Origin of the sequence: uncultured Cetobacterium sp., assembly GCF_945952365.1 — a bacterium.
Lineage (GTDB): Bacteria > Fusobacteriota > Fusobacteriia > Fusobacteriales > Fusobacteriaceae > Cetobacterium_A.
This window is the reverse complement of the sequence record NZ_CAMFHX010000016.1, coordinates 1-56,153: the sequence shown is the minus strand read 5'-3', so window position 1 is coordinate 56,153 and position 56,153 is coordinate 1. Positions and strand designations below refer to the sequence as shown.

General features: G+C 29.9%; 35 protein-coding genes and 3 tRNA genes. 14 read left to right on the top strand and 24 right to left on the bottom strand.

From position 1 onward, the window contains the following. Positions 1–175: 175 nt before the first annotated feature. Positions 176–772, top strand: a complete 597-nt coding sequence (locus Q0O83_RS07335; RefSeq protein WP_294095727.1) for a hypothetical protein — start codon at positions 176–178, stop codon at positions 770–772. A 54-nt stretch (positions 773–826) separates the two neighbouring features. Here Q0O83_RS07335 and Q0O83_RS07330 read toward each other — a convergent pair whose 3' ends face one another. After that, the gene (locus Q0O83_RS07330; RefSeq protein WP_294095725.1) at positions 827–1,396 is read right to left on the bottom strand and encodes a 3'-5' exonuclease; all 570 of its coding nucleotides are present in this window, start codon (positions 1,394–1,396) and stop codon (positions 827–829) included. Positions 1,397–1,508: 112 nt separating this feature from the next. Further along, positions 1,509–1,682, bottom strand: a complete 174-nt coding sequence (locus tag Q0O83_RS07325) for a (2Fe-2S)-binding protein (RefSeq protein WP_294095724.1) — start codon at positions 1,680–1,682, stop codon at positions 1,509–1,511. A 127-nt stretch (positions 1,683–1,809) separates the two neighbouring features. Here Q0O83_RS07325 and Q0O83_RS07320 point away from each other — a divergent pair, with 127 nt between their 5' ends. Beyond that, on the top strand, positions 1,810–2,355 hold the full coding sequence (locus Q0O83_RS07320; RefSeq protein WP_294095723.1) for a helix-turn-helix domain-containing protein: 546 nt from the start codon (positions 1,810–1,812) through the stop codon (positions 2,353–2,355). A gap of 50 nt (positions 2,356–2,405) precedes the next feature. Here the strand turns inward: Q0O83_RS07320 and Q0O83_RS07315 are convergent, their stop codons facing one another. The 8 genes from Q0O83_RS07315 to Q0O83_RS07280 form a co-directional block, all read right to left on the bottom strand. Beyond that, positions 2,406–3,029, bottom strand: a complete 624-nt coding sequence (locus tag Q0O83_RS07315; RefSeq protein WP_294095722.1) for a MarC family protein — start codon at positions 3,027–3,029, stop codon at positions 2,406–2,408. A gap of 97 nt (positions 3,030–3,126) precedes the next feature. Further along, positions 3,127–9,639 carry a discoidin domain-containing protein gene (locus Q0O83_RS07310; protein ID WP_294095721.1) on the bottom strand — a complete coding sequence of 2,171 codons (6,513 nt, stop codon included), beginning with the start codon at positions 9,637–9,639 and terminating at the stop codon, positions 3,127–3,129. Continuing rightward, on the bottom strand, positions 9,629–13,426 hold the full coding sequence (locus Q0O83_RS07305; RefSeq protein WP_294095720.1) for a discoidin domain-containing protein: 3,798 nt from the start codon (positions 13,424–13,426) through the stop codon (positions 9,629–9,631). Before Q0O83_RS07305 ends, Q0O83_RS07310 begins: the two co-directional genes overlap by 11 nt. 12 nt (positions 13,427–13,438) lie before the next feature. After that, entirely contained in the window at positions 13,439–16,183 is a 2,745-nt protein-coding gene (locus tag Q0O83_RS07300; protein ID WP_294095719.1) for a discoidin domain-containing protein, read from the bottom strand. A 62-nt stretch (positions 16,184–16,245) separates the two neighbouring features. Next, positions 16,246–21,783, bottom strand: coding sequence for a discoidin domain-containing protein (locus Q0O83_RS07295; protein ID WP_294095718.1), 5,538 nt, complete (start codon positions 21,781–21,783; stop codon positions 16,246–16,248). 8 nt (positions 21,784–21,791) lie between these two features. Further along, a complete protein-coding gene (locus tag Q0O83_RS07290; RefSeq protein WP_294095716.1) occupies positions 21,792–23,558 on the bottom strand; it encodes a hypothetical protein in 1,767 nt (588 codons plus the stop codon). 70 nt (positions 23,559–23,628) lie between these two features. Then, complete coding sequence (locus Q0O83_RS07285) at positions 23,629–26,334, bottom strand: glycosyl hydrolase family 18 protein (RefSeq protein ID WP_294095715.1); 2,706 nt, start codon at positions 26,332–26,334, stop codon at positions 23,629–23,631. 30 nt (positions 26,335–26,364) lie between these two features. Next, positions 26,365–26,787: a hypothetical protein gene (locus tag Q0O83_RS07280; RefSeq protein ID WP_294095713.1), complete on the bottom strand. Its 423-nt coding sequence runs from the start codon at positions 26,785–26,787 to the stop codon at positions 26,365–26,367. Between the two features lie 475 nt (positions 26,788–27,262). On the opposite strand from Q0O83_RS07280, the gene Q0O83_RS07275 reads away from it, so the two are divergent. Genes Q0O83_RS07275 through Q0O83_RS07265 form a run of 3 tightly spaced genes read left to right on the top strand, consistent with a single transcriptional unit; the run spans position 27,263 to position 32,755 of the window. After that, positions 27,263–29,422, top strand: coding sequence for a chitinase (locus tag Q0O83_RS07275; protein ID WP_294095708.1), 2,160 nt, complete (start codon positions 27,263–27,265; stop codon positions 29,420–29,422). Positions 29,423–29,443: 21 nt separating this feature from the next. Then, positions 29,444–31,732: a glycosyl hydrolase family 18 protein gene (locus Q0O83_RS07270; RefSeq protein ID WP_294095705.1), complete on the top strand. Its 2,289-nt coding sequence runs from the start codon at positions 29,444–29,446 to the stop codon at positions 31,730–31,732. A gap of 9 nt (positions 31,733–31,741) precedes the next feature. Continuing rightward, positions 31,742–32,755, top strand: coding sequence for a patatin-like phospholipase family protein (locus Q0O83_RS07265; RefSeq protein WP_294095703.1), 1,014 nt, complete (start codon positions 31,742–31,744; stop codon positions 32,753–32,755). A gap of 86 nt (positions 32,756–32,841) precedes the next feature. Here Q0O83_RS07265 and Q0O83_RS07260 read toward each other — a convergent pair. The 3 genes from Q0O83_RS07260 to Q0O83_RS07250 all read right to left on the bottom strand — a co-directional run bounded on the left by Q0O83_RS07260 (position 32,842) and on the right by Q0O83_RS07250 (position 33,078). After that, positions 32,842–32,918: transfer RNA gene (locus Q0O83_RS07260), tRNA-Met, on the bottom strand. Between the two features lie 3 nt (positions 32,919–32,921). Then, a tRNA-Gln gene (locus tag Q0O83_RS07255) sits at positions 32,922–32,996 on the bottom strand. 5 nt (positions 32,997–33,001) lie between these two features. Further along, a tRNA-Pro gene (locus Q0O83_RS07250) sits at positions 33,002–33,078 on the bottom strand. A 155-nt stretch (positions 33,079–33,233) separates the two neighbouring features. On the opposite strand from Q0O83_RS07250, the gene Q0O83_RS07245 reads away from it, so the two are divergent. After that, a complete protein-coding gene (locus tag Q0O83_RS07245; protein WP_294095700.1) occupies positions 33,234–33,992 on the top strand; it encodes an exodeoxyribonuclease III in 759 nt (252 codons plus the stop codon). A gap of 97 nt (positions 33,993–34,089) precedes the next feature. Continuing rightward, complete coding sequence (locus tag Q0O83_RS07240; RefSeq protein WP_294095698.1) at positions 34,090–35,373, top strand: MFS transporter; 1,284 nt, start codon at positions 34,090–34,092, stop codon at positions 35,371–35,373. Between the two features lie 65 nt (positions 35,374–35,438). On the opposite strand, the gene Q0O83_RS07235 is transcribed toward Q0O83_RS07240, so the two are convergent. The 3 genes from Q0O83_RS07235 to Q0O83_RS07225 form a co-directional block, all read right to left on the bottom strand. Then, positions 35,439–36,074: a hypothetical protein gene (locus Q0O83_RS07235; protein WP_294095697.1), complete on the bottom strand. Its 636-nt coding sequence runs from the start codon at positions 36,072–36,074 to the stop codon at positions 35,439–35,441. A gap of 81 nt (positions 36,075–36,155) precedes the next feature. Beyond that, on the bottom strand, positions 36,156–37,343 hold the full coding sequence (gltS, locus tag Q0O83_RS07230) for a sodium/glutamate symporter (RefSeq protein ID WP_294095695.1): 1,188 nt from the start codon (positions 37,341–37,343) through the stop codon (positions 36,156–36,158). Positions 37,344–37,474: 131 nt separating this feature from the next. Beyond that, the gene (locus Q0O83_RS07225) at positions 37,475–38,413 is read right to left on the bottom strand and encodes a nucleoside hydrolase (RefSeq protein ID WP_294095693.1); all 939 of its coding nucleotides are present in this window, start codon (positions 38,411–38,413) and stop codon (positions 37,475–37,477) included. A gap of 142 nt (positions 38,414–38,555) precedes the next feature. On the opposite strand from Q0O83_RS07225, the gene Q0O83_RS07220 reads away from it, so the two are divergent. Then, a complete protein-coding gene (locus Q0O83_RS07220; protein ID WP_294095691.1) occupies positions 38,556–40,061 on the top strand; it encodes a DUF1846 domain-containing protein in 1,506 nt (501 codons plus the stop codon). Between the two features lie 59 nt (positions 40,062–40,120). On the opposite strand, the gene Q0O83_RS07215 is transcribed toward Q0O83_RS07220, so the two are convergent. Together Q0O83_RS07215 and Q0O83_RS07210 are read right to left on the bottom strand one after the other, a co-directional pair. After that, a complete protein-coding gene (locus tag Q0O83_RS07215) occupies positions 40,121–40,870 on the bottom strand; it encodes a hypothetical protein (RefSeq protein ID WP_294095689.1) in 750 nt (249 codons plus the stop codon). A gap of 126 nt (positions 40,871–40,996) precedes the next feature. Beyond that, positions 40,997–41,824, bottom strand: coding sequence for a mechanosensitive ion channel domain-containing protein (locus Q0O83_RS07210; protein WP_294095686.1), 828 nt, complete (start codon positions 41,822–41,824; stop codon positions 40,997–40,999). A 165-nt stretch (positions 41,825–41,989) separates the two neighbouring features. On the opposite strand from Q0O83_RS07210, the gene Q0O83_RS07205 reads away from it, so the two are divergent. Then, the gene (locus tag Q0O83_RS07205) at positions 41,990–42,928 is read left to right on the top strand and encodes an MBL fold metallo-hydrolase (RefSeq protein ID WP_294095683.1); all 939 of its coding nucleotides are present in this window, start codon (positions 41,990–41,992) and stop codon (positions 42,926–42,928) included. A gap of 76 nt (positions 42,929–43,004) precedes the next feature. Continuing rightward, positions 43,005–43,337 carry a helix-turn-helix domain-containing protein gene (locus Q0O83_RS07200; RefSeq protein WP_294095681.1) on the top strand — a complete coding sequence of 111 codons (333 nt, stop codon included), beginning with the start codon at positions 43,005–43,007 and terminating at the stop codon, positions 43,335–43,337. 33 nt (positions 43,338–43,370) lie between these two features. Here Q0O83_RS07200 and Q0O83_RS07195 read toward each other — a convergent pair whose 3' ends face one another. The 3 genes from Q0O83_RS07195 to Q0O83_RS07185 all read right to left on the bottom strand — a co-directional run bounded on the left by Q0O83_RS07195 (position 43,371) and on the right by Q0O83_RS07185 (position 47,734). Next, positions 43,371–44,801 (bottom strand): 6-phospho-beta-glucosidase, encoded by a 1,431-nt coding sequence (locus Q0O83_RS07195; RefSeq protein WP_294095678.1) that lies wholly within the window; start codon positions 44,799–44,801, stop codon positions 43,371–43,373. Positions 44,802–44,825: 24 nt separating this feature from the next. After that, positions 44,826–46,694 carry a beta-glucoside-specific PTS transporter subunit IIABC gene (locus tag Q0O83_RS07190; protein WP_294095676.1) on the bottom strand — a complete coding sequence of 623 codons (1,869 nt, stop codon included), beginning with the start codon at positions 46,692–46,694 and terminating at the stop codon, positions 44,826–44,828. A gap of 197 nt (positions 46,695–46,891) precedes the next feature. Then, positions 46,892–47,734 (bottom strand): PRD domain-containing protein, encoded by an 843-nt coding sequence (locus tag Q0O83_RS07185; RefSeq protein ID WP_294095674.1) that lies wholly within the window; start codon positions 47,732–47,734, stop codon positions 46,892–46,894. A gap of 168 nt (positions 47,735–47,902) precedes the next feature. On the opposite strand from Q0O83_RS07185, the gene Q0O83_RS07180 reads away from it, so the two are divergent. Then, on the top strand, positions 47,903–48,349 hold the full coding sequence (locus tag Q0O83_RS07180; RefSeq protein WP_294095671.1) for a GNAT family N-acetyltransferase: 447 nt from the start codon (positions 47,903–47,905) through the stop codon (positions 48,347–48,349). 232 nt (positions 48,350–48,581) lie between these two features. Next, positions 48,582–49,436: a sugar phosphate isomerase/epimerase gene (locus Q0O83_RS07175; protein WP_294095669.1), complete on the top strand. Its 855-nt coding sequence runs from the start codon at positions 48,582–48,584 to the stop codon at positions 49,434–49,436. 132 nt (positions 49,437–49,568) lie between these two features. Here Q0O83_RS07175 and Q0O83_RS07170 read toward each other — a convergent pair whose 3' ends face one another. From Q0O83_RS07170 to Q0O83_RS07160, 3 genes are all read right to left on the bottom strand, one after another. Next, positions 49,569–50,327: a transporter substrate-binding domain-containing protein gene (locus Q0O83_RS07170; protein ID WP_294095667.1), complete on the bottom strand. Its 759-nt coding sequence runs from the start codon at positions 50,325–50,327 to the stop codon at positions 49,569–49,571. A gap of 441 nt (positions 50,328–50,768) precedes the next feature. After that, entirely contained in the window at positions 50,769–52,043 is a 1,275-nt protein-coding gene (locus Q0O83_RS07165) for a dicarboxylate/amino acid:cation symporter (RefSeq protein ID WP_294095665.1), read from the bottom strand. 165 nt (positions 52,044–52,208) lie between these two features. Further along, positions 52,209–53,588, bottom strand: a complete 1,380-nt coding sequence (locus Q0O83_RS07160; RefSeq protein WP_294095662.1) for a TldD/PmbA family protein — start codon at positions 53,586–53,588, stop codon at positions 52,209–52,211. Positions 53,589–53,732: 144 nt separating this feature from the next. On the opposite strand from Q0O83_RS07160, the gene Q0O83_RS07155 reads away from it, so the two are divergent. Both Q0O83_RS07155 and Q0O83_RS07150 read left to right on the top strand, forming a co-directional pair. Next, on the top strand, positions 53,733–55,073 hold the full coding sequence (locus tag Q0O83_RS07155) for a TldD/PmbA family protein (protein ID WP_294095659.1): 1,341 nt from the start codon (positions 53,733–53,735) through the stop codon (positions 55,071–55,073). Positions 55,074–55,095: 22 nt separating this feature from the next. Then, positions 55,096–56,064: an NTP transferase domain-containing protein gene (locus Q0O83_RS07150; protein WP_294095654.1), complete on the top strand. Its 969-nt coding sequence runs from the start codon at positions 55,096–55,098 to the stop codon at positions 56,062–56,064. The last annotated feature ends 89 nt before the right edge of the window (positions 56,065–56,153 follow it).

Below are 56,153 nucleotides of genomic sequence, written 5' to 3'. Positions count from 1 at the left end.
ATTTTTCAATATTTTTTGGATAAATTTTTTCTATAGTTTCCTTATATAATAAAAAGGGCCACTTTTTTCGAAGGTGACCTTTTTTATTTACACAACTATTTTCCTTATAAAAAAGGAAGTCATAAATTTTAACGAATATAGCAGTATGAAAATATTTTTTCAGGAGTGATGTGTTATGTTGAAAAAACTTTCTTTTTTAACAATGATTATGTTTTTATTCCTCAGCTGTAGTTCTCTTAACAGCCGAACTGTAGCAATCGACTCATACTCAACTTTAGAAGCTTATCCCGGTACCTACTATCTAAGTACTAATACTCCTGGGTTCCAACTACAACAAAAAGCTTTTGAAAACAATTTAGAAAGTATGCTAAGAACAAAGGGATATAGAAGAACCTCTAATCCTAAAGATGCTCTTTACAAAATTATATATAACTATAAAATAAATGGCCCATATACTCAATTTGATACTTACCCAGCACCAATAAGCCCATATTGGAGAGGTGGATATGGATTCAGAGGTCGACACGACGATCTCTTTTATAGCGATATCTGGTTCAACTCTATTGATACATCAACATACTTTGTAAAAACACTAGATATTTCTGCGTATACAAATGATGGTCGAGCAGTTTGGCAAACTATGAGTAGCTTAAAAAATAGTAATAACGACTTAAGAGATAGTTTCCCATATTTGATATCAGCTACGTCTCAATATATAAATGTAAATTCCAATAAAGTTGTGTATGTTAGTGTCCCAGAGATTAAAAATTAAACTAAAAGAGCAAAGTCAATTCTAATAAACTTTGCTCTTTTTATTTTTTTATTTTTACTTTTTCAAAGTCGCTTCTAAACTTTTATAAACCTCTCTTGTGGCACGAATATCCTCTAAAGCATCATGAGCATTCTCTAAAGAGACTCCAAAATATTTACACCATGTTTCTAGTTTATTATTTTCCAATATTGGTAAAACACCTATAACTTGAAGAGATTTCACTAAATTTAAAGTACACACATTCAATTTAAAGTTAATAAAACTTCCCATAAATCTATTTCCCAATCTATTGTAAAAATTAAATAACATTCTAAAATCAAAAGGATAGTTATGACAAATCATAATTAACTTATCATTTTTATCATATCTATCAACATATTTTAAAAATATACTCTCTAGCTCTTTCAATGCATCTTCTGGAGATTGCTCTTTTTGTAACTCTTCCAATGTAAAGCCGATAGTTCTTAGTGCATCCTCTGAAATATCCGCTTCTGCATGAGGCCTACATCTTATATTAAACCACTCTACAACTTCATTATCTATTTCAATAGCTCCAGCTATTTGAACAATTGCAGAGTTATCAGTAAGCCCTGTCGTTTCTGTATCTAAATACAATAACTTCATAATTTCCACCTCTTTTTTCATATTCTATCCTTAGAATACTATACTAAATCCAAAACTACAACAAAAATTAACAAAAATAAAAAAAAGAGGAACCTGAGCTCCTCTAGAAATATTATCTCTCTTCGTTTACGATTGCTTCGATTCTATCAACACATCTTCCGCAAGCTGAACCTGCACCTGTAGTATCTAATACTTCAACTAATGTTGTAGCTCCATTTTCTATCGCTTTTACAATTGTTCCTAATGTAACTCCTTTGCAGTAACAAACCATAGTATTTTCAGACATTTTTGACCTCCGTAATTCTTTTTCTTAATTATACATTATTAGTGTAGTATAATGCAAGATTTTTTTGAAAATTGCAAATATATATAAAATAAGTTATACTTAAAAGAAAATATTTAGGAGTTTTTAAATGAATGATATAAACCTTGGATTAAAAATAAAAAAATTTAGAACTGATCAAAAACTTAGTTTAAAAGAGCTTGCTGAAAAAATCAACTCTACATCTGCTCTTTTAAGCCAAATTGAGAAAGGAACAACAAATCCATCTATAAATACTTTGAAAAATCTTTCAATTGCCTTAAATATACCTCTATACAAATTCTTTTTAGAAGAAAGTTTTAAGAAAGTTCATATAGTTAAAAAGAATGAAAGAAAAGTTATCAAACCATCAAAAGATAGTAAAATCTCTTACGAAATTTTAAGTCCTGAACCTCAAACTCATATGGAGTTTATGATTTTAAATTTAGAGCCACACTCATCATCTAAAGGAATTGAGATTGGACATACAGGACAAGAGGTTGCTTTTGTTTTAAAAGGTGAAGTTATTCTAAATATTGAAGATGAATCTTTCTCTCTTTCTGAGGGAGACAGTATTAAAATTGAGAAGTTTGTTAAGCATAACTGGGAAAATAGAAGTTCTGAAGAAAGCAAACTTATTTTTGCTGTGACTCTTTAAACTTTATTCAAAAAAAATTAGGAGAGGTTAACCTCTCCTAACTAATTTAACTATTGCATAAATATCCCTTTAATTCCATTTGAAATCAGTTTTACTCCTGCAGACATTATGAAAATCTGCATAACTCTTGAAAGTACAAATAAAACTATCTCTCCTAAAACTTTATCTAACCAATCTGAAATTGTAAATAAAAACTTCATTATTAAAAATGTAACGGCTACAGCTCCTACAGAAATTATAAGACCAGCTTCCTTATGAATAATCATAACTGTAGAGATTGTTCCTGGTCCAACTAACATAGGAAATGTTAATGGTGTTATTGCATATCTTATCGCATCCTTTTCAGACATTCTATCACCTGAACTATCTTTCGAAACTCCAAGTCCTAAAAGATTTCTAAAAGCTACTACAATAAGTATCATACCTCCAGCAACTCTTAATTCATCCATACCTATTTTATACAGATATTTCATGAAAAAATCTCCGGCTATTATAAATCCAGTTACTATCCCAAACCCTGCAAGTACTATTGCATTATACATTTTTTTTCTTACTTCTGGTTTTTGATCTTTTGTCAATGTCATAAATAAGGGTACATTTCCAAACGGATTTAATATACCTATTATTGTAAGAACATACGTTAAGATATCCATCAATAAATCTTTTCCTAACATCCTTCACTCCTATAATATTTAAAGTTATACACTATATTATAAAAATATCTGTTTAAAGTAAAGTGTTTTTTAGAAAATTATTTTTTATTTTTTTAACCTACTTTATTTTCGATACAGACTTGTATTTCTGGTTGAATAATTTAATCTCTTCTTTTACAAACTCCTCATGATTTTCCCAAGTGATATGTTGTAAATCAATTGCTGGAGCTGGATATTGACCACACCAAGCTATAGCCTCTTCAGATAATTCAAATCCATACTTTATATAGTACGCACTCATATCTCTTTTTAAAATTTGAGTAGAGAATTTAGCAAAGTTATCTGCAGCTTCTTGGTTATCTCCGGCTCTATTCTCCTGCATTAAAGCATTCATCTTTTGGAAGAAACTATTATCTGTATAGAATAATCTCATTTTAAAGAAGAATCCTAGTCTATACCATACACTTAATCCACTTATAGGTTCTGGATTTTTTGACATTTCACTTATATGTGGTTTACATCTTAATGTCTTCATATATTCTTGTCTTGGCTGTTCAGCAAACCAGTTATTAGTAACCTCTCCAAATAGTCCCATTAAATAGTCATTTGAATCTAGTTCATGACCTAACTCATGACCTATAGCCCATGAATTTGCCATATTATATGTCGACACTGGAACCATCGGTCCACTTGATCCACTATAGGCTGTATAACCACCTGCGAACGATCCTCCTGCATGCATTGGATCAGAATTTAGTCCTAACCAAAGTAATCTTTTATATGGCATTTGTTGTTTAAAGTATCCATGAACATTATCTAAGTAGTGAATAAAATCTAAATACTCATCAAATATCTCAATATGTTTTGATAGATTTTCAGATTTAAATCCATTTTTTAGCCAATCAAACTTTATAGCTCCTATATATGTTTTACCTTCAACATAAGCTGTATTAGAATAGTGTCCCTCTTCTACTTCATTTAATATGTCATTCTTATCAAATAAATCTTTCGCTTTTGTATAACCATAACGATAAACTAAACCATTTTCTTTATTTAAAGAGTAGTATTCTATCTCTTCTTTTCTACTTCCTCTAAATATCATATGTCCTTGCTCTGGTATATTTATTATATTCATACCTTTACTCAATTTAAATGTTCTATTACTTCCTGGCTTTTTTGTATATGTCATAACTGCAACTTCAACATCTCTATTTAAAATAAATACATAGTCGGTATTTGGTTGAATGTAATGATGGCTTAGTACCATATTTCCTGTATTATTCGATACTGTTAAACCAAAGTAATGACTTGAATCCTCTTCAATAGATTTATAATTATAAGTTTTAATTGGGAACTTTCCACTATTTTTTAAGATCATAGTTGCAATTTCTAATTTTGCTTTTAAGAATTTATTCTCTTTAGTCATTGATTTTAAATGTTCAATTTTTTCTAAAGTTATATTTTTCTTTAAAACTTTGAATAAACTATTCTCTTCAAATAAAGCATTTACTTTAGCTTCTAATAAACTATAAACTTTAAATCCAACTTCACTAAATAAAATTATATTTGAGTAAGATGATTCTACTTCTATACAGAATTTTTTAGCTAATACTGGAGCAAAAGTAAGTGAAGTTACTCCACTTATTGGATTATCAGTTTCATAATCTCTTAAGTATATCCATTCTTGCTCTTCAAACTCTTTATAATATAGCTTCGCCTTATTTATTCTTCCATTGTTATGATTTACATCAACCCAGAACTCATTTATAACTTTAGGTTCTTCAAAGATAAACTCAACTTTTCCCATTTTTTTCGAACGGAAATATGTATCTCTATCGCCATCTAACATATTCTGCTCTGGATATAAACTACTATGTATTCCACAAAGAGAATTTGGAGTTATTAGGGCTTTGTCATAATCAATTCCTATATCATCTAAACAGTAGTAAGGGGTTTGATCAATCTCTATTGTTTTAATATAAGATGATTTCCAACTTTCAGATTCATCAATATAACCTATTATTAATTCTATATTATTTGTTAATATCTTTTCAAATTTAAGACTAATAGATCTATCATCTTTTTGAGTAACTTCAAAGTTTTCAATTTCAATTTTTTCTCCAAGAGTTGAAATATACTCTAATTTATAGTCAACTTTGCTTTCTAATAAAGCCTTATAGTTTACAACAACTTCATCTAATATAAAATTAAATTCATAGTTTAATTTATAATTTTTCTTTGTTACTTTCTGTAAGTATAACTCTTTTGCCTTTTTAATTTTCTCTTTATAAACTAAAGTAGTTGTAGCTTTATTTTGTAACTCTATTATTTCATCATAAGTTACTCCTTCTCTCAACTCTACAAGTTCTTCATTAGTAAATAAATCATCTATTGAAGCTTCTAAGTTACTGTGAATAAATAACTCTAACTCATTTATAAGAGCCCATCCATTTATAGAATCCTCAATTCTTAAACAAACTTCATTTGTTAAGTACGGTTTTCCTTCAACTGCTAACCACGTATCCTCATGAGTTTCAACTACATACTCTCCTAAATCTGTCCAAGTTTCTTCTAAATTTAAATCTTTTAATAAAACTCTGAACTTTTTAATAAGTCCAGACTCATTTGATCTAAAACTCTTAAGTCTTAATCTATCAACGAAATACTCTTTGTCTAGTTTAAAGTATACATCACAATAGTCAGTATACTGAGCACAGTGGAATTGTGAATTTATATTTCCATCAAACATATTACTTATTGGATAACCACCATTTGGATGAGTTGTAGAACATACCATTTTTTCATAAGGTATTCTTAAGTCAATATCTTCATCTATACAGAAATCTAGTTTATTCAGTGTATTTACAGAGATAGAGTTTATCTCATCTAATCCATACAATAATATTACTAAATTTTTTGCCACTATAGGTTCAAATACTAATACATATTCATCTCCTATAGCTGCACAATTTACATCTATTATTTTCTCAACTGAATAGTTATCTACATACTTTAATTTAGCTTTTGATATTCTACTTTCTGTCTTAAATCTTATTCTATTTAAAATTAACTCTTCAACTAAAGGAATCTCAAACTCTTTAAGTGGCAACTTATCTACATATAGTTGCTTTGCATTTGCAACTCTCTCTCTATAAGATGCTGTTCTTAACTCTCTTTCAAAAGCTTCTATCTCTTCTAAAGTAATTCCAGGCTTTAATATAGTTTCATCTTTGTCTAAGAATAAATCAGCTATTCTAGCTTCTATAGTATTATACTTAAATATATCCATTTCAGATATAACTATAAAGTTTCCATGTCCATTTTTTACCCTTATGCAAATCTCTGTTGCTAATACTGGATTAAACTTAGCTTCTCTATCGTCTCCAGATTCCTCTGTCAATTGATCGAATACTTTTTTCCAATCCTCTGCTTTACTTGTTTTATATAAAACTTCATATGCTTTTATTCTTCCATTTCCAGAAGTTCTTGTTCTCATTTGAACTCTATCTAATAAATAAGGACGATCCATTTCTATTACTAAATCTCCGTATGTTCCTGGTACATATCCTGTATAGTTTGAACTATGGAATGTTGTTGAGTAATCTCCATCAAATATATGACTTGGAGCATTATCGCCATGTTGACCACAGTAAGAAACAGCTATTAATAGTTCTTTATTTAACCTTACATCTATATCTTGGTTTTCATAGAAATCCTTTTGATTTAATTGTACTATTCTAATATTTTCTATCTCTGATTCTACAATATCACCACGAATAGATAGATTAAAGTCTTTTGAATATAGATGTGTAAATGTTAATAACGTCTCTGTTTCTTTAGTCTCAATATTTAAAATTTCTGATTTTTTAGTATGACCATGAGAATCAACATAACATATTTCTGCATCATATATTTTTCCTGAAGTTGTTATTTTAATCTGGTTTATTACTCTCTCTTCATCTATCTCTAAGTTAAACTTTACTGGCGATTTTTTATTTAAATATAACTCTTTAGCTTTTAATACTAACGCTCTATAATCTTCAGTTACAATAACTCTAGCTTCTAAAGCTAAAATCTCTTGGTAAGTCACGTTATCTTTTAGTATTTCACACTCTTCATCTTCAAATAGGTTTCTAATGTCTTGCTCTAAGTTACTATGGATAAGTAATTCTAACTCATTTATTAAAGTCCAACCATTTACAGAATCCTCTACTCTTAAACAAACCTCATCTGTTAAATATGGCTTTCCTTTTACTTCTAACCATTCATTTTGGTAGCTTTCTACTTTATAATCACCAAGTTCTACCCATTCATTTTCAGTGTTCATCTCTTTTAAGAATACCTTAAACTCGTTTATAAGTCCCGATGTACTACTTCTGTAACTTATAAGTCTCAATCTATCCATTAAATATGCTTTATCTAATTTAAAGAATATATCACAGTAATCCCCTGTTTGGTTGCAATGGAACTGTGAGTTTATATTTCCATCAAATAGATTACTCGCAGGATACGAGTTATTTGGCTTTTCTGTAGACACTGTTATCTTATCTGATGTCAATCTTAAATCTATATCTTCATTTATATAAAACTCTGATCTATTGTATGAGTTTGTTGAAATACTATCAACATTTGAAACCCCATAAAGAACTAATGAAGCTTTTGATGTTTCTACTTTTTTGATATTTAAAGTATAGATATTTCCTAATCCTTCAAAATCTGTTTCGATTAATCTTTCTACTCCATAAGTATCTGTATATTTAAAGTGAGCTCTCAATACTAATTCTGATGTTACAAACTGAATCTTATCAAAGATTTTATCTCCATCTAAAGGAATTGAGAAAGAGTTTTGCGGTAATCTAAGGATGTATAACTCTCTTGCTTTTGCCACTTTCTCTACAAATTCAGGAGTCACTAAGCTCTTAGCTTCTAAAGCTAAAATCTCTTCATAAGTTACACCCTCTCTCAACGTTTCATAGCTATCATCTGAGAATAGAGAATCTATTCTTTTTTCTAAATTACTATGAATAAATAGTTCTAACTCACTTACTAAAGCCCACTTATTTACAGAATCCTCAATTCTTAAGCAAATCTCATCTGTTAAATAAGGTGTTTCATTTTTTACATCTAACCATTTATTTGAGTACGACTCTACTGTATACTCACCTAACTCCGCCCAGCTATTTTCACTGTTCATCTCTTTTGCAAGAACTCTAAATTTGTTTATTAATCCTGATATACTACTTCTATAACTGATTAAGCTTAACTTATCAATTAAGTACTCTTTATCCAATTTAAAGTAAACATCACAATAACCTACATTCTCATATTGAGTACAATGGAACTGTGAATTTATATTTCCATCAAACATATTACTTATTGGATAACTATTATTTGGATGAGTTGTTGATCCTGTTATCTTATCCGAAGTTATTCTTAAATCTATATCCTCATCTATACAGAACTGTAATCTATCATAGTTATTTATAGATATATTCTCTATTTCAGAAACTCCATACATCACTATTGAAGCTTCTGAAGTCATAATCTTTCTTAAGTTTAATGTATAAAGTGTTCCATTTGATTCAAAACTATTTTCGATAACTCTTTCAATTCCATGAGCATCTTTATAGTTAATATCAACTTTTAAAACTCTTTCAGTTGTTGTAAATTGAACTTTATCAAATATCTTCTCTTCACTTAATGGTATTGCAAAATATGTCTTAGGAAGCTCTTTTATACATAACTCCTTTGCTTTTGCTACTCTTTCTATATATGAAGGTGTTACTAGTTCAGCTTCTAAAAGTTCTATCTCTTCTAAAGTAACTCCTGGCTTTATAACTGTCTCTGTTTCATCTGTAAATAAATTAGATATTCTTGCATCTATAAAATTATATTTAAATAAATCTAGCTCAGCTATAACTACAAAGTTTCCAGACCCGTTAGTTACTCTTATACAAACCTCAGAAGCTAAAACTGGTTTAAATGTTGCCTCTCTATTTATTCCAGATTCCTCTGTTAACTGTTCAAATACCTTTTTCCAATCCTCTGTTTTTGTTGTTCTATAAAGAACTTCATAAGCTCTTATTCTTCCATTTCCAGATGATCTAGTTCTAAGTTGAAGTTTATCTAATAGATAAGGTTTTCCTAAATCTATTACAAAATCTCCATGAGTTCCTGGTGCATATCCTGTATAGTTAGCACTATGAAAAGTTGTACTTTCATCTCCATCTATTGCATTTTTAGGAGCATTATTTGAATATTGACCACAAAGAGATGTTACTGCTAAATCAGTCTTATCTAATCTTAAATCAATATCTTTCTCTTCATAGAATTCTTTTTGATTTAATGGTATAATCTTTATACCTTGAATTGAACTTTCACTTATATCTCCATTTATTACTAAATCAAATTTATTTGTATAAAAATGATCAAATGTTAATAATACTTTATCTCCTGTAGTTTCTACTCCTATATTCTGAGCTACTTTTTCATATCCGTACTCATCTATATATCTAATTTCACTACTTCTAATCTCTTCAGTTGTTGTAATCTCTAAAGCATTCATTACATTTTTTATATTTGTTTCTATAGTAAAAACTAAGTTATTTAAATCCCTTAAATTATTCTGCACCCGTATCACCACCGTTTCCATTTACTAAGCTAGTATAACTTTCGTTAAATCTTTCTAACTCTAAAGCCACTAGCTCTTTATAATTTTCAAACGTAATCTCATTTATATCAATTTTTGGCTCAATATATGTATTACATTCAACTAATATATCTTTCTCTATCTCTACTCCACAAGCAATAAAGTATAAAGATATATCTCTTTCTAAAAATTCTGTTATCCATAAACAAATTTTACTTAAAACTCTATGATTACTCTGTCCAATCTCTTCTTTTTGTAGATACTTATAGATATAAGTTACTATTCTATCATTGTTTGAGAATAGGAATAACTTTGTAGCTAAAGCCTCTAAGTTTGTAGTTGGTATATTAATTACATCTTGATTTTTTAAGAGTAACATTTTCTTTACAAGAGTTTTTACAAAGCTACATATAGCTGGTCCGTAGATTGATTTTGAAATATGAATAGTTGAGAAAATCTCACTTAATTCATCCTTTACTAGATTTTCTATTCTATCTTGGAATAGGAATCCTAAATCTTTATTAAACTCTATATAAGCACCTTTATCTGTTGATTTTATCCCTGTTGTTCCCGATAAATTTTGCCAGAATACTCTTTTTAAGTTTGAAACTCTATAATCTGTTGTGTAAGATTGATTTTTATCTATCAGATGTGTTATATAATCTAAGGCATAGTCTAAATTAGCCATTCCATCAATAAATTGGTGCTGATTTAGATTAGTTAAAATCCAATTTACATCCCCTCTTATTATAAAGTTTTTAGTTTCTAAAGTTACTATGCTATTTGAATCTTTTCTACTTAATAACTCATTAACATCATACTCTCCAACTTTATAATGATCTTTTGATTTTTTTACATTATAAAGTGATAGCTCTATAGCTGCCGTATCCTCTCTTAATATAAAGATAGTTCCAAATATATACTTAGAATATATTAAATTTTTACCTTTTCTAATTTGAATTATATTCTCAACAGGATTATTTTGCTCTTCTGAAATAATACATAACTTTAAATCTCTATTACTTTCTATTAAATAGTCTGTTTTATTTTCAATTCTATACGGTGTTGAAAGTAGATCTATACAATTCTCAATTCTTAAAACATTCTCATAGTTTTCATAGTTAGCATCAATACCCTCTGTTTTAAAGTTGACAATCTCTAGATTATTATCATTTAACCACAGCATCTTAGCTTTCATACCTAACATACTATCTGGATAAATCTCTATTAATCTATTAATTGACCTTAGCTTTACATCATCCCTTACCTTTGTACAACTCATATCAGTATATATTTTCTCTAGATTTTCTTTTATTTCAGATTGATCTGTACATATATCTAGTTCATTTATTACAATCCAGTTTCCGTAACTCTGATTTACCCTAATACAAATCTCCTCTACATATATATCTTGGAACTCTGCTAGTCTCCATCCTTTTGATGTGTTCACTTCAGATGTAAACACTCTTTTCCAACTAGCTGATTCTTTAGACTCCTTATAAAGAATCTCATATTGTTGAACCATACCATTGCTCGCTGTTGGATGCCATGTTTTAAACTCTATTTTTGAGATAATTTCAGGTTTCTCTAGTAATAAATAAACATCACCATATCCTACACTACTACTAAATTTATTTGAGTGGAAGTACGTTGATTCATCCTCATCTAACATTAAGTCAGGTGTGCTATTTCCATATGTTGACACACTTGATGTAGCTGTGATTACATTTTTAGGAACATATCTATTTGTATTTATATCCTTAACTTCATTTATTCCATTTAAAACTATCCATGCATTAGATGTTATTATTTTATCTGTACTTATCGTGTATATATCTCCATCTTTTTCAAAATTAGGAGAGATTACAACTTCCTCGTTATTACTATCTAAATAATTTAAGGTTACTTTTAACACTCTTTCTGAAGTTGTAAATCTTACTTTATCAAATTTTGTTTCAGTTGTTAGTGGAATCTCAAATATATTTTTTGGCAATGATATAACATATAAATCTTTTGCCTTAGCTAATTTCTCTCTAAATTCTTCAGTTGTTAAAACTTTTGATTCTAACTCTTCAATCAATTCTAAGGTTACTTCTGGCTTTAAAGCCTCACACTCTTCATCTATAAACAGATTGTTGATATCTTCTCTTAATTTACTGTATATCGAGAGTTCTAATTCATTTATTAATGCCCAGCTATTTACTGAATCCTCTATTCTTAAACATACTTCGTTTGTCAAATAAGGTTTATTTCTTACTTCTAACCATTTATTTTGGTAAGTTTCTACTTTATACTCACCTAATTCAGCCCATTTATTATCTGAATTTGTATCTTTCAATAAAACTTTAAATTTATTCATAAGACCTGACGTGTTACTTCTATGACTTATCAATCTCAGATTATCAATTAAGTATTCTTTATCTAATTTAAAGAATACATCACAATACCCTCTATCTGTATACTGCTTACAGTGGAATTGAGAATTTGTATCTCCATCAAACATATTACTTATTGGATAAGATGTATTTGGATGTGTTGTTGTAGCCTCTATTTTATCGTAAGGTACTCTTAAATCAACATCTCCATCTAAACAAAACTCTGATCTATCATAGCTATTAGTAGTTATCTCACTGATAGTTTTTACTCCATATGTCACTAAGTAAGCTTTTGAAGTCATTATTTTATTTATTGATATTGTATAAGTGTCTCCAATCAATTGAACTTCACTCTCAATCAATCTTTCCACTCCATAAGTATCTACATATTTTATATGAGCACCTAAAACTTCATCAGTTGTTTTAAAATTAATCTGATCAAATATCTTTTCAGCTGTTAATGGAATTTCAAAATATTTTCTAAGCATTCTTTTTAAATACATAATCTTAGCATTTTCAATTCTTTTTAAGTATGACTCAGTAGTTAGCTCTCTTTCTAAAGCTTCTATATCCTCTATTGTTACCTCATCTTTTAGGTCATTTTCAGTTTCATCTAAAAATAGATTAGCTATTCTTTCTTCAATTAAGTTGTATTTAAATATATCTACTTCATAAATCATTACATACTTATTTTTCCCATTTGTAACTCTGATACAAATCTCTGAAGCTAAAACAGGTTTAAAGAACGCCTCTCTATCATCTCCTGATTCTTCAGTTAATTGAGTGAAAACTTTTTGCCATTCTTCATCTACTGACGTCTTATAAAGAATCTCATAAGCTAATATTCTTCCATTTCCTGTACCGTTACTATTTGATCTTGTTACCATTCTTACTCTATCTATAAGAGTCTTTTTTCCTAAATCAATAGTGAAATCTGCATAATTACCACTATATCCAGCACTATGGAAATAAGTGTCTAGACTATTATCAATTACACGGTCAGCTGAATGACTTGCGTGTTGACCACAATGAGATGTTGCAGTCATCAACGACTTATCTAGTCTCACATCAACATCTTTATCTTCGTAAAATTCATTTTGATCTAAAGAAATTATGCTTATACCTTGAATCTGCTCTTCTAGTATATCTTCATATAATTTTAAATCAAATTTCTTAGCATAAAAATAATCAAATACTAATTCAACTTTTCCATCTATAACTTGACTATTCAACAGCTTACTTATTTTTTGATGCCCATAGTTATCTATATATGAAATCTCTGCAGATGTAATAGTTTCTGATGTTGTTAATTGAATCTTATTCATTACATTTTTTATATTTGTTTCTATCGAAAAAACTAAACATATATCTTCATTTTTTATATTAGCTCTCATCTCTGCTCCCTTCTATTTTGTACTTAGCTCACTATACTCCTCGTATGCTACTGCAAACTTCCAGCTTTCAGCTTCTGATATTTTCAACATAACTTTTAATTCTTGAGAGTATATCTCATCGAAATTTAAAATAATATGTTTTCCATCTTCTAGGTCTATTAAAGCAAATCTATCTATTTGAAGAGTCTCTCCAGATAAAGTTTTACTATATAACTTAAAATCAAAAACAGATTCTAACTTCTCTGTAAAGTTTAAATTTAAACTATTTATTCTTAAAGTTGGGTTTGTTTCTAAAGTATATTCTAAATATTGGATATCTGAAGTTAATATCTCTTTAGCTTTTTCTACTTTCAATTTATACGCTATTGAAGAAACTATATTCTTTTCTAACTCTAAAATATAATCAAACGTTACAAAATCTGATAGTGTTGTGCACTCATTATCTCTGAATAAGCTATCTACTCCTAATTTTACTTTACTTATTTTATAAGCTTTTAAGTTTTCTAAAGCACTCTCTTTAGATAAATTGTTATATGATCTATATATAAACTCTTTTACCAAGTAACCCTTTCTTGATTCTAAAACATCTGCATCCTCTTTAAATTCAACATAGTTTCCTGAAAGCATATCTTTTATAAAGATATCTGCTCTTGATAAAGTTTTGAACTTATAAATTAACTCCTCTTTATCTAAAGTTATAATATAATCTGTATAAATTCCATTTTGAGTAGTTTTAACTTCGGATATTCTTTCAAAAAGAGCGAACTCCTCTTCAGCATCATTTTCAACAACATAGTTATTCACACTGAAGATATTTGTTTTAACTTTATAACCTCTTTCGATTCCATGAACTTTCAATTTTGCTTTTGTTGCGTATATTTTTTCAAAAGTTACAGTAACCTCTTCATCATCTATTTTAAAAGCACAATCTCTTCTTAAAATATCTCCTGTAGGATTTTCATATATTAGCTCTACCTTATAAGGATTATCTAATGTTATAAATCTAATCTGGTCAAAAATTTTAGGTTCTGTAAAGTTTAAATCAAACTCTTCAACTAAGCTATTCTGAATGAAGAAAGATTTAGCCATTTTTACCTTAGATATGTATTTACCATCTTCTTTCACTCTTGACTCTATATCTAAAATCATCTCAAAAGTCACATCTTCTTTTAAACTTGTATATGTATCATCTCTAAATAAATTCTCGACCTCTTCTTCAATGCTATTATACTGATCTACCTCTAAATATTTTATATAGCTCTGTCCAGATTGACTTGTTAATTTAATCTCTTTGGTGAAATATTTTTGTGGGAATTTCAATCTATTGTTCTCAATTTTTCCTATTTCCACATACTCTTTACTTTCAGCATTTTCATCCCAAGATAAACGACTACTTCTTCCTGTATCTTTAACAAAAACTTTTACCTCTTCATTTGTTAGAAGCCTTACTTCACTTAAAAGATACTCTTGAGTAAGAATTAATGTATCTTTTGGATTTTGCTCTGATATAAAGCTATCTTCTAAATTAATGGTATTTTCAGTTTCCTCTCTTAAATAGAAATTCTCTAAAGGAAGTATTTCAACTCCTACTACCTCAGCTTCATTCGTTCCATAGATTAACAGCTCAGCTTTAGCTGTATGCACTCTTAATCTTCCTGCAAACTCCTCTACTCCAATTGTAATAACATCATCAACTTTATTTTCAACATACCAATAAAGTCTTTTTACTCTTATTACACCTAAAGAATCTACATATCTTAAAGTTGCTTTTATCATATCTCTGCCAGCTTTAAAACTAACTCTATTTATAATACTTTCTCCAGTTAATGGTATCTCTACTACCGTTGGACTTAACGAATATTTTTCAATAAATAGGTCGCTTGCAACCTCTAACATCCTCATATAATCCTCTGTATAAATAACTCTCTCTTGAAGATTTACAATCATATCTTGAGTTACATCAACTGCTAGTTGAGATCTATTATTTTCTAAAAACAATCCAAATACTTCATCTTTTAATGATCTATATTTTAAAATTTCAATCTGTGATATATATATCTTATTTTCTCCACTTTCAGAAACTCTTATACAAATCTCCTTAGCTAAAACTGTTTCAAAAATACAACTTTTTCTATTAAACTCTTCATTTGATTTTGAGTAAATCTCTTTCCACTCATCTCCTGAAAAACTTCTATATAGTAATTTATAAGCTTTTATTTTCCCCTCTTCATCACTATTCGTTGTAAACTCTACTCTATTGATTAAAGCACTCTCTCCTAAATCAATAATAAAATCAATATCTTCATCAGATGGATTTTTTTGACCTAAGAAATATGTATTTATATTTCCATCTAAAGCTTTATCAGTAGTATTATTTTCAACTATATTAGCTGTTGAAGATGCCATCATATTAGCTCTATCCATCGCTGTGTCTAAGAGGCTTTCATGTGGAACATCCTCTCCGAATTTGAATTGAAGCTGATCCTCTTCTAGAACTTTGATATCTCTTATATTTTCATAAGAAACATCTGTTCCATAAACTGTTAACTCATACTCATTCCCATAAAAAGCTTCAAATTTTAAAAGATTTTTTTCTCCTAAAACCTCCACACTTTTTAATTCATTTAGTAATGTATTACCATAAGAGTCTTTTGTTTTTACTGTTGCATTTATAACTCTACCAGATGTCTGTAACTCAATATCTTTAGCTACCTTTGATCTAGAAAAGTTAAATTTGTATATTAACTCTTGATACATATACCCTCCTTGTAAATTTTATATTTAAAAAGCTCAAAAGCTAAATTTTGAGCTTTTTAGTACTAATTACCTTTATATCTCAAATTAAATAATCTTTTTTCCTCTGCTCTAAATTCATCTTGATTACTCCAATTTATTCCAGATATATCTATTGTAAACTTAGGATAAGTATTACAATACTCGATACTTTCAGCTGTCAATTCAAAACCATGTTTTAAGAAATAATCACTTGCATCTCTTTTAAGTATTCTTGTCACATAAACTGCTAATTTACTTCCTGTATCCTCTATCGATTCAGTACTTATCTTTTGCATATATTGATGCATCTTTACTATAAAGTCATTATCTCCATAATAGGCTCTAAATTTAAACCAAAATGCTAAAACATCAAAAACACCCATTTTATTTATTGGATCATTTTTATCTGAGATATCTATCATGTTATTCGCTGTTCTAATCCCCTTAGTAAACTCAGCCATACACTCTTCAGCATACCAATTATTAGTTACTTCACCAAATAGATTCATATGATAGTTGTTTACATCCATCTCATGTCCAATCTCATGTCCAACTACCCAAGAGTTTGCAAATCTAGTAAGGCTACTATTTAATACATCGTGACTACCACCAGAATAAGCTGTATAGCCTCCACCTAGACCTCCACCTGCGTGTGGATTACTATGTCTAGACCCTACCCACATCAATCTTTTATAAGGTATCGAGTTATTGAAATGCTCGTCTTTATTATCTAAATAGTATAAAAAGTCTATAAATTCATCGGCTAATTCAACCATTTTTGTTAGCTTTCCTTTAGGTATATTTTTTAGTATCCAATCGTATCTAACAACACCTATAAAATTTCTTCCTTCTATATAAGCTAAATTTGAATTATATACTGTCACATTTTCATCTTCATCTGTTATCTCTTCTACTTTAACTTCGTTTTGAGGCTTATCATATAGCTCGTCCTCTGAAGTATATCCATATCTATATATTAAGGCATCCTCTTTATCTAACGAGTAAACTTCAATCTCTTCTACTCTACTTCCTGTCACCACCATTTGACCTGTTTGGTCTCCCATATTGATAATATTTAAACCCTTTTGAACTCTGAAAGAAAACTCAGATCTTGGACCATTTTCTCTTATAACTATATGGGCATCTATAGATTTATTAGCTACAAAAACATAATCTTTGTTTGAATGAAGATAGTATGGTGTTAAACATAAATCTCCAGTTGTATTAGTTTTTAATGGATTAAAGTAATCTTGGATTGAGTTTTTTATACTTTTTATTTTGTAACTTTTAAATGGTGAAACTCTTTTATTCTTTAAAATAACCTCAGCTATATATAATTTAACTCTAAGCTCTTTATCTTGAATAACTTTTGCTTTTAAATTTTCAACAACTCTTAAAGTAATATTTTTTTTCAATGTTCTTAACATTACCTTATCTTCAAACAGGTTATTAATCTCGTCTTCAAGTCTATTATAGACTTTGAAAGATACGTGATTTAATACAACAATACCTGCATAAGCTTCCTCTATTCTAAAACAAACCTCTTTAACTAATGTCGGATTGAATGCAAATACATTCTCTCCAGAGAAAGGAGACGATGTGTTATAGTCAACTAAAACTTTCCATTCAGAATCTGAGTTTTCTTTATATAAAAGTTTGGCTCTATTAATTTTTCCATTATTTCCATTTCCATGTCTACAGTAATATTTAAACTCATCTATTACCTTCTTTTCATCAAATATAAAGATAATATCTCCTAAACCATTTGATTGGAAATATGTATTTATATCTCCATCTAACATATTTTGAATAGATATTGTTTCTCCACACTTCGATTCAACTGAGATATTTTCAATTGGATAGTATCTATAGATATCATTTAGGTTATAATATAAACTTTGATCTAAACTACCCTTTTGAATGCTATTTATTTTATATTTTTCATATTCATCTAAGTAAATAGAAACCTCTATATTTTTTCCTACAACCTCAGAAAACTCTATTTTTAAACTGTTTGATTGTTTTTGTATAACTATATCTTTTATTTCTACAACTGCATTTGAAGTTGTTTCATATTTTAATTTTATACAATACAGATAATCTAACTCTTCATCTAATAAAACATCTATACTTTTAAAAATTGAAATCTTATCGTTCTTTAAATTAGCTACTACAGGATTTAATCTTTCTAAATATAAATCTTTAGCTTTTTGAACTCTAATTTTATAACTTTCTGTTACTAGACATCTTTCTTCTAAGGCCAAAATATCTTCAAATTGAATAGATTCTCTTAGAATTGTCTCCTCAGAATCTTCAAATAAATCCTTTATATCATCATTTAACGTATTGTATATAAATAGTTCTAGCTCATTCATTAAAACCCATTTATTAACTGAGTCCTCAACTCTCAAACAAACCTCATCCGTTAAGTATGGTGTATTTTTAGTCTCTAACCATTCATTTTTATAGCCTTCAACTGTTTTACTTCCAAATTCAAGCCAAGGGTTATTTAAATCTGCTGTTTTTACTAAAACTTTAAATCTATTTATAAGACCTGATGTATTTGATCTAAAACTCAAGAGTCTCAAAGAGTCAATTAAATACTCTTTTTCTAACTTTATTTTTAGTTCGAAATAATCATTATATGGTGTACTATGGAATTGATTTTCTAAATTTCCATCGTATAAGTTTATTAATGGATAAGATGTATTCTCTGTTGTTGGAGTTAAAATTGCATTTGCTAAGTCAAACTTTGTATTAATATCTTCATTTATTGCAAACTCTTTAGTGCTATACATATTTGTTTCAACTGAGTAGATTCTTTCAGCTCCATAAATTAAAATCTGAGCTTTTGATGTCATAATTTTAGGAATCTCTAGACTCACTCTTGCATCATCCCTTTTTATTTCAGCACGAGCAACAAGAGTATTTCCTAAAACATCTTCATATTCAATTTCAGCTTTTAGAATTCTTTCTTCACATAAAAATTCAACTTTATCAAAAATAGTTTTATTTAGTAAATCTATCTCAAATATCTCTGGCAATAAACCATCGATATAAAGAGTTTTAGCTTTTTGAACCCTTTTTATATACTCCTCTGTTATAAGGATTTTTTCTAAATCTTCAATCTCTTCTAAAGTGACATTTTCTCTTAATATAGTTTCATTCTCATCTAAAAATAGGTTAGATATTCTCTCCTCTATTAAGTTAAATTTAAATACATCCATCTCACTTATGTAAATAAAATTATTATGTCCATTTGTTACCCTTATACATATCTCTGAAGCTAACACTGGCTTAAATTTAGCCTCTCTATTCACTCCAGATTCCTCTGTTAACTGTTCGAATACCTTCTTCCAATTCTCTTCACTTTTTGTTTTATATAAAACTTCATAAGCTTTTATTCTTCCATTATAAGATGATCTCGTTTTAAGATTAACTCTATCGATTACAAAGAGGTCTCCTAGCTCTAATTGGAAGTCTCCGTACTCTCCTGTTCCATATTTTGTATAGTCTGCACTGTGGTAGTTTGTATTCTCATCGCCATCAATCGCTTTAGCAGGAGATTCATTTGAATATTGTCCACATAAAGATTTTGCAGTCATTATACCTTTATCTAATCTTACATCAATATCCTCAGAGGCATAATAATCATCTTGTGAAATACTCAAAACTTCAACGTTTGAAATATCATCTAGTGTCACTTCTCCAAATATATTTAATTCAAATTCAGAAGCGTAGAACTTTTCAAAAGTAAATGCTAAAATCTGTTTATCCTCAACTTTTGATATCTCTTCTGAAGTTTTTTCATAACCATATTCATCTATCCATTTAACTAAACACTTTAAAACTCTTCCGACTGAATTAAATCTAAGCGATGATATAACACTTCTAGTTGCTAAATTTACAGAATACTTTACTGGTAGCAACGAATCAATATATAAACTTTTAGCTTTATTAAATAATTCTATATACTCTTGTGTTGCTCCTAATAGCCTTTCTATTAAATCAAGTTCAGCAATACTTACGCCCTCTCTTAAAACTTCACACTCTGCATCTTGGAATAAATCCTTAAGTTTTTTTTCTAATGTATTGTGCTTGAAAAATTCAGTTTCATATATAATTACATGATCATCGTTTGATTTAGTTACTCTAATGCAGATATCCGAAACTAAAATTGGATTTATCTTTACATTTCTCCAATTACCACTCACACCTTCATTTATCGACTCTGCAATCTCAATCCACTCTTCGTTCGATCTCTCTTTGTAAAGAACTTTATAATTATCAATTCTTCCTAAAGAGTTCGCTCTTGTTAAAATATGAATTCTATCCATTACAACAGGGTTTAAAAAATTAAAGTATACATCTCCATGACCCATTGAAGTATATGATTCACTATGGAAGTTTGTACTTTCATCTCCATCAACAGCTCTTTGAGCAATTAAGTGAGCATATGTTCCACATCCTGATGTCGCTATAATCGTATTTTTATCAACTCTACTATCTATATCACTTTCTAAATAGTAGTCATCTTGGTGCAATTCAATTTCTGATATTTCAATAGTTGAAGAAGCTTCAACCCCATATATATTAAAATCTATATTTTTTGAATAGAACTTTTCAAAAGTAACAATACCATCTAAAATATTATCACTTTGTAAACTTTTTCTATTCCCATAAGAATCTTCATAATTTATAATAACTCTATAAATTGGATCCATTGATTTTATTTCAAACTTTTCAAAGACTTTAAAATTTTCTGATTCGTAGCTTATTGTTATTGGCATTATTTTCTCCAGTAAGATATTTTTGGCAATGAAAAGTTTTTCTAAATATTCCGAAGTAACAGTAGTTCTATCTAAAAGTTTTTCGACACTCTCCATTGTTACTTCTGGTTTTAAAGCTGTATAGGTATTATCTGTAAATAAATTTTCAATCTCTACACTTAAATAGTTAAACATAAAAATTTCAAACTCATCTTCTGAAATCTCAATTTTAGTAGAACTTCTAAGACATATTGACTTAGCCATTATTGGATGAATTTTTAATGTATCATCTATCTCTATATTAGTTAGAGGAATCCAATCTTGTCCTTCACCAGGAGTATAAAAAATCTCTAAATCAGAAATATTTTTTAATAACTTTACTCTATCAATTATTCTACTCTCTTTTAAATTAAGAATAACTTCATTATTTGTATTTTGAATAACTTCTAAATCGTTTTTAGAAATTCTTGTATCTATATCATCTTGAGCGTAGTATGGTTTTATATCTGTTAAAACAGGGGTTACATTTATTATTGAAGCTTCTGTTTCTGGAATTTTAACCTTTACATCATTTGTTAAAACTGCATCAAGCTCCCACTCCTGAATATTTCCCATCGTTCTTACCAATCTAGCTTTTAAAGTCACTTTATTTCCAATAAAATCCTCAAAATCTACATTTAAATCTGAAGGAAATATATTATTTTGTGATTCTAATATCAAATTTTTTATAATCGAATTTGAACTTAATTTTAAATTAAATGTATTTCCACTTGGAGCATTTCCATTTCTAATAAAAGTTAATTCTAAGCTCATATTTCCTCCTAAGCTTTTCCTATTTGATTTGCTTTATAATTTGCATTAATTATTTTTATCTCATCTTCTATAAATGTCTTATAATTTACAAAACTTATATCATTTAAATTTAATCCAATTTCTGGATAAGAGCCACAGTATTGTAGCGTTTCATTTGTCAAAGTATAACCTGCTGCTACAAAATATTTTGAAGTATCTCTTTCTAAAATTTCAGTAACCCATTTAACCATTGTATTTATTGCTGTTTCATTCTCATTAAATCCAATTTTTTGAACTTTTTTGAAGATTCTTGTTATAAAACGATTTGTATCTGAAAATAATCTTAATTTCAGCCAAATAGCTTTCTTTTCATCTTCTGGAATTCCTAAAACTCTTGAATATCTAAACTCCAACTCTTTTGCTAATATTAAAGTTAGAGCTTCATAAATATCCTCTGGAAAATAACTTTTTAATACTAACTCTTTAGATATAACTCTACAGAAATTTGGATTTGCTAAACTTTCTATATTTTTACAAAACATTAGATTAGGTACCCCAGAGAAAGAAGTATAACTTCCCACTTCAGAAAGATCTTGTTTTATAACTCTGTCTACAAGATTTCCTTCATATATAAATCTCTTAGTCGGTGTTTCATAAAAATATTCGTTTCTATTTATTAAGAAGTATGTATAATCTAAAATTGTATCTAAATTCTCTATCCCTTGAATAAAATCAAAATTACTAAAATTTTCTTTTAGCCATTTTAAATTTAAATAGGCTACAAAGTTTTTACCTTCTATATACGCTTTTGATGACAGCTCATTTTTTTGAAGAAAATCCTCATATCTATCTTTACCTAGAGTAAAATATGTTGCACTTAAGGCGTTATAAACAACTAAGTTTAAATCCTCTAATAATTCATCTACAAACATATCTCCATAAATATCTTTAGAATATATTAAATTAAATCCAGACTTTATCTCTATTATCTTTTTAGTCTCTCCAACAATATCATCTTTTATATAAATTTTTAAATCCGAACTTGAAATAATCACAATCTCATTTTTAAGAGTTAAAGTTAAACCTAAGTGTCTCAAACATCCACTAGGCTCTATTTTCAAAGTTTCTGAAAATTCTTCTGAGGATATATTATACTTAAGAAGTTTTATATTTTTTTTAGTAGTATTATTTTTATTTAACCATAAAAACTTTCCTAAATTTAAAATATTTTCAAAATGAGTATTTCCTAAATATTTCTCCTTTAAAGAAGCTATTTCGAATAAGTTTATATCTGTTTTAATTCCTGTACACTCTAAGTCATAGAAAACTTGAAGTAAATCTGATTCAGCTTCAGTTGATGAATATATTTTTATATCGTTCATAACTATCCAATTTCCATAACTTCTATGGACTCTTATACATATCTCAGAAGCTAATATATCTTCAAAATTTGCTTCTCTCCAACCGTTAATTGTTTCAACTTCAGATTTAAAAACCGAAATCCATTCTGCGTCAAAACTTCTATTTTTATATAAAACTTCGTATTGTTCTATACGACCATTTCCTTGAGATGGATGTCTTGTCAAAAATTCAATTTTGTTTATTGATCTAGATGTTTCAAACTTAAAATAAACATCTCCATATCCACCTGTTTGGAATTGATTAGAGTGAAATAAAGTATCTTCACTATCATCTAAAATTAAAGCTGGAATATTAGTTGAATATGTTGAGATATTTGAAGATGCTGTAATTAGACTGTTATCTATAAGAGTAATCTCTCTGTTGTTTTTAATCATTATTTTATCTCCTCTCCTAAATTTAACTAGACTGAAAGGGGAGTTACCTCCCCTTTCTTAGTTTTATATATTATCTTCTAGCAAGTCTGTTTAAGTAGTTTAATCTTAAAGAGTTTGCTTTAAATTTATCAAATATTACTGATGTTAATAAGTGATCTGCTTGATATAATGATGGGTAAGCTGATGTAGCTGACGAACCGTGCATATCGATTCCGTAGTCATCCATTGCGATATCCCACGAGATTACTCCCGCTAAGTTGTTATCAATTATCCATTGACACTTAGTTTCTGCTGATCTCTCATCTTCAAATGTATAGAAGATTCCTGCTTTCTCATTGTATAAGTAAGGAACTTGTGCTGCTTCATCATAGTAGTAGTTGAAGTCTGCTCCGATTAGAGTTGTTCCTGCATGAGGATTAGCCGGTCCATTCATATCTAGTGTTCTTACAGATACATTTTCACCTTTTATTAATTTATTTAAGTGGTGTAGAGGTAAAACTCCTGCTCCTCTTCCTCCATCCATTGTTCCTGGAGCTGAACATCCTTTAGTTCCATTGCTTGCAGCATCAATATTTGTTTCAACAAATAATCCTGGCATGCTTGTTGGCCATCCTGATGTTGGCTTGAAGATTCCTGACCAACCTCTTGAATAGAATGGTGTTCCTATTGTTATCTTATTAACAGGTACTCCATAAGTTGTTGTTACAAACTTTATTAAATCGCTTATTGCCATAGCATTTCCATTTGGATTTGTTTCTACTGATGGCTCAGATGGATTTTGGAATAAGTATGATTGGTGGTTTGTTATTGAATCAAACGCTCCATGTACATCATAAGTCATGTAACTAATGAAGTCACAAGTTGGATGCCATACTCCGATTCCACTCTTTAATATATGATTCTTTCCTGATACGATAGCACATGATAAGAAGTAGTATTTTCCATCCTCTTCTCCAGCTTTATCTAATGCAACTCTTAACGCTTGCATTAAGTTTGTGAATAAGAACTCTTCATCATCTGCTGCTCTTGGAGATCCTAAATCGTTTGGACTATCTACTAAATCTCCATCTCTTCTGTTACAAGGGAATTCCCAGTCGATATCTATTCCAACCATATTGAACTCTCTAATAAAGTCAATACATCTTTGTACGAAGTGTGCTATATTGTTTGGTTGAGCTGCATCTCTAAAGAATGCTGATCTTGACCATCCTCCTAATGAAGCGATTGGCTTAACATATGGATATTTTCTAGACATTTCGTTATACTCAGTCATAAATGCATTTGTTCCACCATAAGCTGAGAACGCTGCACCTGGATCAAATATATTTGGAGATACCTTTAAGCTTGTTCCAATTGGAGCATCTGCTGCTGATCTCTTTAAATGAGATATATCATCTTTATCTGTGAAGAAATTTCCAGTGTAATCAGGAATTACATCTACGAATGCATATTGCATATGAGAGATTTTGTTCCATGGAGAAATTTTTGGAGTATATTTTCTTCCTCCCCATTTCCCCCACTCTGGAGTATAAGTTATGTGCATTTTTTCCATAGGAGTTCCTAAACCTTCTACTTTAGTTATATCCATTGGCTCTAAATGTGCATTAGGTGCTGTTCCTGCTGAATCCATCATGTGGTTTCCTGGACAGTTAATAGCTGCTTCTTCTGAAGTAGATAACATTGTCCAAGGTGACCAGTCACCGTTTGTTTTAGGAGAATCTCCTTTTGAAGCCCATCCACTGTGTTTGAAATGGAATCCTTGGTAGAATACAATTTTACCAGTTGCTGATCCATATTCAATTTCTGGGTTCCACTCTGGGTAGTTACAGTATTTTACTCCTCCATCTGGAGTTGCAATTTCAATATTTCCAGTTGTACTCTTATAGTAAACTACAACTTTATCATTTGTCTTTTCATCTCTTACATAAGTAACTTTATAAACAAACTTTAAATCCTTATTTGATGGGAACTTAGAAGTTGATACAACATTTTTAGCTGATCCTTTGTTTCCTGCAGCATAAGTTGTATCTAATACCTCTGAAAGTTGACCATCTAAATAAACAGCTAATCTGCTATCGATAATTCCCCAAGTATTGTTTAATGTTATTTCATAGTTTCCGTTACTGTTTACAGTATGTGCCCATAAGTTTGAGTATGGTAAAGTTGCTGGGAACTCTCCATCTACTGGTGGTGGAACAACAACCTCTTCTTCGATTACTACTGTGTTTGACATGATTTGCTTGAACTTATCTGCCCAGTAGTACTTAGCTAAGAAGTGGTAGCTTCCTGGCTCAGTTGATGTAAAGTTTGCTGTAACTGATGCAGAGTTTGTAGTTACTTTTTCTACTCTTGTATTATTTTTGTATAATTCATACTCTACAGAAGTTATTAAGTAGTCGTTTTCAGCAGTTAATAACTCTCCTACTAACTTTTTATTTAAGTTTTGTAAAATAGCTTTTATTACAACTGGCTCTAATTCAGGCTCTATTGGAGGAATAACACCATCGTGATCACACTCTCCTAATAGTCTTAAAATCTTTTGAACTAATAGCTTGAAAGATAAGTACTCCTCTAACTTTGTAACTCTAGTTAAGTTTAAAACAAAGTTATTCATTTGTTCAATTAGTGAATCTAACTCTTCACACTCTACTCCGTTGTGAGTCTCTGAGTATTTTGCATTTATGTAATTAACCTTCTCTATTGTGTTATTATATATTTTTTGAAATTCTTGTTCTCTATCTACAATAGGAAATAAATCATTATTCATTCTTTTCATTTGTAACTTTATCCTCCATCAGTAAATTTTTTATTTAAACATTTTATATGACTGTTCAAGATTTGCTTGATAAGTTGATGTTTCTTTATTAAAATTTGTATGCTTTTCTAAAAACGTAGATAATCTAGAAATCTCTTTTGATAACTTTATTAAATCGTTTTCAAACTCTTGGAACCTTTTTAAAAGATTCGCTGTCTTCGTAAAATCTGTACTGCTTTCTTCTAACTTAGAAAGTGTAATCTCAACTGATATTAATTTTGAAGATAATTCTGAAAAGCTTTCTCTAAATGCATTATTAAAGTTTTCATTTCTTTTCAGAGCTTCAACATATTCTGTTTTAATTTGTAAGTATTTCTCTTGGTAATACTCACATTTTTCTTCATATTCCTTATTTATAGCAATTAGATTAGCAATCTCTTTCTTTAGCTCTTTATTTTTTCTATTAAAGAACATTCTATCTCCTTCCATTATAAAAATATCCCAACTACAATATTTAACTTATCATCATTTAACATAATAGTTTTAAATTCTTTTTTTAATTTTTAAAATAATTTTTGAATTATATTTTCATATTTTTTCTTCAGTTTCGATTTTTTTATCTAAACTTTTATGAAAATATAATACAGTTTTTATCGAAAATAATCAACTATATTTTTTAAAAAAATTTTTTTATTACGAAGATTTTTATTAACAAGACTATACTATACAAGGGTTTATGCATTATTTAATCCTTATAAAAAATATTTTGATTTGAAATTTCATAATTCTTATGCTACTATAGATTAACTTATCATTTAAACTTAAATGTTTCTGAAATATTTTTTCTTTTTTACAAAAATTAAAAAAATAAATTTTAAAAAAATTATAAATTATAAAAATCGTGAACTAAAACTATTCGTAAGATTAAAAAAATAGGAGGTTTTTTATTTTGAACTCTAATAACGAACTAGATTTTCAAGTTAGTGACTTAAAAACTAAAATTTCATCTCTGTTTGATAAATTTAAAACTCTTCAAACAAGTATGAACGTAATTATGGATATTGTATCTTCAAATCCAGAATATAATATAACAAAAAATAAATTGGAAGCTTTAGTTGGATTAGCTAATAACCTAAACAGCACTAATAGCATCAATGAGTTTTATGAAATAAAAGCTTTAGCTTATGATGTTGAAAAAATGATTTTCGACTTAGAGCATATCATTGAAGGTAATGAAACAGAAACTCCTGATCCTGAAGTTCCTGAAATCATTGTACCTGAAATTAAAACAGCTTTATTAACAGATACTGGAGTTACTTTAATCGGAACTCTAAAAGATATTGTTGATCCTGAAATAAGATTAAACAATATTGAATACAGATTATATAAAGAAACTTCAACTGGAAATACTCAGATATCTCAAGCATCTACATCTGATTCTCTATTTAATGTAGATTTCAAATTTAGAGAAGCTGGAAGTTTCCATTTTGTAGCAACATACTACTATGACGCTGCTAATGAAACTGTTTTAAGCAAGTCTATTAAATCAAATACAGTAACTGTTCAATTAGTAGATAAAGAAGTACCAACTATATGTTGCGCTGCTTTAACAAACTTTGGAAATACTCCTAAAGGATTATTAACTAAAATTATTGATTTAGATTCTGCTATAACTGAAGTTACTTATACTTTAAAAAATACAAACAATGTTACTATTGAAACAGTTGTTAAAAACAATCCATTTGATCACATTGAGTTTGCTGATGTTGCTGAAGGAAATTATTTCTTTAACTGTAACTGTACATATAACTTAGGATCAAGAACTGGTGCGATTTTATTAAACTCTAATATTATCAACATCAAAGGAGATATTGTAGATCCTAACCCTACACCGGATCCAGAACCAAATCCTGATCCAAACCCAAACCCTAATCCTACACCAGTAACAAAATGGCCAAGAGCAATCTTTGCACCATTTGTTGATGCTGCTAGAGATGATATCAACTTCAAGTTTGCTTTAGCTGACAAGTCAAAAGTAACAGGAGTTCAATTCTATAATTTAGGATTTATAACTGCTGATACTAACAATAATCCAGCTTGGGCAGGAAATTTATCTTTACCTGGGAACAAGGGAACTAACGCTGGATTAATGCAAGATATCGAAAGATTAAGATCTATGGGTGGAGATGTTTGTATATCATTTGGTGGACTTAACGGACCATACCTAAACGAAACTATTACTGATATCCAAGATTTAAAAAATAAATATAAATCTATTATCGATGCTTGGGACTTAAAAAGAGTCGATTTCGATATGGAGCATAATAGCACTGTTGGAAATGCAACTTGCGATGCAAACAAAAGAAATCACCAAGCTATAAAACTTTTACAAAATGAATTAAATGCTGAAGGAAGATACGTTGGTATCTGGTTTACACTTCCTGTTATGCCTTACGGATTAAACCAAAACGAGTTACTTCTTTTAGATGATGCTATAAAGGCAGGAGTAGAAATTGAAGGAGTTAACGTTATGGCTATGTGTTACGGAGCCGCTTACGCTGGAAATATGGCTGAGCAATCTATATCTGCTATGACAAATTTACACTCTCAATTAAAAACTCTTTACAACAACAACGGAATTATAAAAACTGACGACGAGCTTTGGGCTATGGTTGGTATCTGTCCTGAGATTGGAATAAACGATACTGGTGCTTTCAATACATTCTACTTAGCTGACGTTGCTCCTGTTGTAGAGTTCTGTAAAACAAAAAATGTTGGTATGATTACTTTCTGGTCTGCTAACAGAGATAAAGCAAACAATGGTTCTGAAGTAAATGGGCCTGATTCAACTGGACTAGCACAAGAAGAATTAGCATTCTCAAAAGCTTTCCAAGTTTATAACAACATCAATCCTAACGTAAATAACCTTATTCCTTCACAAGATTGTGGAGTTCATAACGGAGTTCCTGTTTGGCATCAGTCAATTTCTTATCCAAATGGAAATACAAAAGTTTACTACGAAGGAAAATACTATGTTAACGGTTGGTATGTTTCTGCATGGGATAATCCACCAACTTCAAATGAAGCATGGAAAGAAACTGCACTATAATTTTTAAACAAGGAGTGTGTAATGAATACTTTAGAAATACAAAGCATTAAATCGCATTTTTCAAATGTTTTAAGCCACTATAACAATTTAAAGAAAAAATTTGTTGATTCTTCTAGTGAGCTTGAATCTTTAAATATACAATTAATTGAACTAAAAAATAAAATGAACAACTTAACAATGGAGTCTTCTATCATTTATTTCTTCGAAGTAAAAGAGTTACTTGCTGCTGTTGAGAAAACAATCTTTGATTTAGATATCGAAATTGAAAACCCACCAGTGGATCCAAATCCTGATCCAGAACCTGAAGTAATACTTCCAACTATCGGAAGTGTTGAATTAAGCACAGCTGATAAAAAAGCTACTGTTGTTTCTAAATCAATTTCTGATATTCAAGGAAGACTTACTCAAGTTACATATAACTTAAAGACTTCTGTTAGAAATGTAATCGAACAAAGAACTACAACTACACCAACTACACCTGTTACATTCAACAGTATTTTAACAGCTGGAGATTATGTTGTAGAAGCTATATACTCATACACAGGAGCTAACTCATTAGAGCAAATTACAAAGCACTCTAATATAGCTACTATTAAAGAGGATGTTATTGTTCCTCCTCCATCAACTGATGCTATTGCAACATTAAAACTTACTTCAAGTCAATCTTGGGGAACTGGATTTAGTGCTGATTTAGAGTTAATCTCTCATACAACAGAGAACTTTGGTGGAAACTGGGAATTAAGTTTTGACTCTCCTGTTTCTAGCCTTTCTCAGTGGCAAATAAATGCTTCTAAAGTTGGAAATAGAATGGTTATAACTTCTGGAAGTGATTGGTCAGGAGCTCCTAACTTTAACTTAGGACCAAATGGTAGTTTTAAAGTAGCTGGAATAAACGGAAACGGATCTCCGTTCGATAATAAAGTGGCATCTAATGCAACTTTAAACGGACAACCTGTTACTCTTATAATCAATGGAGAGATTATTGGTGGAGGAACTACTCCAGATCCAGAACCAAATCCTGATCCAGAAACTCCAAAAGTTTCTTTCCCTGATAGATTACCTATCTTAGGATCAACTGAAGTTGGAACAATATACTTAAATGGAGATGAATCTGCTGTTTTAGGAACTGTTTCTGTTCCTCATACTAATATTCACTCTGAATATGCAATCTATGTAAATGGATTTAAATCATCATTAAAGCCGGTTGAGCTAACAAGAAGATCTTCAATGTTAAATGTTAATATAGCTGTAGCAATACTTCCACTATTAACTGGAAACAATGATGTACAATTAGTATTTGCTGGTGTAGGAGAAACTACAGTAACTTACTTCACAACAAATACATTAACTATAAAGAAAGAGTCTACAGGAACTTCTAAGAAATCTCTTATTGGTTACTGGTCATCGTGGGGAGGAAATGCTGGAGCAACTAGATATATCGATTTAGAAGCAGTTCCTACTGAGTATGATACAATAGTAGTATCGTTTATCGAGCATTCAAATGACTATTTAACTCCTCAATTCGATCCAGAAGCAAGTGGACAAGTTACAAAAGCTGAATTCAAAAATAAAGTTGCTAGAATGAAAGCTAAAGGGCACAATGTTATAATCGCTGTTGGAGGACAAAACGGTGTATTCCATTTAGAATCTGCAAGTGATAAAAAAATATTTGTAGATGGAGTTATTAAAATTATTGAAGAGTATGGATTTAACGGATTTGACGTTGACTTAGAAGGTCAAAGTGCTCAAAATGGAACTAGCCATGTTGTAGATGCAATACAAGAGATTGTTGAATACTTCAGAGCTAAAGATCCTAATTTCATATACTCAATGGCTCCAGAAGTTGCTTACTTAATAAGTGAAGGATTTGGAAGATTATATGTTGATTTAATCAAACAAACAAAACACTTAATAACAACAATTCACCCTCAATACTATAACGCACCTGGAACAGCAATATATGCATTTGATGGAAGCGGACCAGTTGAATGTAGAGATCAAGCTAGATTCATTCCTGAATTCACTGAAGCATTAATAAAAGGTCACGATGGACCAGCTTGGGGAGAACCTCAATCTATGATATTCCCAATTGGACCAATTCCTGAAGAGATGTTAGCGATTGGATTACCAGCTGGACTGGGAGCTGCAGGAACTGGAGCTATCAATGAGATGAATGTATTCACTAATGCTTGGAGAGAAGTTCAAAGAAGAGGATATGAAAATGTAAAAGGATTCATGACTTGGAGTATCGACTGGGATGAATACCATAACTGGCAATTTAAAAATGCTATAGCTCCTCTTATTAAATAGTGATTTAATATGAAGAAATTAAGAATTTTATCTATTGATGGAGGAGGAGTAAAGGGTGTTGTTCCCGCTATAATCTGCGAATACTTAGAGAATGAAATTTCTAAAAAAGTTAACCGTAAAGTATTTCTTCATGAATACTTTGATTTAATAGTTGGAACAAGTACAGGAGGAATCCTAGGTGCTCTTTATACCTCTCCAAATTATCATACTGCACAAGAGATTGTGCAACTTTACAAAAACTGTGGAGATAAAATTTTTAACAAAAATATAATTCGAAGGGTTTCATCGTTTGGTGGAATCCTTCGTCCTAAATACTCCACAAAAGCCTTAGAAGAGCTATCAGAGTCTCTTTTCGGGGATATAAACTTAAGTGACACTATAAAACCCTTTATGACAACTTCTTATGATCTTATTAGAGCTAAGGAGATTTTTTTCGATAGTTTAAACGCTAAAAGAAAACCTTTAAAAAACTTTAAATTAAAAGATGTTGTTATAGCTACATCTTCTGCTCCTGTTTATTTCAACGCTAAAAGACTTATCTCATTAAATAATGATGTATATAACTGTATTGATGGAGGAATATTTGCAAACAATCCAGCTCTTATAGCATATGCAGAAGCAAGAAATATAGATTTTAAAAAGCATCTTAAGGATAATAAACCATCATTTCCTGGGTCGGATGATATGATTTTAATATCACTTGGTACAGGTCATAAAGAGGGATATAAAAATTATGAACATCTAAAAACTAAAGGTGGAGCAAAGTGGGTTATGCCTATAATAGATATTCTATTTGCAGCTCAATCAAACACTGATGACTTTATTTTAAGAAAGATATTTGATTCTTCTAAAAATAAATGGAATTATTATAGAATAAATCCGAGATTATATAAAGGTTCTTTAGAGTTAGATAATAAATCAGAAGGTAATATAGAAAAGCTTTGTGATGATGCTCACGAGTTTATAAAAAGAAATAAAGATAAGTTGGACGATATCATTCTTCAACTGATTTTAAATGATTAAAAGCTACTAGAAATTGGTGGCTTTTTTATTTTACAGAAATTTTTATAAATAAAAAAAACTCTTTTTACAGAGTTTCAAATTTCATATGGTGCCTAGAAAAGGATTCGAACCTTCGACCGCCCGGGTATGAACCGGGTGCTCTAGCCAACTGAGCTATCTAGGCAAATGGCTGGGGTGGCTGGATTCGAACCAACGCATGACGGAGTCAAAGTCCGTTGCCTTACCGCTTGGCGACACCCCAATAAATGGTCGGAATAGCAAGATTCGAACTTGCGGCCCCCTGCTCCCAAGGCAGGTGCGCTACCGGACTGCGCTATATTCCGAACTATTTTGTTTTTGTAACTCGCTCTCGCTCGCCACATAATTATAGTATCATAATTTTCAAACATTGTCAACAAAGTTTTTTATTTTTTTATATTTTTTTATTTATGATATAATCTACAGTAGAGGAATTTAAAAGAAAATATGGAGGAAAACTATGAAAAAATTAATTTCTTGGAATGTAAACGGTTTAAGAGCTGTACTTCAAAAAAACTTTTTAGAATACTTTAACGAGGTAAATGCTGACGCTCTTTGTTTACAAGAGATAAAATTACAAGAGGGGCAAACAGATTTTTCCCCAGAAGGATACCATTGCTACTGGAACTATGCTGAAAAGAAAGGATACTCAGGAACAGCAATTTTTACAAAAGAGAAACCATTGTCAGTGGCTTACGATATAGGAATAGAGCACCACGATAAAGAGGGAAGAGTTATCACTCTTGAGTTTGAAAATTACTATCTTGTAAACGTTTATACTCCTAACTCTCAAACTGAACTTGCTAGACTTGATTATAGAATGAGTTGGGAAGATGATTTTAGAAACTACCTTTTAGAGTTAGATTCTAAAAAGCCTGTTGTTTTATGTGGAGATTTAAATGTTGCTCACACTGAGATAGATTTAAAAAATCCAAAATCAAATAGAAAAAATGCTGGGTTTACTGATGAAGAAAGAGCAAAGTTCACTCAACTATTAGAAAGTGGTTTTGTTGATAGCTTTAGATATCTTCATCCAGATATCACAGATGTATATTCGTGGTGGTCGTATAGATTCAGTGCTAGAAAAAATAATGCAGGATGGAGAATAGATTATTTTGTAGTTTCTAACAAAATAAAAGAAAATATTAAAGAAGCGAATATCCACACTGAAACTCTAGGTTCTGACCACTGTCCTGTCGAACTTATTTTAGATATTTAATATTATATTTTTTAAAAGGATTTCTACTTTTTTTTGGTAAATGAGTTTACAAAGCAAAGCTTTTTAAAAGTTTCTATTAAAATGGGGGATGATCTCTATGTTTCGTGACTCTTATAGCAAAAATAAGTTTCTAATCACTATTGAAGGAATGAGTGCAAATACCTTATCTTTAGGAATACAAGGGTTTGCACTTACTGCTTTAACTCTTTACTTTCAATGTAAACCCTTTTGGATATCACTTATAACAACCTTACCTCTAGGGCTTCAACTTCTTCAAATCTTTTTAGGAACATACTATAAATTTTTCAAAACTAAAAAACAAGCGCTGCTTTTTAGTGCTGCGGCTGCTAGAATTCCAATGTGTTTTCTTTTTTTTATTGTCTTATTTAACAAAACTGATTACCGCTATCTCGTTGGAATAGTTTTTATCTACTCTTTTTTCTCTGCTTTTCTAAGCGGAATTTGGACGAGCTCTGTTGGAGATATTATAAAAAAAGAGGAGCGTGGACTCTTCTTCTCTAAACGTTTTACTTTGATATCTATATCTACAGTTTTCTTTTCATATACAGTATCAAAAGCTCTAAACTACAGTCCTGGAAAAAATAGTATTCTTGTTCTTACCTTTATAATTGCTGTTGCTGCAATAACAACTTTGGTCCTTCTATATTTTCATGATATTCCCGATTTCTCTGAAAAGCAACGAGAGTTTTCCATAAAAAAACCTTTAAAAGATAGTAATTTTCTTAATTTTTTATCTTTTATAGCTATGTGGAACTTCTCAATAGAGTTCACAAAACCATACTTCTATTATTTTGCTGTTGTGGATTTAAATGCTTCATATAATATTTTAGGATTATCTACATCTTTAACCGCTATTCTTTCTATATTTACATTCTTTATCTATGGAAAGCTTGTAGAACGAATTGGATATAAAAAGTTATTATCTTTTGGAATAGGTGTCTCTAGTTACGTCGTTATATTTTACTTTTTAATGACAAAAGAAACTGTAAATAGTTTAATTATGTTAGATGCTATTGGAACTGCTATTGGTTGGTCTGCAATAAATCTATCTGTCTTCAGTTTATTGCTTGAATTATCCTCTCCAGACAGAGACTCTTACACCGCTGCCTATTCTCTCTCTGTAGGTGTTTTAGGCCTAAGTGGTGCATTCTTAGGAGGGTATTTGGCTAACTTCTTACAGGGAAAAACTATTATGATTTTTGGAGACTCTTATGCTGGTTTAAAACTTATGTTCTTCATCAGTTTATTTTTAAGATTTTATTGTATGTTATTACTAACTAAAGTTAGAGCTTATCAAAAAAATCTTTATTATCCAGGAATATACCCTTCTATCGTTTACCTTTTAAGAAGTAGAAGATAAATAATTGAAGTTACAAAAAAGAGACCCTTACACAAAGCTTATCGCTATGTAAAAGGTCTCTTTTATTATTTATTTCCTTTTAAACAAAACTCCTCAAAATGTGGAAGTGTTAAACACCAGTCACAGAAGTTACCCCAGTCTTCTTTCAACTTATGGTATCTTCTTTGAAGATATATTGTTTTTAATTGTAAGTACGATGTTGTTACTCTCATAGTTTGCTCTAATCCCATTGGACAGTTAGAGATAATCTTCATATAGATTTCATATTTTGTATAAATTTTTCCATCTACTTCAACCTCTTTTTGATCCTTTTCAAAAGCATTGAATATCTCAATCCATCTATTTAAATTTTCAATCACAACGTCATCCACATATTCGTTACAAGATGTTTTTAAATCCATTTTTGTAAGTCTGTGCATCTTTGAAGTTGAAGAAACTATATCAGCAAAATGATATCTTTGAAACTGTGGTGTCCAGTAGTTTGGATAAGTTATATCAAACTGAACTATAATTCCTTTTAAGAAGTTATCATGTCCTGTTCCAGTTGGTACATTTCCTAATTTCCCAGCTCTTTTATAATCTTTCTCCTCTAAACCTGGAGTTTCATCCCACTCCTCTATCGACTCAGCTATCATAGGATATCCACTAGCTATTAAACTTTCATCTAAACCATAAACTCTATCATTAAATATTTTTAACATGTCTAACCTCCTTAAAACTTTCTCTAAAGATTATAACATATTTTATATTTTAATTTAATGAATTATTTTAATTTAAAAAAATTAATGAAGTATATTCATAAACAATGTTATTATTCCAGCGTTAAAGAAATCTATAAATAATCCACCTACTATTGGAATTACAAAAAATGCCTTTGGTGATGGGAAATATTTAGCGGTTAAAGCCTCCATGTTCGCTAAGGCTTTAGGCGTTGTTCCGAAACCACATCCACAATGTCCACTTGTCATAACAACAGCATCATAATCTTTTCCAGTTAGTCTAAATGTTATGAAGTAAGCAAACATTCCAATCAATACTGTTTGAGCCACCAACATTATAACTAATGGTAGTGCTAATCCTTGAAGTTCCCAAAGTTTAAAAGTCATAAGAGTCATTGATAAAAATATCGTCAGAGTAAATCCACCAATAATATTTATAATATCTAAATGTACATCATATGCTCCACTAAAATCAGAGATATTTCTTATTAAAGCTGCTGCAAACATAGCACCTATATACGATGGTAAAACAACCCCTGCACCAGATAAAAAGTTCGAGATTAAACTTCCAATACCCATAGCTATTATAATTTGGAAAGAAGCTGTTGAAACATGCTTAGGGTCTAAAGGTGTCTTTTTCTCATCTTCAGAATCATAAACTCCACCTGTTTCTCTTTTCTCTAATAAATTATGTTTTTTTATCAATCTATTAGCCAGTGGTCCAGAGATTAAACTTCCAACTATTAGTGCATAAGTTGCTGTAGCCATAGCTACAACTGTTGCTCCTTCTGCTCCATAACTCTCAAGGATTGGTGCAAATGCACCAGCCGTTCCAGGTCCACCTGTTGTTGACATAGAACCCGTAGCCAAACCTATTAAAGGGTTTAAATTTAAAATTCCTGCTAATCCCACTCCCAGTACGTTTTGAGCTATCGCTAATCCTACAGAAGCCATTAAAAACATAAATACTGGCATTCCAGCTTTTTTTAATAACTTTAAACTTGCAGAATATCCTACAGTTGTAAAGAATGCAATCATAAAAAGATTTCTTAAAGAGTCTTCAAATATAAAGTTGAACATCCCTGTTTTATAACCAATAAATGTTATTATTGAGAAAGCCGTTCCACCTGTTACTGATTCTGGAATACAATTTTCCTTTAAAAATTTGAATGTGTGATTTAAAAATTTACCTATATACAATACAACAACTGCCATTGCTATAGTTTGAATTGTTGATAACTCTATCGTCATCTAGTACCTCCTTTTAATGTTTGTAAATTGTGTGTGTATTTCGATTGTAGCACCATTTTGTTCTTTTTTAAAATAGAATATATCAATATATCAAACAATAAACTATTCAATATATTGATATCAGATTTATTTTATAAATCTTTTAATGTCTCCACAGATTTTTTTATAAGTTCTATAAAAGCTTCTCTATTAATCTCATTTAGAACTAGTGCATTTTTTTCTTTTCCGAGCTTATTACGATAATCTATAATAGTCTCACCATAAGTAAACTCTCCTCTTAACTCTGTTCCTAAAAATACATCTACTCCTTTGAACATTTCTGGTTCTAAAAGATAAGCTATAGTGCATGGATCGTGCATCGGAACTTCTGAAACTTTATAAAACTCTTTATAGAAGTCTAGCGCATTTTTTATAGCTCCATGTGCAACTTCAGAAGCGAATCCTCCTATTTCTCTTATCTCTGCTAACTCTTTTTCTGTTACAAAAGCTTTCATCGTCACATCTAATGGACAAAGTACAATATCTACTCCAGATTTAAATACAATATCTGCTGCTTCAGCATCTACGTAGATATTAAACTCTGCTGCTGGAGTTACATTTCCTCCTATTGCTGACCCGCCCATTATTACAAACTTTTCTATTTTTTCTTTTAATTCTGGATAAGCTATTAAAAATACCGCTATATTAGTCATTGGACCAGTTATAACTATAGTTATTTTCTCATCACTTTCTTTTAAAGTTTTAGCTAAAAATTCAACAGCGTTTAACTCTTCTAGTTTTTTTCCACTCTCTGGAATAACCACAGAACCAAGTCCAGTTTCCCCATGAACTTCTGGTGCCGTAACTATAGTTTTAAACATAGGTTTTTCACAACCTTTTGCTACTTTTATTTCTGGTCTAAAAGCCCCTACTAATTTTCTAGCATTTTCAGTCGTGTTATTTATATGCACGTTCCCCGCTGACACTGTAACACCTTTAATATCTAGACTAGTGTTTGCAAATGCTAAAAGTAAGGCAATTGTGTCATCACAACCTGGATCACAATCAATTATTATTGGTAATTTTTTCATTTTATCCTCCCTAAAAAATTTAAAATTTTTATAAATTATATCATAAAAAAATATTTTTAAGCTAGATTTTTTTTTTATAACATGCTATGATGTAGAGTCAGGAAGTGCTCTGACGAATATAAAAAAATTGAAGGAGTGAGTCATGAAAATAGGTTTTGATCACAATAAATATCTAGAGGAACAATCGAAATATATCCTAGAAAGAGTTAATAATTTTGACAAATTATATCTTGAGTTTGGTGGTAAACTGTTATTTGACTTACATGCAAAAAGAGTTTTACCGGGATTCGACGAAAATGCTAAAATTAAACTACTTCAAAAACTTAAAGAGAAAGTTGAAGTTATAATCTGTGTTTATGCAGGAGACATCGAAAGAAATAAAATCAGAGGAGACTTTGGTATTACATATGATATGGATGTATTCAGATTAATTGATGATTTAAGAGAACGTGAACTTGAAGTAAATAGTGTTGTTATCACTAGATATGACGACCAACCATCTACATCTCTTTTCATTACAAAGTTAGAGAGAAGAGGAATTAAAGTTTATCAGCATAGAGCTACAAAAGGATATCCTACAGATGTAGATACAATCGTTAGTGAAGAAGGATACGGAAAAAATCCTTATATTGAAACAACTAAGCCAATCGTTGTTGTTACTGCTCCAGGACCTGGAAGCGGAAAATTAGCTACTTGTTTAAGCCAACTTTACCATGAAAACAAAAGAGGAAACGCTGTTGGTTACTCAAAGTTTGAGACTTTCCCTGTTTGGAACGTACCATTAAAGCATCCATTAAATATAGCTTATGAAGCTGCAACTGTAGATTTAAAAGATGTTAATATGATTGACTCATTCCATCTTGAAGCATATGGTGAAACTGCAGTTAACTATAACAGAGATATTGAAGCTTTCCCTGTTTTAAAAAGAATAATAGAAAAAATTACAAATAAAGAATCTATCTATAAATCACCAACTGATATGGGTGTTAATAGAGTAGGATTTGGAATTATCGATGATGAAGTTGTTAAAGAAGCTTCTAAACAAGAGATCATCAGAAGATATTTCAAAACTGGATGTGAATATAAAAAAGGATATGTTGATAAAGAAACATTCCAAAGAGCTAAACTTATAATGGAAGAGTTAGGGTTAAAAGAATCTGATAGAAAAGTGGTTACTGCTGCTAGAGAACACTTAGACAAGCAAAAAGCTTGTGATACAACTGAACTATTATCATCAGTTGCAATGGAACTTACTACTGGATTAATCTTAACTGGTAAGAAATCTAATGTTTTAGATTCTTCATCTGCTGTTTTAATCAACGCTCTTAAAGCTATAGCTGGAATCAATGATAATATCCATTTAATATCTCCGACTATAATTGAAGATATTACAAAATTAAAGAAAACTACATTACAAAGTAAAAATGTAGGTTTAGACTGTGAAGAGATGTTAATTGCACTTACTATATCAGCTGCAACTAACCCAATGGCACAAGCTGCCCTTGATCAACTTCCTACATTAAAAGGAGCTCAACTTCACTCAACTACAATACTTGGAAAAGGTGACGAGCAAACTCTTAGAAAATTAGGTGTTGACGTAACTTGTGATCCTGTATTCCCAACTGAAAACCTATACTATAACGAGTAATTAATATATAAAGCTGAGGAAATTTTAAAATCTCCTCAGCTTTTTTCTTTTTTATATAATTATCCTATAAAAATTGGAACTCTTGCTTTTTCGATTATTTCAACACCCATACGTTTAGTTATTTTTTCAAAGAAAAATGATTTACTTAAATTTCCCATCACAATAAAATCAAACTCATTCATTCTATCAAAAAATTCCTCTTTTGTATTAAACTGCTGGTTATACATCTCTACTTTTACTTCGATACCTTTTCTTTCTAATAAATCTAAGATATTATTTTCCTCATGCTTATAGTTCCAGCTTAAAAGAGTTACTTTTTTTATCTCTGGGAAATCTTTAACGAAATTTTTTACACTCTTATTTATTTTTATTCCATCATCTGATATAATTACAACATTTTCAAATTTTGAGGCACTTTTATTTACAACTATTACAGGTTTGTAAACAACTTTTAATATTTCTAAAAAATCTTCATCTAAATACTCTGTCTCCTCAAGCATAATAAAATCTACTTTTTTTAAATATTCTTGGATTATCTCTTTATTTAAGCCGATATCCACAATTAATTCCTCTTTTATTCCCTCTTTTATTAAAATCTCTTTTAAATCCTGAATATACTCATCTTCATACTCTTTCAGTATATCCATAGTCATACTTGGACTTAAAAATGTTACTCCTGTTGGAACCTTCAACTCTTTTACATAAAGAGGTAAAATTTCAAAACCAAATCTCTTCTTTAATGACTTATAATTTTCTATTGCTAACTTCGCATCGTTATAATATTTAAATAGCACCAATATCTTATCCATCTAAAAAACCACCTCACATATACATCGTCTTATTTTCTGTTTACTGGCGCAATTTAATTAATCCTTTTTTTATTTACATATAAAAAAATCTCCAAGAGTTATCTCGGAGATGTAATTTTAAATATTTTATTTCATTATATTAACTTCATAAGATTGATATGGTAATCTGATTCCCTCTTTATCAAACCTCTTTTTAACTTCCTCTTGAATATCTGCATTCAGATCTCTAAAGTTTTCCTTCAGTGTCCAAACTCTAACTATAAATTCTGTTGCAATACCTGTTTCTTTAGAAAACTTTACAAATATATCTTTATCTTTCAATACAGATGGATGATTGCTTACAACATCATATAGAACTGTTTTTACTTTATCTATCGATACCTCTTTTTCTGCAAAGAATACAAAGTCTGCTCTTCTTTGTGGATTTGCTGTTACAACCGTTACAATCGAAGATGATAGCTTTCCATTCGGAACTATAACTCTTCTATTATCAACTGTATTCAAAGCTGTGTATAAAAATGTTATCTTCTGAACCGATCCCTCTGAAGATCCACAGATGATAAAATCACCTTTTTTGAATGGTTTAGATATCAGTATTTGAATTCCACCCGCTACATCTGATAAACTTCCTTTTAAAGCCAATCCCACTCCGACTCCAACAGAACCTAGAAGTGTTAATAGCGAAGCTACTTGTAGTCCTAAAATTTGAATCACATTTAAAAAATAAAAAATTATAATTAAACTTTTCATTGATGTTGCTAAGAAACTTACTAACAACTCATCAAATTGTTTTTTTCTTAAAACCTTTTTTAAAGATTTTATAATAAACTCTTTAAGTGGATTATAAGAAACATATAAAATTGCTAAATATATCACTTTTTTTATAACTATTGGTGAGTATTTAGCAATTGCTATTACAAACTCATTCAGCATATGTCCAAGAATGTTTTCCATAAAAATTTTCCTCCATACTTTTATTTCTGCTCATATTATACTATATTTATAGGAATTTTTCTACATACAAAAAAGTGGGTAATTTTCAAAATAATATTATCATGTTATTCTTAAACATAAGGTATTCGCGAATAAAAAAATATTATATTAAAGGAGATGTGACTTATGAATAAATTTATAAAAAATATGACAGGACTTTTATTTTTAGCTAGTTCAATATATACAATGGGAGCTTCAGAAAACCAAAACACTACAGAGATACAACTTTTAAGAAATGCTACTATGAGAATTAAATATAATGGAAAAATGATTTTAACTGATCCTCTATTAGCTCCAAAAAATTCTTACTTTGGATATCTTCCTGAGAATCAAAACAAACTAGTTAGCCCTACCTCTGATTTACCGATTTCTGCGGAAGATGCGATTAAAAATATAGATGCTATTTTAGTTTCACACACTCATATTCCTGATAGTGGAAAGTTAGATTTTGCTTACTCTGATCATTTCGATCAAAAAGCTATCGAGATTATTGATAAAAATACTTCACTTTTTATTCAACCTTTCGATTCTAAAGGTTTAAAAGCATCTGGATTCAACAATCTTACAACAATCGATAAAACATTTTCTTGGGAAGGAATCTCATTTGAAAGATTCGAGGTTTTACATACAAGTGTTCCTGTTTTAAAACCTATTGTTGGTGATGTTTCTGGATATGTTTTAAGAGCCGATAACCAACCTACCATACTTTGGACTGGAGATACTGTTTTAACTGAAGAAGTTAAAAATAAAATAACTTCAGTTAATCCAGATATAATCATAATTCACCCTGCAAAAGCACAAAAACCTCTAACTAATGAAGAAAAAGAGCAGTTTAAAGCTATGGGAATGCCTGTTGAAAAAGATGTTAAAAATCTTACTTTATTAATTGGAGCTGAAGAAGCGATAGAGATTGCAAAACTTGCTCCAAAGGCTAAAATAGTTGCTGTTCATATGGAATCTACAGACCACAGCACTGTAACTAGAAAAGATTTAAAAGAAAAAATAAAAGCAGCTGGAGTTACTAATATAATTGTTCCCGAAAACGGTGAAACTTTAAAATTCTAAATTAAATATAATTTCTCTTTTATTTTCAATAGATATGGATTATTATATAGAAAATAATAATAAAAGGTGTGAGATTATGAAAATAAGAGAAAAATATACCTGCCCTTTAGAATTAGCATATGATATTTTAAAAGGGAAATGGAAAATGGTAATTTTATATCAAATCCACTGGAGAGGTAGAGCTTCTTTATCAGAGCTTGAAAATGATATTATTGGAATCAATCAAAAAATGTTGTTACAACACCTTAAAGAGCTTATGAAATTCGGATTTGTCGATAAGTTCAACTATGATGGTTATCCATTAAGAGTTGAATATTTTCTAACTGAAAATAGAGGTAAAAAAGTTGTTAAAGTTCTTGAGATGATGCAGGACATAGGAAAAGATATTCTTGATGAAATGGAAAAATAAAAGGTATGGGTTGTCCATACCTTTTATTTTTATCTATAAATTTTCTCCGTTTGCTGCGATAACATCTTTATACCAGTAGAACGATTTTTTTCTACTTCTTTCTAAAGTTCCAACACCGTTATCATCTTTATCTACATAAATAAAACCATATCTTTTACTCATTTGACCAGTTCCAGCACTAACTAAATCTATACATCCCCAAGGAGTATAACCTATAAGTTCAACTCCATCTTTGATTCCTTCTTTCATCTGTTCAATATGAAGTTTTAAATACTCTATACGGTAGTCGTCATTTATACTTCCATCCACTTCAACTTTATCCACAGCTCCTAATCCATTTTCCACAATAAATAAAGGTTTTCCGTATCTATCATATAAATCATTCATAGTCACTCTAAGTCCCACAGGATCAATTGTCCATCCCCACTCTGATTCTTTTAAATATGGGTTTCCTAAAGTTTTAAAAGCATTTCCAGGCTTTATATTTTTCATAACTTCTGGATCAGCACTTTTTAATCTACTTGAGTAATAACTAAATCCTATATAATCAACAGTATTTTCTTTTAAAACTTTTCTATCCTCATCAGTTATATCTAATTTTATTCCCATCTCTTCGAACAATCTCTCTGAATATCTTGGATATTCACCTTTTGATTGAACATCTATAAAGAAGTAATTTTCTCTATTTGCTGCTTGAGCAACTAAAATATCATTTGGATGACATGTATTTGGATAAACAGTTCCTGCAGCTAGCATACATCCTATCATATTTTCAGGATCTATTTCATGACCAATCTTCGTCGCTAAAGCACTCGCTACAAGTTGATAGTGGGCTCCTTGATACATACACTGCTCTCTATTTTCTGATTCTTCAAAAACAAGTCCTCCACCAAAAGATGGTATATGAAGAATCATATTTATCTCATTGAATGTCATCCAATATTTTACTTTTCCTTTATATCTATTGAAAAGAACCTCACAATATCTAGTGTAAAACTCTATTAATTTTCTATTTTTCCATCCACCATATTTTTTAGTTAACTCTAACGGTGTATCAAAGTGATTTATTGTAACAACTGGCTCTATTCCATTTTTTATAAGTTCATCTATTAAAGAATCGTAGAATTTCAACCCCTCTTCATTCGGCTCTAAATCATCTCCATTAGGAAAAATTCTAGCCCAACAAATAGAAATTCTTAAACATTTAAATCCCATCTCTTTAAATAATTTTATATCCTCTTTGTATCTATGGAAGAAATCTATTGAAACATGAGATGGATAATAATCATAAGTCGTTTCTAAAGTTTTTCTTACATCTGCTAAAGCTTCTTTTCTTACTGGTATTCCACCAGGTAATATATCTACAGGAGATAATCCTTTTCCTCCTTCTAAATATGCTCCCTCACATTGGTTAGCAGCGATAGCTCCTCCCCATAAAAAGTTTTCTGGCATTATCTTTTTCATAACTCTCCTCCTATATTCTGCTCTCTATGCTAACGCTAATACGTTTTCTCCAACATTTACTTTTCCAAATTTTGAAACTACTACTTCTGTATAATCACTTGAATTTGTTACTATAACTGGAGTTGAGATATCAAATCCTTTTTTCATAACTGTATCTCTATCAAACTTTACTAAAATATCTCCAGCTTTTACTGTATCTCCCTCTTTTACACAAGATTCAAAATGCTCTCCATTTAATCTTACCGTATCTATACCTACATGAATCAGAATCTCTGTTCCATCTTTACCCTCTAATCCTATGGCGTGTTTCGTTGCGAAAATCGAACTCACAACACCATCAATTGGAGAACTTATCTCTCCTGTTTCGGGTACTATCGCATATCCTTTTCCTAAGCTTTCACTTGCAAAAGCATCGTCTTTCACACTCGATAGCTCTATAACCTCTCCTTTTGCTATAGACTTAACTTGAATAACCCCATCTACAGGTATCTCTTTTTTTATTTTTATTTCATTATCTTTAACCTTTTCAACGCTTTCAGAATTTTCATTTGGAATATCCTCAAATCCTATTACAAACATTGATGTAAACGCTGTTGAAAAGGCGATTACTGCTGCTATTCCTGCATGAACTATATTCATCGGTCTTGTCTCACTCAAAAATACCGGTAGTGATGCTAACCCTGGAATTCCTGTTGAGAAACGTACAACACCCATAACTCCACAATATAATCCTGCTAAACCTCCACCTAACATTACTGCTATAAGTGGTTTTTTCAATTTCATTGTAACTCCATACATAGCAGGTTCTGTTATTCCTAAACAAGCTGTAAATCCAGCACTTCCAGCAAGTTGCTTTAAATCTGCATTTTTAGTTTTTAATGCAACTGCTAGTGTTGCTCCTCCGTGAGCAATATTTGAAACTAACATCCCTGGTCCAACAACCGTATCAAATCCATTTACTGCCAACTCATTAAACCCGATTGGAATTAATCCATAGTGCATTCCTATCATAACTAGTAGCGGTGATGTTCCTCCTACAATTACTGGAATCAACCACGGAGCAAATCCATTTATTTTTTCCACTCCTAAAGCTAATCCTTCCCCTGCAATTGAACCCATCGGTCCTAACAGAAGAAAAGCAAGAGGTGTCATTATTAAAACTGTCAACAACGGCTTAGAGAAAAACTTTATAAACTTCGGTGAAACTCTATCTGCAAACTCTTCAACAAAAGACATAACATAAACAATTACTATAATTGGTACAACAGAAGAAGCATAATTAACAAGCCTTAAAGGCATTCCTAAAAAATAAACCGCTTCTTTTGCATTTACTAGTGCCAAATAGTTTGGATGGATTAAGGCCCCTCCGACTAACATTCCCATGTATGGATTACATTTAAACTTTACTGCTGCTGTATATCCTAAAACTACTGGGAAGAAGAAAAAGGCTGCGTCCGCTACAAAGTTAAATATATAAAATGTCTGACTATCTTTATTTAACCATCCAAAAGTTGTTGCTAACACTAAAACTGCTTTTAACATTCCTGCTGCTGTAAGTGGTGGAATAATTGATGTAAATATTCCTGAAATAATTTCAAAGAATCCTACAAGTCCTCTTTTTTTCTCAGAAGAATTACCTTCAGTTTCAATAGTTCCTATAATTTTTATAATCTCCTTATAAACTTTTGAAACCTCACTTCCGATGATAACTTGAAACTGACCATTGCTATCAGCTATTCCAATAACCCCTTTTGCAACTTTGATCTTATCGACATCAACCTTTTTACACTCTTTCAAGTTAAATCTCAATCTTGTTGCACAGTGAGTTACGTTTGAAATATTTTCCTTTCCTCCAACATTTTCTAAAATCAATTTTCCTAACTCTTGATACATAACACATTCCTCCATTTAATTTTTTATAAATGGGTCTTGCCTGATATAGAAAATAAAAAACCTAAGCAAATAGAAAAATAAATCTCTATCTCGCTTAGGTTTTGCCTTCTTACAGTAACAATCCTGTTTTATATGTTTTTTGTTTGTTTTATAATTTAACTTATAGTAACACATTACTTTTCACATGTCAAACTTTTTTAGATTTTTTCGTTCTTAATTTTTACAATTTGTAAAGTTAACAAGACTCTTTCATCTATATTCAACATGTATTTATATTTTCTTTCTATGAACTCAGTTATCTTTTCAACGCAATAATACTCTCTTGGAAAACTTTTTGTAGTTGCAATATACACCTGATCATACTCTCCAATATCCTTAGATTTTTTATTATTTACAACCTTTTGAGCTAAAAACTTTATATTATTTATAAAATAATAACAAGACTGACTCTCCTCATCTAAATCTAGTAAAAGATTATATTTTACAATATTCAAAATCTCATTTATCAATTTTGTTATATCAATTACATTCGGAATAGTTTCTTTCAATTTAGCATTGATTATATGAGTTGCTATAAAAGCAGCTTCATCTTCAGGCATCTGAATCTTTAGCTCTTCTTTTATAATCTCTAAAGCATATAGTCCAACTTCAAACTCCTCTTTATACAACCTTTTTATATCCCATAGAAGACCATTCACCAACTCCCCTGAAGTTATAAATCTTTCTACCGATCTATATATATGATCTGCTATTCCTATATAAGTAATATCGTTTAACTCTTTTTTAAAAACCTCATTTGTATGTCTTACAATTTTATCTGTTATTCTAATATACTCTATCGGAATCTCATCCAACAAAACTTGTATTTTTTTCTTTGTTTGATTATCCGATGATACAAAAATTTTCTCAATCAAAGATTCATCTAAGTCATCCCCAATTTTTTTCTTAAATGCTATTCCACACCCAGCAACAATAATCTCCTGCTTATCTTCATTTTCTGAGATTGCAACATTATTATTTAAAATTTTTTTTATTTTCACTGTTCCCCACTCCATAAAAAATTTATTTTCCGAAAGTATAACACACTTTCAAAAAATAATTTAGAAGTTTTTTCGGAATAATAAATATTATATTTAAAAAATATTCTAACTCCTGTATAATCAATTAATATTATTTAAATAAATATTTTTAAGGTGGTGCAATATTTTATGGAAACAATTATAAAAAAATTTAATGAACTTTCATCTTCTGAACTTTATGAAATACTAAAAGTGAGATCGGAGGTTTTTATAGTAGAACAAAATTGTCCTTATAATGATGTGGATGGAAAAGATTATAAATCAACTCATATTATGATAAAAAAGGGTGATTCTATCGCTGCATATATAAGAACTATTCCAGCTGGAATCTCTTATGAAACTTCATCTTTTGGAAGAGTTCTAGTTTCAAAAGAGTTTAGAGGTGAAGGACTTGCAAAACTTATTGTTGAAGCTGCTATAAAACAACTTTTTGAAGTTGAAAATGTTAACTCTATAACTATCGGTGCTCAGCACTATCTAGAAAAGTTCTATTCATCTTTCGGTTTTAAAACTATTTCCGAAATTTATTTAGAAGATGATATTCCTCATGTTGATATGATTTTAGTAAAAAAATAAAATAATTTATTTTTTTTAAAACTTTTTTATAAAACCTGTGGTCTAAATATTATAATAAAGTGTTAATAAAATAATTTAATCCCCCCGAAGGACCTCTGTACTCCCCCCACAGAGGTCTTTTACTTTTTTGTAAACAATAAGTTAAATTACCTCTTTTTTACTATTTTTTAATTTCTATTTAACCCTCATAAGATAAGCTAAAAAAACAAGTGAAAATAAAGGAGGATAACTTATGAATATTGGTATTAACTATAAATATAAAGATGACTTTCAAGATTATTGCAAAAATTTTATTGAAAAAAATAACATTAAACATTTAGAAATAAATTGGTATAAACATGATTGTTTAAACAAAGAATATGAAGACGAGTATCTAAAACAAATTCAATTTTTAAAAGATACATACAATATAAAATTCTCGTTACATTTTCCGACGTTTTATGATTTTGGTAGCAGAATTCCATTTTTTAGATATATTATAAAAGAACATCTCAAAGAGTGTTTGACTTACGCTAACTCTTTTGGAATAGATTTAATTGTTATACATCCCGGTACAATTGGACAAATGGATATCCCTAAAAATAATCGCTTCGCCTCACAAAGACTTCTTTTAGATATTGCTCATAGTAAAAAAAATGAGGTTAGAAAGTTGAGTCTAGAAATTTTTGATTTTATTAAGTCTGAAATTGAAAAAAATAACTACAAACTCAAAATTGCTATTGAAAATCTTGTTTTAGATAATGAAATATGTGTAAAATCTAAAGATTTAATATCTTTAATAAAAGATATTAAATCTGACTCTTTTGGAGCCTGTTTAAACTATGCTCATGCACATAGAGCTGGACAAGATTTGATTGAATATACAAATGAAGTCAAAGATTATTTACTACATATCCATGTTAGTGATAATGATGGTAAATGTGATTTGCATAGTTTTCCCGAAGCTGAGGGATGTACTCTACCCTGGGATGATATCTTTAATGTCCTTCAAGAAATTCAATATAATAACTCAATAATTGCTGAAGTCGTTTCTGAGAATATTGAAACTCTTAATTTTACAGTAAATTTTTTAAAAACAAACAAATAATTTTTTATTTTTAAAACTTTTTTATAAAACCTGTGGTCTAAATATTATAATAAAGTGTTAATAAAATAATTTAATCCCCCCCGAAAGACCTCTGTACTCCCCCCCACAGAGGTCTTTCACTTTTTTGAACCATTAATTGAAATATCTTTTCTTCAACTCTTGAATATCTCCTCTAAGCTCTAACTCATTAAGTAAAAAATTAATTGTATTTAAAAAATGAATTTCATCCTTTTTTATCAAATACCCCATTTGACTTCTTGTTAGTGGATTCTCTATCATAGCTCCTTCTAAAGAGTTTACCTCTCTTTCATATACTATCGCTTCTGGTGTTTCTGTTACCATCACATCGACCTCTCCTTTAGCTACCGCCATTGGAACATCTAAATTATTTTTATAACGAATTATTGTAGCTTTTTTTAATTTTTCATCAGCAAAAATCTCATTTGTTCCACCTATATTTACTCCAACTTTTATTTCTGGTTTATTTACATCTTCTAATGAACTATATTTCACTTTTTCACCTTTTCTAACCAAAAAACATTTACCAAAAATAAGATATGGCGATGACATCTCTGCTTCTATCTGTCTTCTTATTGTTCTTGTAATTCCACTCATGGCAACATCATATTTTTCTGAATTCAGATCACTCAAAAGAGTTTTCCATGTTGTCGGAACAAACTCTATCTCAACTCCCAATTCTTTTGCTAACAATTTTGCTACCTCTATATCATAACCTATGTACTGATCTTTTTCTAAATAGCTAAATGGTTTATAATCTCCTGTTGTTCCTACCTTCAAAACTCCTCTATTTACTATTTCTTTTACTAAATCTTTAGAATATCCAAATACTGTAGTTAAAACTAAACAAATAATAACAATTAATTTTCTCATATAACCACCCTCCATTTTATATTAAGATGAATTATATCAATTTTAAAGCTATATTTACAGAGAACAATTTCTTTAATTTTTTGTTCGGATTTACTTAAATTTAACTATCTATAACCCCTCAATTAGAGAGGCTTTTTAACTTTAAAGTTTATTGAAAATTTACATTTTTTGAAGGTCAGAGTTTATTTTTATATACTTCCTCAATTAGAGAGTGTTTATAATTTTTTAAGAAAATATTCGCCAAAAAAACGAGCCTTTTAAATCGATTTTAAGGCCTTTGATTTTTTAATCTCTTATAAAATTAAGGGTCATCAATTTCGAAGACCTTTAAAACTTATTTTAAACGTTCTTTTATCGTTTTTTTTAATTTGAAAATATACATTTTAATATGTATAATAGAAAAAAGCAGTTCAAAATTTAGAACTGCTTCTTTTTCATATCTTATAAAGACTCTGCTTCTACACTTCCAAAGCTATCCTCTTCTACCTCTATTATTTCAGATTCTGTCTTAGCTACAATTAAAGTACAAATAGCATCTCCAGTTACATTTACAACTGTTCTTAACATATCTAAAAGTCTATCTATTCCCATTATTAGAGCTATTCCATCTAAAGGTAATCCTATTTCAGTTAGTACCATACCTAACATTATAAGTCCAACTCCAGGAACTCCAGCTGTTCCTATTGAAGCTAAAGTTGCTGTAAAGATAACTGTTATATAGTTCCCCATAGTTAACTCCACTCCATAAGCTTGAGCTATAAATACAGTCGCCATTCCTTGCATTATTGCTGTTCCATCCATATTTATCGTACTTCCTAAAGGAATTGTAAACGATGAAATACTTTTAGAAACTCCAAAGTTTTCTTGCATAGCTTTTAAAGATGTTGGTATTGTAGCGTTGCTCGAAGAAGTTGAAAATGCAACCACCATTGTTGAAGCATATTTTTTTACAAATTTTATTGGATTATATCTTGCAATTAATACAAGTAAACCTTGATAAGTTACTAAGTAATGAATAATCAATGCTGCAATAACACCTAAGAAATATTTTAATAGTGGTACCATAGCTGAGTATCCTAAAGTTGTAAATGTTTTTGCTATCAGTCCATAAACTCCATAAGGAGCTAACTTCATAATAAGTTCAACCAATTTTAGCATAAGGTTATTCGCTTCTTCGATGCCTTTTTTTATCGTTTTAACTCTGTCCCCTAAAAGAGAGATTCCAACTCCACAAAATATTGCAAACACTATAATTTGAAGCATATCCCCCTTCGCCATTGCTTCAATAGGATTCACAGGAATCATTCCAAGAAGTATATCTACAAAAGGTTTACTTTCTCCAACACTAACTTTTGATGTCACTATATCAGAAAGTATAATCCCTTTTCCTGGATTGATTATATTTCCCAATCCTAAAGCTAATGTTATTGCAACTGCTGTTGTTCCAAGATAGAAAGCTAAAATCTTCACTCCAACTCTTCCTAATTTTCTAACATCTTCAACTCCAGCAGCCCCAACTGTTAGAGAACAAAATACTAAAGGAACCACAATCATTCTTATAGCTCTCATAAATCCTGAACCTAAAAAACTAAATAAAAAATTAATAAGATACGTTTCCACAAATACATTTCCTTTTATTGGATGTAGAACTAAACCTGTTATAATTCCTAAAACTAATGATACAAATATTTTGCTTGTTAAACTCAACTTCTTCATTTTGTTTTCCTCCATATATTTTTTTTATTTATTATTTTTAATTTTTTCATTCATCTATTATATTATATTTTATTTTTATTTTCAATAAAAATAAAAATTATTTTCCAAAAATTTCTTTTATAAAAAAAAGACAAAGAAATATCTCTCTGTCTCTAACTTTAAAATCTATCTTCCTCCAACTACGATGTCACTAATTTTTATACGAGGTTGCCCCACATTTGCAGGAATACTTCCTGAAACTGATCCACACATACCCTGACCATGAGATAGATTATCTCCAACCATCTCAATTTTATGAAGTACTTCTGGACCGTTTCCTATAAGTGTCGCCCCTCTCACAGGTTCTGTAATCTTTCCATTCTCTATTAAATACCCTTCCATTACAGAGAAATTGAAATCTCCAGTACTTGGATTAACTGAACCTCCACCCATATATTTTGCATAAATTCCATTTTCTACACCAGCTAACATATCCTCTAAAGATGATGTTCCATTCAAAATAAATGTATTTGTCATTCTAGAAGTTGGTGCATATTTATATGATTCTCTTCTTGCACTTCCAGTACTTTCTACTCCCATTCTTCTTCCATTCAGCTTATCCACCATATAGCCTTTTAAAACTCCATTTTCTATTAAAAGATTTCTCTTCGTAGGAGTTCCTTCATCATCAACATTTGATGATCCCCACTCATTTAACAATGTCCCATCATCTACAGCAGATACAACATCACTTGCAACCTTCTCTCCAACTTTTCCAGCAAATACAGAAAGCCCTTTTGCCACACTTGTAGCCTCTAAACCATGCCCACAAGCCTCATGGAATATAACTCCACCAAACTCATTTTCTATAACAACAGGCATCTTTCCGCTCGGTGCGTATTTTGCACCTAGCATAGTCTTAGCTATTCTAGAAGCCTCTCTTGCATACTCTTTCACATCTATCTCTTTAAAGAACTCAAAACCTTTTCCAGCTCCAGGTCTATACGACCCCGTTTGCATCTCATTCATATCAGAAGCAATACTCTCTATTCCTAGTCTACTTCTTGTTCTACTATCCTCTGCCCAAACTCCCTCTGAGTTAGCAACTAAAATATTTTGAGTTGAGTCTCCATAGTTTATTCTAACTTGACTTATACACTCATCATAGTTTTTTGCAGCTTCATATGCTTCTTTCATAACTAAAATCTTATCATCTTTTAATACACTTCCAGGTGCTAAAACAATTTTATGTCTATTCTCAATATCTTGTTTAACAAGATTTATAACGATATCTTCCTTTGTTCCCTTTATAGCTTTTGCTGCTTTCTGAGCTGTTTTTAGAAGGTTTTCTCTATTCATATCATTTGTGTAAGCATAAACAGAAAAAACTCCTTTAAATATTCTTATTCCAACTCCAAAATCTTTTCCCGATATCGCTTGTTCAACTTTTCCATCAACTAAATAAAACGAATCTCCTGTCTTATCTTCAACAAAAACTTCAGCAAAGTCTCCTCCAGTACAAAGAGCTTCATTTAATATATCTTCAACTAAAAACTTATCTATCATATCTATTTCTCTCCTTTTATTCCATTTTACTAGAGTATACCACATGATTTTTTTTTTAGAAAGATGCTTAATTTTAGAATTTCCTCTTTATATTTTAAAAGTTAAAGGGTATAATCCTATTAACTACTATATTTGGAGGAACTTATGGAAACTAAATTATTTATAGATAAAGTTTTTGAAGCAGCTGAAAATTTAAAATTAGAGGAGTTTGAAATCTATTTTACATCTTCAGAGAGTGAAACTATCAAAGTATTCAAAGGAGAAGTTGATACTTATAGCAACTCTCAAAATATGGGAATCTCTTTCAGAACTAAAGTTGATGGAAAAATGGGATATTCATATACTGAGTCTCTTGAAGAAGAGGATATTCTACCTCTAATTGAAAGAGCAATCTCAAATGGTAAAATTATTGAAAACTTAGATGTTATAGAAACTTACGGAGAGAAAAAAGAGTATGAAAAAATAGATTCTTTTAGTGCTTCTTTAGAAAATATATCTGTTCAAGAGAAAATTGACTTTCTTTTAAAAGCTGAAAAGACAGCTTTAGAGATGGATAACAGAATAAAAAGTGTAAACTACTGTATGATGGGAAGTGGCAAAGGGGAAAATATAATAAAAAATTCTAAAGGCTTAGATTTATATCATAAAGGAAACTCTATCTATGCTTACTTAGCTGTTGTTGTTCAAGATGGAGAGTCTATCAAAAACGACGCAGCCTATATAGTAGCTAAAGATTTTTCAGAGATGGATCCTGTCAAATTAGCAACTGAAGCAGTTAGTAAAGCTCTAAAAAAATTAAACTCAATCTCTATAGAAAGTAAAGGGTATGATATTATTATAGAAAATGATACTTTTGCTGATCTACTTGGTTCTATGAGTGGAATATTCTCTGCTGAAGCTGTTCAAAAAGGAGTTTCAAAATTTAAAGGAAAACTTGATGAAATTGTTGCTAATCCTTTAGTTACAATTACTGATAACCCTCATCTTAAAGATGGTTATGGTAGTGCTCCTTTTGATGCAGAAGGTGTTCCAACTAAACCTAAAAACTTAATTGAAAATGGAGTTTTAAAAACATATATACACAATCTAAAAACAAGTAAAAAAGATGGTGTAGAAAGTACAGGAAATGCAGCTAAAGGTGGGTATAAAGGTACTATGGGTATCTCAACATTCAATCTTTATTTAGAAAAGGGAGAAAATAGTTTTGATACTCTTCTAAATAAAATTCAAAATGGTATCCTTATAACTGGTTTTTCTGGTTTACACTCTGGGCTTAACTCTATATCAGGAGATTTTTCTCTTGCTACAGAAGGTTTCTTAATAGAAAATGGAGTTGTTACAAAACCTTTAAATCAAATAACTGCTGCTGGAAACTTCTTTGAACTTTTAAAAAATATTGAATTTATTGGAGATGATCTGAAGTTTAATCTATCAGGTGTTGGTTCTCCTTCAATTCTGATTAAAAATATAAGTATTTCATCATAATATAACCGTGGGAGGTAAATATATGAATAAAATTAAAAATATCGATGCTTTGATTCTTGCTGGTGGAAAAAGTTCTAGAATGAATTTTTTAGATAAGGCTCTACTTAAATATGATAATAATAGAACTTTTTTAGAAAAGATAACCGATGATTTAGAAAATTTTGAAAATATTATGGTTTCAGTGAATAAAAATCAAAACTTCTTAATTCCTAGAGGGACAATAGTTACTGACAGCTCTGAAAATTTAGGTCCTATAGAGGGAATCTATCAAGGGCTTCTAAATTCAAAATCAGACTTTATTTTTGTAACAACTTGTGATATGCCAAATATCACAAAAGAGTTACTTAATTTTATTTTACAATTTACCTCACACGACTATGATGCTATCATAGTCAAGGATAAAAAAGGGAAAACTTATCCACTTTTTGGACTCTATAACAAAAGTTCTCTAAGCACTATCGAAAGATTTATTATGGATAAAAATTATAGACTTCAAGATGTTCTAGCTGAACTTAATGTAAAATACATCTCTTTAGAAAATACAGATTTTAACCCTCAAATACTTTTAAAAAGTATCGATACTGAAGAGGAACTTAATTTTAATTATATTTTCAGGGATTGTACTCCTTTTATTGCTGTATGTGGTGCTAAAATTACTAATCAATCTAATTTGATTGATCAACTTGTAAAACACTTTAAGGATGCTAATTACAAAGTGGAAGTTATTAAATCTAATTCAGAATGTAATCTAAATATTTTAGAAAAAAAAGAGTTTGATATTATTTTACTTCAAGGTTTTGAGAATGAACCATTCCCTAAAATAGAGATTTTAAAAAAGGATGTTTCTCTTTCACCATCAGCAAATCCAACTAACCTTCTATTTTATGTTAGTGATTCAAGTGAAATTTTAGAAAACTCCAGTATGAAATCTATAAGTTTAAAAGATACAATATCTATTTTTAAAGAGATTTTAAAAGTTGCAAATCTATAGAATAAAAAAAAGACGTAGAAATACGTCTTTAAGTTTCTTTAATGGCGGGAGTGACGAGGGTCGAACTCGCGACCTCATGCGTGACAGGC

Coding starts and splice junctions, on each gene's coding strand:
- Q0O83_RS07335 (WP_294095727.1), top strand. CDS start 176: ATGTTGAAAAAACTTTCTTTTTTAACAATGATTATGTTTTTATTCCTC.
- Q0O83_RS07330 (WP_294095725.1), bottom strand. CDS start 1,396: ATGAAGTTATTGTATTTAGATACAGAAACGACAGGGCTTACTGATAAC.
- Q0O83_RS07325 (WP_294095724.1), bottom strand. CDS start 1,682: ATGTCTGAAAATACTATGGTTTGTTACTGCAAAGGAGTTACATTAGGA.
- Q0O83_RS07320 (WP_294095723.1), top strand. CDS start 1,810: ATGAATGATATAAACCTTGGATTAAAAATAAAAAAATTTAGAACTGAT.
- Q0O83_RS07315 (WP_294095722.1), bottom strand. CDS start 3,029: ATGTTAGGAAAAGATTTATTGATGGATATCTTAACGTATGTTCTTACA.
- Q0O83_RS07305 (WP_294095720.1), bottom strand. CDS start 13,426: ATGAGAGCTAATATAAAAAATGAAGATATATGTTTAGTTTTTTCGATA.
- Q0O83_RS07300 (WP_294095719.1), bottom strand. CDS start 16,183: ATGTATCAAGAGTTAATATACAAATTTAACTTTTCTAGATCAAAGGTA.
- Q0O83_RS07295 (WP_294095718.1), bottom strand. CDS start 21,783: ATGAGCTTAGAATTAACTTTTATTAGAAATGGAAATGCTCCAAGTGGA.
- Q0O83_RS07290 (WP_294095716.1), bottom strand. CDS start 23,558: ATGATTAAAAACAACAGAGAGATTACTCTTATAGATAACAGTCTAATT.
- Q0O83_RS07285 (WP_294095715.1), bottom strand. CDS start 26,334: ATGAAAAGAATGAATAATGATTTATTTCCTATTGTAGATAGAGAACAA.
- Q0O83_RS07280 (WP_294095713.1), bottom strand. CDS start 26,787: ATGTTCTTTAATAGAAAAAATAAAGAGCTAAAGAAAGAGATTGCTAAT.
- Q0O83_RS07270 (WP_294095705.1), top strand. CDS start 29,444: ATGAATACTTTAGAAATACAAAGCATTAAATCGCATTTTTCAAATGTT.
- Q0O83_RS07265 (WP_294095703.1), top strand. CDS start 31,742: ATGAAGAAATTAAGAATTTTATCTATTGATGGAGGAGGAGTAAAGGGT.
- Q0O83_RS07245 (WP_294095700.1), top strand. CDS start 33,234: ATGAAAAAATTAATTTCTTGGAATGTAAACGGTTTAAGAGCTGTACTT.
- Q0O83_RS07240 (WP_294095698.1), top strand. CDS start 34,090: ATGTTTCGTGACTCTTATAGCAAAAATAAGTTTCTAATCACTATTGAA.
- Q0O83_RS07235 (WP_294095697.1), bottom strand. CDS start 36,074: ATGTTAAAAATATTTAATGATAGAGTTTATGGTTTAGATGAAAGTTTA.
- gltS (WP_294095695.1), bottom strand. CDS start 37,343: ATGACGATAGAGTTATCAACAATTCAAACTATAGCAATGGCAGTTGTT.
- Q0O83_RS07225 (WP_294095693.1), bottom strand. CDS start 38,413: ATGAAAAAATTACCAATAATAATTGATTGTGATCCAGGTTGTGATGAC.
- Q0O83_RS07220 (WP_294095691.1), top strand. CDS start 38,556: ATGAAAATAGGTTTTGATCACAATAAATATCTAGAGGAACAATCGAAA.
- Q0O83_RS07215 (WP_294095689.1), bottom strand. CDS start 40,870: ATGGATAAGATATTGGTGCTATTTAAATATTATAACGATGCGAAGTTA.
- Q0O83_RS07210 (WP_294095686.1), bottom strand. CDS start 41,824: ATGGAAAACATTCTTGGACATATGCTGAATGAGTTTGTAATAGCAATT.
- Q0O83_RS07205 (WP_294095683.1), top strand. CDS start 41,990: ATGAATAAATTTATAAAAAATATGACAGGACTTTTATTTTTAGCTAGT.
- Q0O83_RS07200 (WP_294095681.1), top strand. CDS start 43,005: ATGAAAATAAGAGAAAAATATACCTGCCCTTTAGAATTAGCATATGAT.
- Q0O83_RS07195 (WP_294095678.1), bottom strand. CDS start 44,801: ATGAAAAAGATAATGCCAGAAAACTTTTTATGGGGAGGAGCTATCGCT.
- Q0O83_RS07190 (WP_294095676.1), bottom strand. CDS start 46,694: ATGTATCAAGAGTTAGGAAAATTGATTTTAGAAAATGTTGGAGGAAAG.
- Q0O83_RS07180 (WP_294095671.1), top strand. CDS start 47,903: ATGGAAACAATTATAAAAAAATTTAATGAACTTTCATCTTCTGAACTT.
- Q0O83_RS07175 (WP_294095669.1), top strand. CDS start 48,582: ATGAATATTGGTATTAACTATAAATATAAAGATGACTTTCAAGATTAT.
- Q0O83_RS07170 (WP_294095667.1), bottom strand. CDS start 50,327: ATGAGAAAATTAATTGTTATTATTTGTTTAGTTTTAACTACAGTATTT.
- Q0O83_RS07165 (WP_294095665.1), bottom strand. CDS start 52,043: ATGAAGAAGTTGAGTTTAACAAGCAAAATATTTGTATCATTAGTTTTA.
- Q0O83_RS07160 (WP_294095662.1), bottom strand. CDS start 53,588: ATGATAGATAAGTTTTTAGTTGAAGATATATTAAATGAAGCTCTTTGT.
- Q0O83_RS07155 (WP_294095659.1), top strand. CDS start 53,733: ATGGAAACTAAATTATTTATAGATAAAGTTTTTGAAGCAGCTGAAAAT.
- Q0O83_RS07150 (WP_294095654.1), top strand. CDS start 55,096: ATGAATAAAATTAAAAATATCGATGCTTTGATTCTTGCTGGTGGAAAA.